The 56,560-nt window shown below is 70.2% G+C and carries 55 protein-coding genes (1 of these 55 cut by a window edge); 18 read left to right on the top strand and 37 right to left on the bottom strand.

The features are described from left to right. The 10 genes from nuoF to mqnC all read right to left on the bottom strand — a co-directional run. Positions 1-1,173: the 5' portion of an NADH-quinone oxidoreductase subunit NuoF gene (gene nuoF, locus CRP55_RS43425; protein ID WP_097327865.1), read on the bottom strand. The gene continues 144 nt to the left of window position 1, outside the view; 1,173 of the gene's 1,317 nt are visible here — the first part of the coding sequence; the start codon lies at positions 1,171-1,173; its stop codon lies beyond the left edge, outside the window. Next, positions 1,170-2,186: an NADH-quinone oxidoreductase subunit NuoE gene (gene nuoE / locus CRP55_RS43420; RefSeq protein ID WP_097327864.1), complete on the bottom strand. Its 1,017-nt coding sequence runs from the start codon at positions 2,184-2,186 to the stop codon at positions 1,170-1,172. The genes nuoF and nuoE overlap by 4 nt, the downstream gene beginning before the upstream one ends. Beyond that, entirely contained in the window at positions 2,186-3,511 is a 1,326-nt protein-coding gene (locus CRP55_RS43415; protein ID WP_097327863.1) for an NADH-quinone oxidoreductase subunit D, read from the bottom strand. The genes nuoE and CRP55_RS43415 overlap by 1 nt, the downstream gene beginning before the upstream one ends. Next, positions 3,508-4,212: an NADH-quinone oxidoreductase subunit C gene (locus tag CRP55_RS43410; protein ID WP_097327862.1), complete on the bottom strand. Its 705-nt coding sequence runs from the start codon at positions 4,210-4,212 to the stop codon at positions 3,508-3,510. The genes CRP55_RS43415 and CRP55_RS43410 overlap by 4 nt, the downstream gene beginning before the upstream one ends. Next, the gene (locus tag CRP55_RS43405) at positions 4,209-4,877 is read right to left on the bottom strand and encodes a NuoB/complex I 20 kDa subunit family protein (RefSeq protein WP_097327861.1); all 669 of its coding nucleotides are present in this window, start codon (positions 4,875-4,877) and stop codon (positions 4,209-4,211) included. Before CRP55_RS43405 ends, CRP55_RS43410 begins: the two co-directional genes overlap by 4 nt. A 34-nt stretch (positions 4,878-4,911) precedes the next feature. Further along, positions 4,912-5,277: an NADH-quinone oxidoreductase subunit A gene (locus tag CRP55_RS43400; RefSeq protein ID WP_097327860.1), complete on the bottom strand. Its 366-nt coding sequence runs from the start codon at positions 5,275-5,277 to the stop codon at positions 4,912-4,914. A gap of 76 nt (positions 5,278-5,353) precedes the next feature. Next, positions 5,354-6,649 (bottom strand): geranylgeranyl reductase family protein, encoded by a 1,296-nt coding sequence (locus CRP55_RS43395; RefSeq protein ID WP_179855598.1) that lies wholly within the window; start codon positions 6,647-6,649, stop codon positions 5,354-5,356. Positions 6,650-6,747: 98 nt separating this feature from the next. Continuing rightward, positions 6,748-6,996, bottom strand: a complete 249-nt coding sequence (locus CRP55_RS43390) for a hypothetical protein (protein WP_097327859.1) — start codon at positions 6,994-6,996, stop codon at positions 6,748-6,750. 57 nt (positions 6,997-7,053) lie between these two features. Beyond that, positions 7,054-7,797, bottom strand: coding sequence for a demethylmenaquinone methyltransferase (locus CRP55_RS43385; RefSeq protein ID WP_097327858.1), 744 nt, complete (start codon positions 7,795-7,797; stop codon positions 7,054-7,056). Between the two features lie 287 nt (positions 7,798-8,084). After that, the gene (gene mqnC / locus CRP55_RS43380) at positions 8,085-9,326 is read right to left on the bottom strand and encodes a cyclic dehypoxanthinyl futalosine synthase (RefSeq protein WP_097327857.1); all 1,242 of its coding nucleotides are present in this window, start codon (positions 9,324-9,326) and stop codon (positions 8,085-8,087) included. A 95-nt stretch (positions 9,327-9,421) separates the two neighbouring features. On the opposite strand from mqnC, the gene CRP55_RS43375 reads away from it, so the two are divergent. Together CRP55_RS43375 and CRP55_RS43370 are read left to right on the top strand one after the other, a co-directional pair. After that, a complete protein-coding gene (locus CRP55_RS43375) occupies positions 9,422-12,529 on the top strand; it encodes a DEAD/DEAH box helicase (protein WP_097327856.1) in 3,108 nt (1,035 codons plus the stop codon). 1 nt (position 12,530) lies between these two features. Continuing rightward, positions 12,531-13,376 carry an SWIM zinc finger family protein gene (locus CRP55_RS43370; RefSeq protein WP_097327855.1) on the top strand — a complete coding sequence of 282 codons (846 nt, stop codon included), beginning with the start codon at positions 12,531-12,533 and terminating at the stop codon, positions 13,374-13,376. Here the strand turns inward: CRP55_RS43370 and CRP55_RS43365 are convergent. Continuing rightward, positions 13,366-14,322, bottom strand: a complete 957-nt coding sequence (locus CRP55_RS43365; protein ID WP_179855597.1) for an aldo/keto reductase — start codon at positions 14,320-14,322, stop codon at positions 13,366-13,368. The genes CRP55_RS43370 and CRP55_RS43365 overlap by 11 nt on opposite strands. Positions 14,323-14,471: 149 nt before the next feature. On the opposite strand from CRP55_RS43365, the gene CRP55_RS43360 reads away from it, so the two are divergent. Continuing rightward, positions 14,472-16,058, top strand: a complete 1,587-nt coding sequence (locus CRP55_RS43360) for a beta-1,3-glucanase family protein (protein ID WP_097327854.1) — start codon at positions 14,472-14,474, stop codon at positions 16,056-16,058. On the opposite strand, the gene CRP55_RS43355 is transcribed toward CRP55_RS43360, so the two are convergent. The 5 genes from CRP55_RS43355 to CRP55_RS43335 form a co-directional block, all read right to left on the bottom strand. Continuing rightward, on the bottom strand, positions 16,055-16,849 hold the full coding sequence (locus CRP55_RS43355) for a thioesterase family protein (RefSeq protein ID WP_097327853.1): 795 nt from the start codon (positions 16,847-16,849) through the stop codon (positions 16,055-16,057). The genes CRP55_RS43360 and CRP55_RS43355 overlap by 4 nt on opposite strands. A 99-nt stretch (positions 16,850-16,948) precedes the next feature. Beyond that, positions 16,949-18,433, bottom strand: coding sequence for an LPXTG cell wall anchor domain-containing protein (locus tag CRP55_RS43350; RefSeq protein ID WP_097327852.1), 1,485 nt, complete (start codon positions 18,431-18,433; stop codon positions 16,949-16,951). Positions 18,434-18,496: 63 nt separating this feature from the next. Next, positions 18,497-19,348: a menaquinone biosynthetic enzyme MqnA/MqnD family protein gene (locus tag CRP55_RS43345; protein ID WP_097327851.1), complete on the bottom strand. Its 852-nt coding sequence runs from the start codon at positions 19,346-19,348 to the stop codon at positions 18,497-18,499. Next, positions 19,345-20,568, bottom strand: coding sequence for an MFS transporter (locus tag CRP55_RS43340; RefSeq protein WP_097327850.1), 1,224 nt, complete (start codon positions 20,566-20,568; stop codon positions 19,345-19,347). Before CRP55_RS43340 ends, CRP55_RS43345 begins: the two co-directional genes overlap by 4 nt. A 33-nt stretch (positions 20,569-20,601) precedes the next feature. Next, the gene (locus CRP55_RS43335) at positions 20,602-21,174 is read right to left on the bottom strand and encodes an ArsR/SmtB family transcription factor (protein ID WP_097327891.1); all 573 of its coding nucleotides are present in this window, start codon (positions 21,172-21,174) and stop codon (positions 20,602-20,604) included. A 169-nt stretch (positions 21,175-21,343) separates the two neighbouring features. On the opposite strand from CRP55_RS43335, the gene CRP55_RS43330 reads away from it, so the two are divergent. Genes CRP55_RS43330 through CRP55_RS43305 form a run of 6 tightly spaced genes read left to right on the top strand, consistent with a single transcriptional unit; the run spans position 21,344 to position 26,769 of the window. Then, positions 21,344-23,344, top strand: coding sequence for a HelD family protein (locus tag CRP55_RS43330; RefSeq protein ID WP_097327849.1), 2,001 nt, complete (start codon positions 21,344-21,346; stop codon positions 23,342-23,344). A gap of 51 nt (positions 23,345-23,395) precedes the next feature. Next, positions 23,396-24,019 carry a transporter gene (locus tag CRP55_RS43325; protein WP_097327848.1) on the top strand — a complete coding sequence of 208 codons (624 nt, stop codon included), beginning with the start codon at positions 23,396-23,398 and terminating at the stop codon, positions 24,017-24,019. Beyond that, entirely contained in the window at positions 24,016-24,339 is a 324-nt protein-coding gene (locus CRP55_RS43320; RefSeq protein ID WP_097327847.1) for a winged helix-turn-helix domain-containing protein, read from the top strand. The genes CRP55_RS43325 and CRP55_RS43320 overlap by 4 nt, the downstream gene beginning before the upstream one ends. Next, positions 24,336-25,214: an ABC transporter ATP-binding protein gene (locus tag CRP55_RS43315; protein ID WP_097327846.1), complete on the top strand. Its 879-nt coding sequence runs from the start codon at positions 24,336-24,338 to the stop codon at positions 25,212-25,214. The genes CRP55_RS43320 and CRP55_RS43315 overlap by 4 nt, the downstream gene beginning before the upstream one ends. Before the next feature lie 14 nt (positions 25,215-25,228). Continuing rightward, the gene (locus tag CRP55_RS43310) at positions 25,229-25,969 is read left to right on the top strand and encodes an ABC transporter permease (RefSeq protein ID WP_097327845.1); all 741 of its coding nucleotides are present in this window, start codon (positions 25,229-25,231) and stop codon (positions 25,967-25,969) included. Between the two features lie 50 nt (positions 25,970-26,019). Then, positions 26,020-26,769 (top strand): VOC family protein, encoded by a 750-nt coding sequence (locus tag CRP55_RS43305; protein WP_097327844.1) that lies wholly within the window; start codon positions 26,020-26,022, stop codon positions 26,767-26,769. A 4-nt stretch (positions 26,770-26,773) separates the two neighbouring features. On the opposite strand, the gene CRP55_RS43300 is transcribed toward CRP55_RS43305, so the two are convergent. From CRP55_RS43300 to mqnE, 6 genes are read right to left on the bottom strand one after another with little or no spacing between them, the layout of a single operon-like run. Continuing rightward, positions 26,774-27,544, bottom strand: a complete 771-nt coding sequence (locus tag CRP55_RS43300; protein ID WP_097327843.1) for an ABC transporter ATP-binding protein — start codon at positions 27,542-27,544, stop codon at positions 26,774-26,776. Positions 27,545-27,587: 43 nt separating this feature from the next. Continuing rightward, positions 27,588-28,655, bottom strand: coding sequence for a FecCD family ABC transporter permease (locus CRP55_RS43295; RefSeq protein ID WP_245923735.1), 1,068 nt, complete (start codon positions 28,653-28,655; stop codon positions 27,588-27,590). After that, positions 28,652-29,581: an ABC transporter substrate-binding protein gene (locus CRP55_RS43290; RefSeq protein ID WP_097327842.1), complete on the bottom strand. Its 930-nt coding sequence runs from the start codon at positions 29,579-29,581 to the stop codon at positions 28,652-28,654. The genes CRP55_RS43295 and CRP55_RS43290 overlap by 4 nt, the downstream gene beginning before the upstream one ends. A gap of 56 nt (positions 29,582-29,637) precedes the next feature. Then, positions 29,638-30,048, bottom strand: a complete 411-nt coding sequence (locus CRP55_RS43285) for a DUF4229 domain-containing protein (protein ID WP_097327841.1) — start codon at positions 30,046-30,048, stop codon at positions 29,638-29,640. A 9-nt stretch (positions 30,049-30,057) separates the two neighbouring features. Then, a complete protein-coding gene (locus CRP55_RS43280; RefSeq protein ID WP_097327840.1) occupies positions 30,058-30,492 on the bottom strand; it encodes a hypothetical protein in 435 nt (144 codons plus the stop codon). Positions 30,493-30,516: 24 nt separating this feature from the next. After that, a complete protein-coding gene (mqnE, locus tag CRP55_RS43275; RefSeq protein WP_097327839.1) occupies positions 30,517-31,686 on the bottom strand; it encodes an aminofutalosine synthase MqnE in 1,170 nt (389 codons plus the stop codon). A gap of 258 nt (positions 31,687-31,944) precedes the next feature. Between mqnE and CRP55_RS55890 the strand changes: the two genes are divergently transcribed. After that, complete coding sequence (locus tag CRP55_RS55890) at positions 31,945-33,738, top strand: C40 family peptidase (protein ID WP_281260853.1); 1,794 nt, start codon at positions 31,945-31,947, stop codon at positions 33,736-33,738. Between the two features lie 150 nt (positions 33,739-33,888). Here the strand turns inward: CRP55_RS55890 and CRP55_RS52515 are convergent, their stop codons facing one another. Next, the gene (locus CRP55_RS52515) at positions 33,889-34,767 is read right to left on the bottom strand and encodes a hypothetical protein (RefSeq protein WP_143235339.1); all 879 of its coding nucleotides are present in this window, start codon (positions 34,765-34,767) and stop codon (positions 33,889-33,891) included. Positions 34,768-35,827: 1,060 nt separating this feature from the next. Between CRP55_RS52515 and CRP55_RS43260 the strand changes: the two genes are divergently transcribed. From CRP55_RS43260 to CRP55_RS43250, 3 genes are all read left to right on the top strand, one after another. Then, positions 35,828-36,271 (top strand): hypothetical protein, encoded by a 444-nt coding sequence (locus CRP55_RS43260; protein WP_143235337.1) that lies wholly within the window; start codon positions 35,828-35,830, stop codon positions 36,269-36,271. Positions 36,272-36,535: 264 nt separating this feature from the next. Then, positions 36,536-38,392, top strand: coding sequence for a DEAD/DEAH box helicase (locus CRP55_RS43255; RefSeq protein WP_245923734.1), 1,857 nt, complete (start codon positions 36,536-36,538; stop codon positions 38,390-38,392). A 96-nt stretch (positions 38,393-38,488) separates the two neighbouring features. Continuing rightward, positions 38,489-39,133, top strand: a complete 645-nt coding sequence (locus CRP55_RS43250) for a putative glycolipid-binding domain-containing protein (RefSeq protein WP_179855596.1) — start codon at positions 38,489-38,491, stop codon at positions 39,131-39,133. Between the two features lie 40 nt (positions 39,134-39,173). On the opposite strand, the gene CRP55_RS43245 is transcribed toward CRP55_RS43250, so the two are convergent. Then, positions 39,174-39,623 (bottom strand): Lrp/AsnC family transcriptional regulator, encoded by a 450-nt coding sequence (locus tag CRP55_RS43245; protein ID WP_097327836.1) that lies wholly within the window; start codon positions 39,621-39,623, stop codon positions 39,174-39,176. Positions 39,624-39,835: 212 nt separating this feature from the next. Between CRP55_RS43245 and CRP55_RS43240 the strand changes: the two genes are divergently transcribed. Next, a complete protein-coding gene (locus tag CRP55_RS43240) occupies positions 39,836-40,111 on the top strand; it encodes a BldC family transcriptional regulator (protein WP_026206443.1) in 276 nt (91 codons plus the stop codon). Here CRP55_RS43240 and CRP55_RS43235 read toward each other — a convergent pair. The 5 genes from CRP55_RS43235 to CRP55_RS43215 are packed head-to-tail and all read right to left on the bottom strand — an operon-like array spanning position 40,084 to position 44,714. Continuing rightward, positions 40,084-40,722: a UbiX family flavin prenyltransferase gene (locus CRP55_RS43235; protein WP_097327835.1), complete on the bottom strand. Its 639-nt coding sequence runs from the start codon at positions 40,720-40,722 to the stop codon at positions 40,084-40,086. The two genes, CRP55_RS43240 and CRP55_RS43235, sit on opposite strands and share 28 nt — an antisense overlap. A 16-nt stretch (positions 40,723-40,738) precedes the next feature. Beyond that, on the bottom strand, positions 40,739-41,815 hold the full coding sequence (locus tag CRP55_RS43230; protein ID WP_143235335.1) for a hypothetical protein: 1,077 nt from the start codon (positions 41,813-41,815) through the stop codon (positions 40,739-40,741). Next, positions 41,799-42,329, bottom strand: a complete 531-nt coding sequence (locus CRP55_RS43225; protein WP_097327833.1) for a SigE family RNA polymerase sigma factor — start codon at positions 42,327-42,329, stop codon at positions 41,799-41,801. Before CRP55_RS43225 ends, CRP55_RS43230 begins: the two co-directional genes overlap by 17 nt. Before the next feature lie 31 nt (positions 42,330-42,360). After that, positions 42,361-43,257, bottom strand: coding sequence for a menaquinone biosynthesis prenyltransferase MqnP (mqnP, locus tag CRP55_RS43220; RefSeq protein ID WP_097327832.1), 897 nt, complete (start codon positions 43,255-43,257; stop codon positions 42,361-42,363). Then, positions 43,254-44,714, bottom strand: coding sequence for a menaquinone biosynthesis decarboxylase (locus CRP55_RS43215; RefSeq protein WP_097327831.1), 1,461 nt, complete (start codon positions 44,712-44,714; stop codon positions 43,254-43,256). Before CRP55_RS43215 ends, mqnP begins: the two co-directional genes overlap by 4 nt. Before the next feature lie 718 nt (positions 44,715-45,432). Between CRP55_RS43215 and CRP55_RS43210 the strand changes: the two genes are divergently transcribed. After that, complete coding sequence (locus CRP55_RS43210) at positions 45,433-46,113, top strand: hypothetical protein (RefSeq protein WP_245923733.1); 681 nt, start codon at positions 45,433-45,435, stop codon at positions 46,111-46,113. 261 nt (positions 46,114-46,374) lie between these two features. Here the strand turns inward: CRP55_RS43210 and ccsB are convergent, their stop codons facing one another. The 6 genes from ccsB to hemL are packed head-to-tail and all read right to left on the bottom strand — an operon-like array spanning position 46,375 to position 52,321. Then, positions 46,375-47,373 (bottom strand): c-type cytochrome biogenesis protein CcsB, encoded by a 999-nt coding sequence (gene ccsB / locus CRP55_RS43205; RefSeq protein WP_097327830.1) that lies wholly within the window; start codon positions 47,371-47,373, stop codon positions 46,375-46,377. Next, positions 47,373-48,980, bottom strand: a complete 1,608-nt coding sequence (resB, locus tag CRP55_RS43200) for a cytochrome c biogenesis protein ResB (RefSeq protein ID WP_097327829.1) — start codon at positions 48,978-48,980, stop codon at positions 47,373-47,375. Before resB ends, ccsB begins: the two co-directional genes overlap by 1 nt. Beyond that, complete coding sequence (locus tag CRP55_RS43195; RefSeq protein ID WP_097327828.1) at positions 48,977-49,777, bottom strand: cytochrome c biogenesis CcdA family protein; 801 nt, start codon at positions 49,775-49,777, stop codon at positions 48,977-48,979. Before CRP55_RS43195 ends, resB begins: the two co-directional genes overlap by 4 nt. After that, positions 49,777-50,337, bottom strand: a complete 561-nt coding sequence (locus tag CRP55_RS43190) for a TlpA family protein disulfide reductase (RefSeq protein ID WP_097327827.1) — start codon at positions 50,335-50,337, stop codon at positions 49,777-49,779. The genes CRP55_RS43195 and CRP55_RS43190 overlap by 1 nt, the downstream gene beginning before the upstream one ends. After that, entirely contained in the window at positions 50,334-50,990 is a 657-nt protein-coding gene (locus tag CRP55_RS43185) for a histidine phosphatase family protein (protein ID WP_097327826.1), read from the bottom strand. The genes CRP55_RS43190 and CRP55_RS43185 overlap by 4 nt, the downstream gene beginning before the upstream one ends. Continuing rightward, positions 50,987-52,321, bottom strand: a complete 1,335-nt coding sequence (gene hemL, locus CRP55_RS43180) for a glutamate-1-semialdehyde 2,1-aminomutase (RefSeq protein WP_097327825.1) — start codon at positions 52,319-52,321, stop codon at positions 50,987-50,989. The genes CRP55_RS43185 and hemL overlap by 4 nt, the downstream gene beginning before the upstream one ends. Positions 52,322-52,467: 146 nt before the next feature. On the opposite strand from hemL, the gene CRP55_RS43175 reads away from it, so the two are divergent. The 3 genes from CRP55_RS43175 (at position 52,468) to CRP55_RS43165 (ending at position 53,586) form a co-directional block, all read left to right on the top strand. After that, on the top strand, positions 52,468-52,794 hold the full coding sequence (locus CRP55_RS43175; protein WP_097327824.1) for an STAS domain-containing protein: 327 nt from the start codon (positions 52,468-52,470) through the stop codon (positions 52,792-52,794). Between the two features lie 88 nt (positions 52,795-52,882). After that, positions 52,883-53,266, top strand: a complete 384-nt coding sequence (locus CRP55_RS43170) for a MerR family transcriptional regulator (RefSeq protein WP_097327823.1) — start codon at positions 52,883-52,885, stop codon at positions 53,264-53,266. Then, complete coding sequence (locus CRP55_RS43165; protein WP_097327822.1) at positions 53,239-53,586, top strand: thioredoxin family protein; 348 nt, start codon at positions 53,239-53,241, stop codon at positions 53,584-53,586. The genes CRP55_RS43170 and CRP55_RS43165 overlap by 28 nt, the downstream gene beginning before the upstream one ends. Here the strand turns inward: CRP55_RS43165 and CRP55_RS43160 are convergent, their stop codons facing one another. After that, positions 53,587-54,135, bottom strand: coding sequence for a response regulator (locus tag CRP55_RS43160; protein ID WP_097327821.1), 549 nt, complete (start codon positions 54,133-54,135; stop codon positions 53,587-53,589). After that, positions 54,128-56,560, bottom strand: a 2,433-nt coding sequence (locus tag CRP55_RS43155) for an ATP-binding protein (protein WP_143235345.1), incomplete at its 5' end; no start/stop codon positions are given. The genes CRP55_RS43160 and CRP55_RS43155, both read right to left, overlap by 8 nt.

The following is a 56,560-nucleotide window of genomic DNA, read 5'->3' as shown; positions in this document are numbered from 1 at the left end:
GAAGATGTTGTCGGCGGTGTCCTGCAGGGTGTCGAGGTCCTTGTACGTGCCCTCGCCGGACAGGATCCGGCGATAGGTGCGGACCATCCAGTAGTTGCCCTCGCGGCACGGGGTGCACTTGCCGCACGACTCGTGGTGGTAGAACTCCAGCCACCGCCAGGTCGAGTAGACCGGGCAGTCCTGGTCGCTGAAGATCTGCATCGCCGTGGTGCCCAGGATGGAGCCGGCCGCGGCGACGCCCTCGAAGTCCATCGCCGTGTCGATGTGCTCGGCGGTGAGCAGCGGCGTCGACGACCCGCCGGGCGTCCAGAACTTCAGGTTGTGCCCGGGCTTCATCCCTCCGGCCAGCTCGATCAGCTCGCGCAGGGTGATGCCGAGGCCGCACTCGTACTGCCCCGGGTTGGCGATCCGGCCGGAGAGCGAGTAGATCATCGGGCCGGCCGATTTCTCGGTGCCCATGCTCTTCCACCAGTCGGCGCCGCCGAGCACGATGTACGGCACGCTGGCGATGGTGCCGACGTTGTTGACCACCGTCGGGCTCGCGTAGAGGCCGGCGATCGCCGGGAACGGCGGCCGCAGCCGCGGCTGGCCGCGGAAGCCCTCGAGCGAGTCCAGCAGGGCGGTCTCCTCGCCACAGATGTACGCGCCGGCGCCGCTGTGCACGACCAACTCGAGGTCGAACCCGGATCCGAGGATGTTCTCGCCCAGGTATCCGGCGGCGCGCGCCTCCTCGACCGCGTTGCGCAGCCGGCGAGCGGCGTGCACCGCCTCGCCACGGATGTAGATGAAGGCCCGGTTGGCCCGGATCGCGTACGCCGCGATGATCGCGCCCTCGACCAGCGAGTGCGGGTCGTAGGTCATCAGCGGCAGGTCCTTGCAGGTGCCCGGCTCGCCCTCGTCCGCGTTGATCACGAGGTAGTGCGGCTTGCCATCGCCCTGCGGGATGAAGCCCCACTTGAGACCGGTCGGGAAGCCGGCGCCGCCGCGGCCGCGCAGGCCCGAGTCCTTGATGAGCTGGATCAGGTCGTCCGGGTGGACGTCGAGCGCCTTGCGGACCGCCCGGTATCCGTCCAGCTGCTCGTAGACGCCGATCTGCCACGCGTTCGGCGAGAGCCAGCGCTTGGTGAGGACCGGGGTCAGCTTTTCCAGAAGCTCACGCCGTGGCTGGGTCACTTCGCCTCCTCGCTGCCGCGGGCGGTGTCGCCGGCGGGCTTGCCGTCACCGGCGGGCTGGTTGGCCGAGGCACCGGCCGCCTCGGCCGGATTGCTCGGCGCCGGCGGCGTGGCCTTGGCGTCGCCCGTCTCGTCGGGGGTGCTCGCGTCGGGGTTGCGCTGCTGGGCCGTACGGACCTCAGGGTCCTTGGCGTCGCCGGCCTTGACCGGCTTGCCCGCGTGCGAGGTCACCGCCGACTTGACCTTGTCGACGACGGTGGCCACCGTGCCCTTGCTCTCCTCACGCGGGGAGGGCTTGGTCTTGGTGATGGGAGTGTCCGGGTTGAAGTTCGGCACCGCCACGCCGTGCTCCTGGGCGAGGGTCACGCCGCGCAGCGTCGGCGCTCCGGCCCGGCCGTCGCCGACCGCGCCCTCGCGGGGGTCGGCGAAGCCGGCCAGCTGGACCTGCATCTCCTTGAGGGAGCAGATCCGCGCACCCCGGGCCGGTGTGTACGACTCGCCGGCGCGCAGCTTCTCGACCAGGCCGACCGCGGCTTCCGGGGTGGCCTCGTCGAGGGCGAAGTCGTAGTTGACCGTCACCACCGGCGCGTAGTCGCAGGCGGCCAGGCACTCGGCGTGCTCCAGCGTGATGCGGCCGTCGCCGGTGGTCTCGTCGTGCCCGACGCCGAGGTGCTCGGACAGCTGGTCGTAGACCTCCTGGCCGCCGAGCGTGTTGCACAGCGTGTTGGTGCAGACGCTCACGAGGTACTCGCCGGTCGGCCGGCGCTTGTACATCGTGTAGAACGTCGCGACCGCGCCGACCTGGGCCTTGTTGATGCCCAGGATCTCGGCACAGAACGCCACGCCGTTGGGGCTGACGTGGCCCTCGACCGTCTGCACCAGGTGCAGCAGCGGCAGCAGGGCCGACCGTTCGCGACCGGCGGGGTAGCGAGCGAGGATCTCAGTTGCCTGGCCGAGCAGCTTCTCGGCCAGAGGGGCGGCGGCGGGGGAGAAATCCACCGTTGTATCAGTCATTACCGGTCACACCCACCCATCACGGGGTCCAATGACGCGCCACCGGCGATGACGTCGGCCAGAAGCGCACCCTCGGCCATCGCGGGGATGGCCTGGAGGTTCACGAAGCTCGGGTCGCGCATGTGCACCCGGTAGGGATGGGTGCCACCGTCGGAGACGGCGTGCACGCCGAGCTCTCCGCGCGGGTGTTCGATCGCGACGTAGACCTGGCCCGCCGGTACCCGGAAGCCCTCGGTCACGAGCTTGAAATGGTGGATAAGGGACTCCATCGACTGGCCCATGATCTTGGCCACATGCTCGAGCGAGTTGCCCATGCCGTCCAGCCCGACGGCCAATTGCGCAGGCCAGGCTATCTTTTTGTCGGCGATGAAGATCGGACCCGGCCGGAGACGGTCGAGGGCCTGCTCTATGATCTTGAGAGACTCTCGGATCTCGGCGAGACGAACCTGGTACCGCCCCCAGACGTCGGCGGTCGTCGCGGTCGGGACGTCGAACTCATAATTCTCATAGCCGCAGTAGGGCATCGTCTTCCGCAGGTCCCAAGCCAGTCCGGCGGAACGCAGCACGGGCCCGGTGATGCCGAGCGCGAGGCAACCGGTCACGTCGAGCACGGCGACGCCCTGGGTGCGCTCCTGCCAGATCACCTGGCCGGAGAGCATCGCCTCGTACTCCTTGAGCTTCTTGGGCAGGTAGACCAGAAAGTCGCGGATCTTCTTGATCGCCGACTCGGGTACGTCCTGCGCCACTCCGCCCGGGCGGAAGTAGGCGTGGTTCATCCGCAGGCCGGAGGTCTCCTCGAAGATGTCGAGAATGTACTCACGCTCGCGGAAGCCGTAGAGCATCATCGAGATGGCGCCCAGCTCCATGCCGGTGGTGGCCAGCCAGACCAGGTGCGACGAGATCCGGTTCAGCTCCATGAAGAGCACCCGGATGGTGTTCGCCCGCTCGGTGATCTGGTCGGTGATGCCGAGCAGCTTCTCGACGGCGAGGCAGTAACCGGCCTCGTTGAACAGCGGCGCGAGGTAGTCGGCCCGGGTGACGAAGGTGGTGCCCTGCGTCCAGTTGCGGTATTCGAGGTTCTTCTCGATGCCCGTGTGCAGGTAACCGACGACCGGCCGTACCTCTTGAACGGTCTCGCCCTCGAGTTCGAGCACGAGCCGCAGGACGCCGTGCGTCGACGGGTGCTGCGGGCCCATGTTGACGACGATCTTCTCGTTGCTCAACGGGTCGACACTGCCGGTGACGGTGTCCCAGTCGCCGCCGGTGACGGTGAAGACGCGGCCCTCGGTGGTCTCGCGCTCGGTTGCGTATCCGGACTGTGTCATTGGTAGACCCTCCGCTGGTCAGGAGGCGGAATCTCGGCACCCTTGTACTCGACGGGCACGCCGCCGAGCGGGTAGTCCTTGCGCTGGGGGTGGCCCTCCCAGTCGTCCGGCATCAGCACCCGGGTCAGGTTGGGGTGACCCGCGAAAACCACGCCGAACATGTCGTACGTCTCCCGCTCCTGCCAGTCGGCGGTCGGGTAGACGCTGGTCACGCTGGGGACGCTGACGCCGTCGGGCACGGCGACCTCGAGCCGCACGCGGCGCCGGTAGGTCATCGACGCCAGGTGGTAGACGACGTGCAGCCGGCGGGCGTCGCTGTTGAGGTAGTCCACGCCGGACACCGACGAGCAGAGCTCGAAGCGCAGCGACTCGTCGTCCCGCATGATCTGCGCGACCTCGGCGATCCGCTCGGCCTTGATGTGCAGGGTCAGCTCGCCCCGGTCGACCACGACCCGCTCGATCGCGTCGGCGAACCCGGGGTACGCCTCCTCGAGCGCGTCGGTGACCTCGTCGAAGTACCCGCCGTACGGCTTCGGGCTGCCGACCACCTCGGGACGCCGGCGGACCAGGCCGCCGAAGCCGGAGACGTCGCCGGTGCCGGTGATGCCGAACATGCCCTTCTGCGGGCTGGCCGGCGCCTGCGCCGGGGCGTCGATGTCGGCGCCGACCGGCTGGGGGCCGTCCTGTGGTGCGATGCTCATTTGCCCTCCCGCAGGTGCGGCTGCAGCTTCATCCAGTTCTCGATGCGCAGCTGTTCCTCGCGGCCTTCCTTGACCGCCTGCGTCCACTCGGCCCGGCGGACCTTGTCGACGCGGTACGACGACGGCATCGCGCCCGGCGCGACGACCGGCACCTTGCCCTCGGCCTTGCGCTGCTCGAGCATCTTGCGGCCGTTGGGGCCGAGCGGCTGGGCCATCACCTTCTCGCGCATCTTGAGGATGGCGTCGATCAGCATCTCCGGCCGCGGCGGGCAGCCGGGCAGGTAGACGTCGACCGGCACGATGTGGTCCACGCCCTGCACGATCGCGTAGTTGTTGAACATGCCGCCGGACGAGGCGCACACGCCCATCGAGATCACCGAGCGCGGCTCGGGCATCTGGTCGTAGATCTGGCGGACGACGGGCGCCATCTTCTGGCTCACCCGGCCCGCCACGATCATCAGGTCGGCCTGCCGGGGCGAGGCCCGGAAGACCTCCATGCCCCAGCGACCGAGGTCGTAGTGCGGACCGCCGGCCGCCATCATCTCGATGGCGCAGCAGGCCAGTCCGAAGGTGGCACCCCAGAACGAGGACTTGCGGGCCCAGTTCGACAACTTCTCGACGGAGGTCAGCAGGATGCCGGCCGGTAGTTTCTCTTCGATTCCCATGGCTGTGTCTCCTGTTAAGACCAGTTGCCGCGGATCAGTCCCAGTTGAGGCCGCCACGCCGCCACACGTAGGTGTAGGCGATGAAGACCGTGACGATGAACAGGACCATCTCGACGAAGCCGAACAGGCCGAGCGCGTTGAAGGAGACGGCCCACGGATAGAGGAAGATGGTCTCGATGTCGAAGATGATGAAGAGCATCGCGGTCAGGTAGAACTTCACCGGGAACCGGCCGCCGCCGACGGGTTGCGGGGCGGGCTCGATGCCACATTCGTACGCGTCGAGCTTGGCGCGGTTGTAGCGATGTGGACCGACGATCGGCGCGATCGACACGGAGAACAACGCGAAGAGCGCGCCGAGGATGAGTAACCCGACGATCGGGACGTATGGGTTGACCGACATCTCAGGACTCCTGCTTCGACTATTAGCCGTATTACACTATTCGTCCGATTTGTTCTTGGTCTAGCGGGGGTACGGGTCAGACGGCCGGAGCCACCTTCGTCAGGCCGTTGATGACCCGGTCCATCGCGTCACCGCCGCGCGGGTCGGTGAGGTTGGCCAGCAGTTTCAGAACGAACCGCATCAACGTCGGATGCGGCATGCCGTGCTTCGTCGCGATCCGCATGATCTGCGGGTTGCCGATGAGCTTCACGAACACTCCGCCGAGTCGGTAGTAGCCGCCGAACCGCAGACTAAGCTCCGACGGGTACGCCCGCAGCGCACGCTCGCGATCGGCGCCCTCGGGCCGGGCCAGCGCCTGCACCGCGACCTCGGCCGCGAGCTCACCCGACTCCATGGCGTAGGCGATGCCCTCGCCGTTCATCGGGTTGACCATGCCGCCGGAGTCGCCGACCAGCATGAGACCGCGCGTGTAATGCGGCACCCGGTTGAAGCCCATCGGCAGCGCGGCGCCCAGGATCGGCCCGTCCGCGTTGGCCTCGTCGCGGAAACCCCAGTCGGCCGGGGTGCCGGCCAGCCAGTCGGTGAGCATCGACCGGTAGTTGGTCTTGCCGAAGGCGCTGGACGAGTTGAGGATGCCGAGGCCGACGTTCACCCGGCCGTCGCCCATGCCGAAGATCCAGCCGTAGCCGGGCAGCAGGCGCGAGGAGTCCTCGGAGCTGCGCAGCTCCAGCCAGGACTCGAGGTAGTCGTCGTCGGCCCGCACGGGCGAGGTGTAGTAGCGCCGGACCGCCACGCCGAGCGGCCGGTCGTCGCGCTTGGTCAGGCCCATGGCGAGCGGCAGCTTGCCGGAGACGCCGTCGGCGGCGACGACCAGGGGCGCCCGGAACTGCACGGGCTCCTTGCCGGGGCCGACCTTGGCCTCGACACCGATCGCGTGGCCGTCGTCGTCGAGCACCGGGCCGGTCACGTTCACCGACGTACGCAGAATGGCGCCGGCCTCGACCGCGCGCTTGGCCAGCATGTCGTCGAAGTCGAGCCGGGTGCGCACGAGGCCGTAGTTGGGGAAGCTGGCCAGGTCGGGCCAGTCGAGCTCGAGCCGGACGCCGCCGCCGATCACCCGCAGGCCGCGGTTGTGCAGCCAGCCGGCTTTCTCGGAGGTGTCGACGCCCATCCGGACCAGCTGCCGGACGGCGCGCGGGGTCAGACCGTCACCGCACACTTTCTCGCGCGGGAACTCGGTCTTCTCCAGAAGCAGAACGCGCAAGCCGTGGCGCGCCATGTGATAAGCGGCCGCGGACCCGCCCGGCCCTGCCCCGACGACGATCACATCCGCTTCGTCGGCGATCGGACCGGATAGTACCTCGTTGCGCACACCACACCTCCGTCTCGCAGCGGCTCGTGAAACAGTTCACAAGCGCGCCCAAGTCGGAGTCTAAGACGGCCATCGAAGCTCGTTCGGGTAAGGGAACCCTAACTGTTTCGGTCCGGTGAATTGACGGACGGTTCCCCCTCGGAGTCCAGGAACTGACGGAAGGTACCGCCGGTCGCCTTCTCCAACGCGGAGATCAACTGCTCGACGAGATCTTGTGCCAGCTCAGGATCTTGAGCGGCCACCATTCGGATACGGGCGGCCAGCTCCATGCCACGGCGCTCGCCGGCGTCACGGTCGTCGATCGCGATGTCGATGTCGGTGTCCTCGAGATGCCCGAAAGTGGTCATTCTCCGAGGAAAACAGGAACTCGCCGTAGATGGGCGGAAACGTGCGACTTGTCCCCTTTAGAGACGAGTGGCCCGGTGGAGCGCGACGACGCCGCCGGTCAGGTTCCGCCAGCCGACGCGGCCCCACGATCCCGACGCCGCGATGCGCCCGGCCAAGGCCTCCTGATCCGGCCAGGCACGAATCGATTCGGCGAGATAGACGTACGCGTCGGGGTTGCTCGACACGGTCCGCGCCACCGCCGGCAGCGAGCGCATGAGGTACTGCAAGTAGACGGTGCGGAACGGCCCATTCGTCGGGTGGCTGAACTCGCACACCACCAGGCGCCCGCCGGGACGGGTCACCCGGCCGAGCTCACGCAGCGCAGCGCCGGTGTCGACCACGTTGCGTAGCGCAAAGGAGATGGTGACCGCGTCGAACGTGCCGTCCGGGAACGGCAGTTTCAGCGCGTCGCCGGCCACCAGCGGCACCACCGGCCGGGCCTGACGCCCCACCCGCAGCATGCCGACGGACAGATCCGCACCGACCGCGAAAGCGCCCGACCGGCCCAGCTCCTCGGTGGAGACCCCGGTGCCGGCGCCTACGTCGAGCACCCGCTCCCCCGGCCGCAGACCGAGCGCCGCGCGGGTGGCCCGCCGCCAGCCACGGTCCTGCCCGAAGGAGAGCACCGTGTTGGTCAGGTCGTACCGCTTGGCCACGCCGTCGAACATCTCGGCGACCTCATGCGGCTGCTTGTCCAGATCTGCGCGCGTCACGCGCTCAAAACTACCTGCACAGACAGATCGGGCGGGATGGTCACCCATCCCGCCCGGTTCCTTGTGCGTTATATATACGACCGCCATCGGTCGGGTCCGCAAATCCGTACCGAGGCAGTGCTGGCCCGGTAGAGATTCAAGAAGTTCTCAGGTCTTACGAGGGCAACGTAACCAGCGCGGAAAGCTCGGAACAGAGGTTCACGTCGCTCGTTACGAAGTGGCAATCCGCCCTCCCCGGTTCGCCGAGGGGCACCTGACCGAACGGTCAACGGCGACCCCCCGAACAGGGCGTTCTCGATATCGGCCTGTGACTTTCTTTACCTTTACGAGACCCTTTACGAGACGCCGACCACCGGCAGCTGTTTGCGGCCGGCGCCGCCGCCCGGCATCGCGATCGAGGAGAAGTGCGACACGACACGCTCGTCGGTCGGGTCGTCCTCGGGCGTGTAGTGCACGGCCAGATGCTTGTAGAGCGTGTCGCGCTGGGCCGGGATGCGGTCGGCCGTACGGATCATCCAGATCAGCTCGTGCAGGTTCGACCGGTGACGGGCGCCGGCCGAGGAGATCACGTTCTCCTCCAGCATGATCGAGCCCAGGTCGTCGACGCCGAGGTGCAACGAGAGCTGGCCCACGTCCTTGCCCGTGGTCAGCCACGAGGCCTGAAGGTGGGACACGTTGTCGAAGAACAGCCGCGACATGGCCAGGAAGCGCAGGTATTCCATCGTCGTGGCCTGCGTGCGGCCCTTCAGGTGGTTGTTCTCCGGCTGGTAGGTCCACGGGATGAAGGCCCGGAAGCCTCCGATCTCCTGACCGGTCTCGACGGCGTCATCGCGGTAGCCACGCTCCACGGCGAGGTCCTGCACGTCTCGGATCATGCGGATGTGCTCGATGCGCTCCTCGTGCGTCTCGCCGGTGCCCATCATCATGGTCGCGGTCGACGAGAGGCCGTTGCGGTGCGCGACAGCCATCACCTCGAGCCAGCGGGCGCCGCTCTCCTTCAGCGGGGCGATCGCCTTGCGGGGACGGTCGGGCAGCATCTCGGCGCCCGCGCCGGCGATCGAGTCGAGGCCGGCCGCCTTGATCCGCAGGACGGCGTCCTCGATCGAGACGCCGGAGACCTTGGCCATGTGCAGGATCTCGCTGGGGCCGATCGAGTGGATCGCGAGCTGCGGGTACGCCTGCTTGACCGAGGAGAAGAGGTTCTCGTAGTACTCCACGCCGTAGTCGGGGTGGTGGCCGCCCTGGAGCATCACCTGGGTGGCGCCGAGATCGACCGCCTCGCCGCAGCGGTTGAGGATCTCCTCCATCGGGTGCGACCAGCCCTCCTTGTGCTTGGGGGCACGGAAGAAGGCGCAGAACTTGCACGCGGTGACGCACACGTTCGTGTAGTTGATGTTGCGATCGATCAGATAGGTGACGATGCCGTCCGGGTGACGGCGGCGGCGCACCGTGTCGGCGGCCTCGCCCAGCGCGTGGAACGGAGCCTCGGTGTAGAGCAGCAGCGCCTCCTCGGGCGTGATCCGCCCGCCGTCGGCCGCGCGCTGCAGGATGCTGTCGATCTCCCGGTTCGCCGTCACGTACCGAAGAGTACGTCCGCCGGGGGTGAACCGTCAGCGGCCTACCTCTCAGATGGGTCGTTACTCTCGATGGCGGTCTGTCGGTGGGGGTGGCTGTGCTGGTCGTACATGGTGGTTGGGCAAGCGGCCAACTGATGCTCTGGGCCGAAGACCCAACCCGCCCGCTGACCACTTCCTCCCGGGCAGCCGACCGCCCACATCCATTCGCGGCGCCAGCCGAGGACTTGCCCCATTTGTCCGCGGAAAGCGCGGAGGGCGGCGCAGGGAGCGAAGGCAGCGCGGGGCGCGACGGTGAGGCCCGCGCCGGGCGCGAAGGCGCGGGGACGGCCGTGCTTCTGCTGCCCAGCACTGCGCGCGGGCCGGTGCCGTCGCCCGAGACCGGTATCGAGGCCGCCGGGCGCGGGATCAAGCTTTCTCCCTGGCGAGTGCCGGTGCTTGTCGTTCCCGGGTCCGAGGCGATGGCCGTGCTCGGCGAGCTGGCCGAGCCGTCCGACGACTGGCTGGCCAGCTCCGACCTGCGCTATCTCTGCGTTCTGGCCGGATACGCCTGCGACCTGGCCCGCCGCGGCCGGATGCTGCCGCAGCTCGTCACCGAGGACGGCGTGGCCACCGCTCGGTGGCGGCCCGTTCTCACCGGGGCCGACGCGGCCACCTATCGCGACTTCGGGGCCGGCATGCCGCCCTCGGTGCGGGCCGCCGGCGACGGCGTGGCGGTGACGCTGCGCAACGGGCTCGATCACCTCGTCGACTCGGGGGCACGCTCAGTGATGCCCGAGCGGATCCTGCACGGGCATCGGGCCGGCCCCAGGGCGCCGCTGCCCGACCGCTGGATCGCCGCGCTGACCGCCGACGACCCCACCCTGCCCGGCGCCCGGCCGGCCGAGGTGCGTGAGCTGCGCCAAGCGCTCGACGACTGGCTGCGCGCCGCCCACGAGGCCAACGGCCCGGTGAGGGTGAGCTTCCGGCTGTTCGAGCCCGAGCCCGACACCGACGAGTGGGGCCTCGAGTTCGCCCTCCAGTCGGCCGAGGACCCGAGCCTCTACCTGCCGGCCGAGGAGGTCTGGGCCGGTGGCCGCTTCCCCGGGCTGCCCGCCCGCCCGGACGAGACGCTGCTGGCCGGGCTGGGCCGGGCCATCCGGCTCTTCCCGCAGCTCCACGTGGCCCTGCGCGACCAGGAGCCGGGCCGGATGGCGATCGACACCGCCGAGGCGCACGAGTTCCTGCGGAGCGCGGCGCCGCTGCTCCAGGCGGCCGGCTTCGGCGTTCAGTTGCCGGCCTGGGCCGGGCGCAAGGCGGTCGGCCTCAAGCTCACCACCCGCTCCCGCAAGCCGAAGGGCACCTCGACCCGGGCCGCCGCCGACTCCGGCTTCGGGCTCCAGGAGCTGGTCGACTTCCGCCTCGACCTGGTGATCGGCGACGGCGTGGTCAGCGCCGAGGAGCTGGCCGAACTGGCCCGGCTCAAGGTGCCGCTGGTCCGGGTCCGCGGCCAGTGGGTGGAGCTGGACGACCGCCAGCTGCGGGCCGCCCTCAAGGCCGTCACCAAGCGGCGCGAGGGCGAACTGACCGCCGGCGAGGTGCTCCGGCAGGTGGTGGACGGCGGCGAGGAGGATCTGCCCCTGGTCGAGGTCGACGCCGACGCCGACGGCATGCTCGGCGACCTCCTGTCGGGCCAGGCGGCCGACCGCATGGAGCCGGTTCCGACCCCGGCCTCCTTCCAGGGCGCGCTGCGCCCCTACCAGGAACGCGGCCTCTCCTGGCTGCACTTCCTCACCCGCCTGGGCCTGGGCGGCATCCTCGCCGACGACATGGGCCTGGGCAAAACGGCACAGACCTTGTCCCTCCTCCTGGCCGAGCGAGCCACCACACACGGCACCGACCCCTCGGCCACCGCCCCCGCTCCCGCCGCCATCCCATCCCACCGCCGGATAAATCCGACTCTTCTCATCTGTCCAATGTCGCTGGTCAGCAACTGGCAGAAGGAAGCCGCCCGATTCGCCCCGTCGCTTCGCGTGTACGTGCATCACGGCGGCACCCGTGTCCGCGGTGACGACTTTTTCGACACTGTGGACAATTCGGACGTCGTCATCACCACCTACGGCACCGCGACCCGTGACCTGGAAACGCTGAAGAAGGTCGACTGGGGCCGCGTGGTCTGCGACGAGGCCCAGGCGATCAAGAACAGCGGCACCCGTCAGTCCCAGGCCGTCCGCGCCGTGCCGGCCCGCACACGCCTCGCCCTGACCGGCACTCCGGTTGAGAACCACCTGGCCGAGCTCTGGTCCATCATGGACTTCTGCAACCCCGGCATCCTCGGCCCGGCCAAACGGTTCCGCCGCCGCTTCCAGGAGCCGATCGAGATCCACCAGGACGAGGACGCGGCCGCCGCCCTCAAGCGCGCCACCGGCCCGTTCGTGCTGCGCCGCCTCAAGACCGACAAGACGATCATCTCGGACCTGCCCGAGAAGAACGAGATGAAGGTCTGGTGCACGCTCACCGCCGAGCAGGCCACGCTCTATCAGGCCGTGGTCGAGGACATGCTGTCCGAGATCGAGGGCAGCGAGGGCATCCAGCGCCGCGGCAACGTGCTGGCCGCGATGACCAAGCTCAAGCAGGTCTGCAACCACCCGGCCCACCTGCTCAAGGACGGCTCGCGGCTGCCGGCGCGCTCGGGCAAGCTGGCCCGGCTCGAGGAACTCGCCGAGGAGATCATCGAGGACGGCGACAAAGCCTTGATCTTCACTCAGTACGCCGAGTGGGGCGCACTGTTGCAGCCCTATCTGGCCGCCCATCTCGACCGCCCGGTGTTGTGGCTCCACGGTGGACTGTCGAAGGCCAAGCGTGATGATCTGGTCGAGCGTTTCCAGAACGACGACGAGCCGATGCTTTTCCTGCTTTCCCTCAAGGCGGCCGGTACGGGCCTGAATCTGACCGCCGCCAACCATGTCGTCCACTTTGACCGGTGGTGGAATCCGGCCGTGGAGAACCAGGCGACCGACCGGGCGTTCCGGATTGGACAGTCGCGCAACGTGCAGGTGCGCAAGTTCATCTGCACCGGCACGCTGGAGGAGAAGATCGACGCGATGATCGAGCGGAAGAAGGCGCTGGCCTCCTCGGTCGTCGGCACCGGCGAGGACTGGATCACCGATCTCAGCACCGATCAGCTGCGCGAGCTGTTCGCGCTCGACCCCGCGGCGGTGAGGTGACATGCCGACCGATCCGAAGGGGCGGTTCTTCGAGGGCGGCGGCCGTCCGATCGAAGTGGACGGTGGCATCGCCGTGCGGGCCAAGCGCGGCAAGATCGGCGAGCAGTGGTGGTCGCGCCGCTTCGTCGACGTGCTGGAACAGGTCTGCGACGGTGGCCGCCTCGCCCGTGGCCGCGCCTATGCGCGCAAGGGCCAGGTCATGAACTTCACCTTGGCCGCCGGGCGGGTCACCGCCCGGGTGCAGGGTTCGCGGCCGCAGCCGTACGAGGTCAATGTCGAGATCTCGGCCTTTGACAAAGCACAGTGGACCGTTTTGACGGAGGCGCTCGGCGCGCAGGCGCTCTATCGCGCGGCGCTGCTGGCGGGCGAGATGCCGCACGAGATCGTGGAGCTTTTCGCGGCCCACGACGCGCCGCTGTTCCCCGACCGGCTCGACATCCGGTGCAACTGTCCTGATTGGGGAGTGCCGTGCAAGCACGGCTCGGCCGTGCTCTACGTGCTGGCCGAGGCGTTCGACGACGACCCGTTCCTGGTGCTGGCGTGGCGCGGGCGTGACCGCGAGGCGCTGCTGGACGCGTTGCGCGGCACGCCCGAGCCGGCGCCGGCGGTCGACCCGCTCGCGGTCGAGGAGTCCCCATTGGACGAACGGCTCGGCGACTTCTACGCGCCCGCGATCAGCCTGGGACGGCTGCGCGAGCGGCCGTCCCGGGTGACCGTGCCACCTGAGCTGCTGTTACGGGCGCTGGACGCGCCGCCGGTCAAGGTGCGCCACATCCCGCTTGTCGATCTGCTGCGACCGGCCTACCGGGACCTCCACGATGGATCGACCGGAGAAGCTACGCCGTAAGAATGTCGTCCAGAGCCGCGACCTCGTCCCCGGAGAGTTCCCACGCACCGGCCGCGGCGTTGGCCTGAACCTGCTCGGCGCTGGTCGCACCGGCGATCACGCTGCTCACGGCCGGACGGGCGGCCAGGCCGGCGATCGCGACGTCGAGCAGGCTGTGGCCGCGCTCGGCGCCGAACGACGACAGCGCCTCGATCTTGTCCCAGTCGGCGGCGTCGAGGAAGCGCTGGTAGCGGTCCTGGGAAAGGCGGGTGCCGGCCGCCGGCTTCTCGCCGCGCCGGTATTTGCCGGAGAGCAGGCCGGAGTCGAGCGGGAAGAACGGCAGCAGGCCGAGGCCGTAGTGCTCGCACGCGGGGACGACCTCGGTCTCGACGTCGCGCTGGAGCAGGCTGTAGCGGTTCTGCGCGCTGATGAACGGGGTGAGGCCGGCCGCGCGGGCGGTCCAGTCGGCGTCGGCGATCTGATATCCGGCGAAGTTGGAGTTGCCCAGATAGCGCACCTTGCCCGAGCGGACCAGGTCGTCGAGGGCGGAGAGGGTCTCCTCGATCGGGGTCTGCGGGTCGGGCTCGTGGATCTGGTAGAGGTCGATGTAGTCGGTCTCGAGCCGGCGCAGTGAGGCCTCGACGGCGCGCACGATGTAGCGGCGGGAGCCGCGGGCGCCGAAGTCGTTGCCGTTGAGGCCCTCCATGTTCATGCCGAACTTGGTGGCCAGCACCACCTCGTCGCGGCGGCCCTTGAGCGCGGCGCCCAGGCACTCCTCGGAGGCGCCGTGCGGTGTGCCGTAGATGTCGGCCGTGTCGAACAGCGTGATGCCGGCGTCGAAGGCGGCGTCGACGACCTCACGGGTGCCGTCGGCGTCCAGCTTGCGGCCGAAGTTGTTGCAGCCGATGCCGACGACGGAGACGACCAGGCCCGAGGTGCCCAGCCGGCGGTAGCTCATCTCACTCATGAGCATGACCCTATGCCCGTTCGTACCCTCGTTTGCCCGGGACGGGGTTACATCGTCGTCGATCTATTGACACGGGTTGTTAACAAATCCGACGCTCACCTGAGAGCGCTCTCCCCGCCCTGCCGTCGTCCCCGAACGGAAGGTGTCCCGTGCGAAAAGTCCTGGGTCTGCTGGCCGCCGCGGTCCTGGCCGCGCCCCTCGTCTCCCCACCGGCGGCCTCGGCCGTCGGTCCCTCGCTGCTGCCCGTCACCGTCACCAACAACACCGGGCGCGGCGACGCGGTCTACCTGTACGTGATCGGCGTGCAGCTGTCGTCCGGCCGGCTCGGATATGTGAACCAGTCCGGCGCCTTCACGCCGTGGACCGGCGGGGCGCTTCCGCCCGTGGCCGCTCCGGACGTGTCGATTCCCGGCGCCGGAAACGGCGGCACCTCGACCATTCAGTTCCCGCGCGGATTCTCCGGCCGCGTCTACTTCTCGCTCGGCGCCAAGCTGAAGTTCTTCCTCACGCCGGACGGGCTCGTGCAGCCGGCGCCATGGGCGGGCGGCGACGCCAACCGCGACATCCTGTTCGACTGGAGCGAATTCACCTACAACGACGCCGGGCTGTGGCTCAACAGCTCACAGGTGGACATGTTCGCCGTGCCGCACGCCGTCACGGTCACCGGCGCCTCCGGTGCCACCAAGCGCACGGGCGATCTCGTGGCCAACGGCCGCGACGCCGTCATCAACACCATCCGCGGCACCTCGGGGTGGGCGAACACGGTCTACACCCGCTCCGACGGAACCGTGCTGCGAGTGCTCGCGCCCGGCAAGGCGGCCGGAGCCGGCCTGCTCAGCGCCAACTACCTCGACTCGTACATCGCCTCGGCCTGGAACGCCTACGCCTCCAAGACGCTGACCGTGGTGCCGTTCGGCGACCAGCCCAACACGCGCTACTTCGGGCGCACCTCGGGCAACACGATGGTCTTCACGAACTCGTCGGGCGCGCAGGTGGCGTCGTTCAACCGGCCCTCGTCGTCCAGCGTGTGGGGCTGCGACGGCGACCTGCCGGCGCCGAACGACCAGGTCGTGGGCCCGATCTCGCGGACTCTCTGCGCGGCCCTGAACCGGGGCACGCTCGGCACCATCGACACCCAGCCGAGCACCAATGCGGCCGACTTCTACCGCAACAACCCGACCAATGTGTACGCCAAGGTGATCCACGCGAACATGGCCGACGGCAAGGCCTACGCGTTCGCCTTCGACGACGTCGGCGCCTTCGAGTCGCTCGTGCACGACGGTGACCCGCGGTCGGCCGGCCTCGTCCTGACGCCGTTCAGCGGCGGCGGCACGACACCCCCGCCGTCGGGCAGCGGCGTTCCGCTCATCAGCGCGCTGAACAACAAGTGCATCGACGTGCCCAGCTCGAACTTCGTCGACAGCGCGCCGCTGCAGATGTGGGGCTGCAACAACACGAGCGCCCAGAAATGGACGTTCACCGGCGGCACCCTGAGGAGCCAGAACAACAAGTGCATGGACGTGGCGGCGGCGGGCACGGCCAACGGCACACCCATTCAGCTGTACGCCTGCAACGGCACCGCCGCGCAGCAGTTCGTCCTCTCGGGCGCCGGCGATCTGGTCAACCCGCAGGCCAACCGGTGCGTCGACATCAAGGAGGTCAACCCCGCCGACGGCGCCCGGCTGCACCTGTGGGATTGCGTCGGCGCCGCCAATCAGAAGTGGCGGACGTCCTAAGGCCTCCAGAGGCCGAGCTGACGGGACAGGGCCACCAGCTCTCCGGTGCTGTCCCAGAGGTAGGCGTCCTCCTCGACGAGGCCCGGCGCGATGTGCCGGGCCTCGATCCGGGCCTGAACCCAGCCCGGCGCGGGCTGCTTGCGGACGTGCACGGTGAGCTCGAGGGTCGGCACGGTCACCGGACCGACGAGCTCACCCAGCGCCGGCGGGAAGGCGTCGACGAAGAACGGCAGCGCGGCCAGGTCGGGCTCACGGCCGTCGGCGAAGCGGATCCAGCCGTCGATGCGGGCCTCGCCGGGACCTTCGCCGCCCACCCAGCGCGACACCGGCAGCACCCGGTAGTCGAACCGCTCGGCGATCGTCGCGCCGATCGCGAGGGCCAGCTCGGAGTGGGTCGACCGGCACTCGTCCGGCGACGCGATCGCCGGGGCCGGGATCGGGTGCTCGACCGGAGCGTCCTGCAAGGCCGGGTCGCCGTAGGTGGCGACGACGCGCACCCGCTCCTTGCCGTCCTGGTTCAGCGCGACCGCGACCGTGCTGGTCAGCCGGCCCCGCTTGACCGGCTCCACGGCCAGGTCGGCCGGGCCGTCCTGGCCGGGACGCACGTAGTGCGCGGTCGCCGTGATGAGCCGCTGCTCGGGCACGACCTGCCCGGCCGCGGCCAGCGCCACGGCGAACAGGTAGCCCCCGTTGGGCACGCCGCTCGCGATCGACCAGTCGTCGGTGAGCGTCGCCGACCATCGCCCGTCGTCGCCGCTCACCGCGGTGTCAGCGTCGAACTGGTAGCCCATGCGATCTCCCCCTGAAATGACCTTGATCGGGGACTTTAGCCAACGAACACGAAGACCGCCCTGGCATGTGACCAGGACGGTCTTGATCGCGTACGGAGGTCAGATCGTGGTGATGATCCGGCGGCGCCGGAAGAGGTACGCCGCCGCGCCGCCCACCAGGAGCAGGAGGGCGCCGCCGAGCGCGACCCATCCCGTCGGGGCGCCGGTGACCGGCAGACCGGGCTCGTCGTCGCCACCGCCCTGACCGCCGCCGGTCAGCTTCAGCGTGAGAGCCGCCTTGTTGTTCTTGGTGTTGCCGTCCTGCGGGCCGCCGTCGACCGTGACCGAGCCGGCCGTGACCTTCTCCTCGGTGATGGTGCCGGTGAAGGAGAAGCGCGCTTCCTCACCCTTGACCAGGCCGTCACCGGGCAGGCAGGTGTAGACCCGGCCGTTGATGTTGCTGTCCTTGTCGATGTCGTCGAAGTCGGTGGGCACCCCGCGACCGGGGAAGCACGCCTCGTCGACCTCGGTGAGCTTCAGGCCGGTGGGCACGGTGACCTGCACGGTCTGGTACCAGTCGATCGTGGCCGGCACGAGGCTGGTCGGGCCGAGGTTGCGGACGCCGACCTCGACGGTCGTCTCGTCGCCGATCGCGCCGGCGAAGGCGCCGCCGATCGCCGCGCTGTCCGCGGCCGACTTGCCGGCCTCGACGCCGAAGAAGGCGACGTTGTCGTCCTCGTTGAGGTCGTCCGGGAGCTGGCTCTCGTCGGGGATGTCGGCGGCGGCCTTGCGCTGCGCCTCGAGCTTGAGCACCGGCCCGGTCTTGGCCGCGAGCGCGGCGGCGGCCGACTCCTTCACGCCGACGACCGAGACCGCGGCGCTGTACGTGTACGGACCGCCGGCGTCCGCCCGCAGCTTGATCTTCACCGGGGTGGCCGCCGGCACGGTGAACGTCGTGTCCGGGGCGAACTCCTGCTGGAAGAAGCAGATGACGCCGGGGATCTTCTCGCCTTCGACCTCGGTGAGGCAGTTGCGATATTTGCTGAGCGCCTCGAGGCCGTCCTCGGCGACCAGGGCCACGCCGATCGCGTCGACGGTCTCGCTGCCGGTGTTGCGCACGACGATCGGCACGTCGGCGGACTGCCCGCGGTTGAGCTTCATGTCGTCGATCGGGTCGGTCTCGAGGTCGACGCCGCCGGTGGAGCGCACGACGGTGACGTCGCTGCTGTAGCCGTCGACCGTGGCCGTGAAGTGCGAGACGAGCTTGTCGCCGGTCGGCTTCAGCGTGATGGCCAGGTTGCCCCGCTTGCCGGCCTTGAGGTCGATCTTGCAGCTGGTCGCGTCGCAGCCGGCCGGAAGCGTCAGGCCGAGGCTCGGGTCGACGTTGCTGAACGACATGACGACGCCCTTCGCGTCGCCCGGTCCGGCGTTGAAGAGCTCCGCCTTGAACGTCTTGGTCTTGCCCTGGATCACCGACACCTGCTCGGGCAGGTAGAAGTCGACGAACGGCGCGTCGTCGGACGGCGCGGCCTGAGCCGGTGCGGCGAGTCCGCCGAGGGCCGCGGCGGCGAGAGCGGCCGGGAAGGCCAGAGAGCGGAGACGCATTGAGCACCGGTTCCTAGGAATCAGCTGAGAGTCCCGGGAGCGTAGAGTCTCCGCTCAGGAAGATCAAACTTCGGCGAATACCGGGCCATCGGCCGGAAGCGGTGGCACTTCACCCCGAGCGGCGGCACGATGGGCGAATTCCCGCATACCGGCGATCTGGCGCTCGCCGAGCGAGAAGTCGAGCACCCGGAAATACGTCGCGAGCGTCTCCGCGTCGAACGGCTCCCACCGGGCGGCCGCGGCGGCCACCTCGTCGAGCTCGCCGAGCGAGAGGTCGCGGGAGCGCTGGAACGCCTCGTGCACGTCTTTGACCACGCCCGGGTTGGCCGCCGCGAAGTCTTTGCGGACCGCCCAGACCGCGAACACCATGGGCAGGCCGGTCCATTTCTTCCACGCCTCGCCGAGGTCGGTCACCTCGAGCCCGAGCCGTGGCCCCTCGTACATCGCGCGCAGCGCCGGGTCGCCGATCAGCACGCCGGCGTCGGCCTCGATGAGCATCTGGGTGAGCTCGGGCGGGCAGCGGAAATATTCGGGCTCGGCGCCGTACTGCTCGGCGAGCAGCATCTGCGCGAGCAGCACCCCGGTGCGCGAGGTGGAGCCGAGCGCCACCGGCCGCCCGTCGAGCTCGGCCAGCGGCCGGGTGGAGATCAGGTTGACCGAGAGCACCGGCCCGTCGCTGCCGACCGCGAGGTTGGGCAGCAGCACCAGCTCGTCGGCGTGGCGCAGGTATTCGACAAGGGTGATCGGGCCGATGTCGAGGTCGCCGGCGACCAGGCTGGCGCTGAGCCGCTCAGGCGTGTCCTTGTGCAGATCGACGTCGAGCAGGGCGCCCGAACGCATCAGGCCCCAATAGATGGGCAGGCAGTTGAGGAACTGGATGTGCCCGACCCGGGGCCGAATGGCGCTGTCGCTCATGCCCCGACGCTATCTCTCACCAAGTGGGAACCGCCCGCGCCCGGTGCCGATGGTGGTTCACGTCGCACGACCAGCAGGGCGGCCAGCGCGGTGAGCAGCCCGGCGGCGCCGGCCGAGGCGATCAGCACCCGCAGATCGACCAGGCCGACGAGCGGGCCGGCCACGAGCAGGCCGACCATGCCGGCGCCCTGGATCGGCGCGTTCATCCCGGCGAACGCCCGCCCCCGGGCGGCCGGCGGGGTGCGGCTCGTGACGAACACCATCACGAAGACGTTGATCGCCCCGTTGAAGAGGCCACCGACGATCCAGAACGGGATGAGCCACAGCGCGTCGCCGACGAAGGCCGCCCCGATGAAGGGCACGCACGTCGCGGCCGTCACGGCCAGCATCGCGAACGGTGTGATCCGGTGGGACGGGAAGCGGCTGAAGGTGACCGAGCCGAGAAGCATGCCGACCGTCCAGGAGGCGGCGACGAAGCCGTAGACGGTGGCCGAGGCGCCGAGCGTCTCGCGGACGAAGAAGACGTCGAAGACGTTGATCGCGGCGATCGCGAGCACGACCGCGGCGAGCAGGCCGACGACCACGGCCAGCGTCCGGTCGTCGCGCAGGCGCCACGGCTCGAGCGGCACCGCGGACCGCACGCCGCCGCCCCGCCGCCGGGTGCGGATGGCCAGGGCGGCCACGACGAGAGCGAGATAGGTGGCCGCGTCGATCAGCAGCGGCACGCGGGAGCCGGTCTGCCCGACCAGGACGCCGGCCAGGGCCGGGCCGATCAGCACACCGATCTGACCGGCGGTCTGGCTGATGCCGCTCGCCTTGGCCAGGTCTTCGCGACGGACCATCTCGGGCAACAGGGCCGACAGCACCGGCCCGGTGAAGGCGAGACCGCAGGCGAGCAGCGCCACCAAAGCGATGATCAGCACCGGGTGGCTCACGAAGGCCAGGGCCACGCAGACGGCGGCCTGCGCGGCCGCGGTGACCGCGAGGATCACGCGACTGTCGGCGAGGTCGGCCAGACGGCCGCTGAGCGGGGCGAGCAGCACCGGAGGCACGCCCGCGGCCAGCATCAGCGCCGAGATCGCCACGCCGCCGTGTCCGGCGCCCTGAAGCACGAGAGCAAGCGTGGTGGCGGCGAGGAAGTCTCCACAGCCCGACAGCGCCCGGGAGCCGACGACCAGATAGACGTCGGACCAGCGCGAGGACTGAGACGTGAAAGACATACTTCGAAAATAGTCCTTCACACTTCTTGATCGCTAGCCTTCCTGCTCGACGGGGAAGGCGAAGTAGTTGAAGTGCACGCGCCGAGCCTCGGGGGGAGCCTTCCGATCGCGGGCTCGCAAAGGCTCCACGAGAGCATTGATCTTGGCGGTCAGCGACTTCAGCTCCTCGGCCGTGACCAGCATCTCGAGGCTGGTCATGCCGCCCGCGTCGCGCCACGGCTCCGGCTCGTCGGGCTGGCGCTCCACCCACTCGCGGGCCCGGCGCACGTCACGTTCGAGGAAGACGTCGACCAGGGCCAGCGCGGCCGAGATGGCGGCCGGGTCGGCGCCCTCGGTCTCGATGCGCAGCCCGGTGCTGGTGCTGCGCCACACCCGCTCGCGCCCGTCCCCGCGGCTCGGCGCCTCCTCGATCAACTTGTATTTCGCCAGCTCGCGCAGGTGATAGCTGGTGGCGCTGGGCGAGAGGCCGACCAGCTCGGCGCACTCGGTCGCGGTGATCGCGGCGCCGGTGTTGTTCAGATATTCCATGATCTCGATGCGGGCCGGATGGGCCAGCGCCCGCATGACCTGGGGTTCGGAGATCCGCCTGCTCTGCCCGTCCGTCATGGCCACCATTATTCGGTGGAGTGCCCGAAAGGTTGCGCGTAGTGTGGGTGCCCGCTCGACGGCCGTGGTGAGCATGCACCGCAGCGGACGTCCCCTCCGCGCCGGCGACTTTCTCTTCGCGAGAGCCGGATACGCGAGCAGCCAGGAAACACCTGCCTGAGGATGAAGCGTGCCCGCATTCGACCTGGACACCGAACTAGCAGCCGAGAGACACCACCTGAGCGAGTCGCGCGCCGCGCTCGGCCGGATGCGGGGGCGCGCCGAGGCGCTCTTCTCGACCGGCGACAAGGTGGCCGGCGACGCCTACACGGCCGAGCAGCTCGGCCGGCACATGGCCCGCCGGGTCAAGGAGCTCGCCGACGACCCGACGACGCCGTTGTTCTTCGGCCGGCTCGACATCGAGGAGTCGGCCTATCACGTGGGCCGGCGGCACGTCACCGACGACGCCGGCGAGCCGATGGTGCTCGACTGGCGCGCCCCGCTGTCCCGCTCGTTCTACCGGGCCAGCGTCCGCGACCCGCAGGGCGTCAGCGTCCGCCGCCGGTTCGGATTCGTGAGAGGAGAGCTGACCAGCTTCGAGGACGAGCATCTCGACCGCGGCGAGGAGCTGGGAACGAAAAGCCGCATCCTGACCGCCGAGATCGAGCGCCCCCGCGTCGGGCCGATGCGCGACATCGTGGCCACCATCCAGCCCGAGCAGGACGAGCTGGTCCGGGCCGAGCTGACCGACTCGATCTGCGTGCAGGGCGCCCCCGGCACCGGGAAGACCGCCGTCGGCCTGCACCGGGCCGCGTTCCTGCTCTATCTGCATCGTGAGCGGCTGCGGCGCTCGGGCGTGCTGATCGTCGGGCCGAACACGGCCTTCCTGTCGTACATCTCGGCCGTCCTGCCCGCCCTGGGCGAGGTGGAGGTCCACCAGTCCACGGTGGACGAGCTGATCGGGCGCGTGCCGGTCCGTGCGGTCGACAGTCCGGCGGCGGCGCTGGTCAAGAACGACGCCCGGATGGCCGAGGTGCTGCGCAGGACGCTGTGGAGCCGGCTGACCAAGCCGACCGATCCGATCATGGTGTCGGACGGCTCGTACCGCTGGCGGATCGACGCCGAGCCGCTGCGCCGGATCGTCGACGAGGCCCGGCGCGAGGGCCTTCCGTACGCGGTGGGCCGGGAAAGGGTCAAAGCCCGGGTCGTCGGTCTCCTGCAGCGGCAGTCGGAGTACCGCACCGGCAACTCGCCGACCGACGGCTGGCTGCGGCGGATGAGCAAGGTCGCCCCGGTCACCGAGTTCCTCGAGAAGGCGTGGCCCGCGGTGACCCCCGAGTCGCTGGTGGCCGAGGTGCTCACCGACCCGTTCGTGGCCGGCGACCTGCTGACCGCCGAGGAGCAGGAGGCGATCCGCTGGGGCAAGCCGCCGCGTACGGTCAAGGCCTCGAAGTTCACGGCGGCCGACCTGGTGCTGATCGACGAGGCGGCCGGGCTGCTGGAGCGCGAGGCGAGCTTCGGCCACGTGGTCATCGACGAGGCGCAGGACCTCTCGCCCATGCAGGCGCGGGCGATCGCCCGGCGCAGCGAGCACGGCTCGATCACGGTGCTCGGCGACCTGGCCCAGGGCACGGCGCCGTGGGCGGCGCCTGAGTGGCCGGAAATCCTCAACCACCTCGGCAAGCCGCAAACAAGAGTCGTCCCGCTCACCGTCGGCTTCCGGGTGCCGGCCGCGGTGGTCGAGCTGGCCAACCGTCTGTTGCCGGCGCTGGGCGTGAACGTGCCCGAGGCGGTCTCCCTGCGCCGCGACGGCGACCTGGTGATCGTGCCGGTCGCCCCGCCGTCCGATCTGGACACGGAGACGCTGGCCGAGATCACGGCGGCGCTCACCCACGAGGGCTCGGTCGCGGTGATCGCGGCGGACGCCGCTGTGGAACGGCTGCGCGGTCATCTCACGGCCGCGGGCATCGAGCACGCGACGCCCGACGACGTCGACTCCGAGGCGCGCGTCACGGTGGTGCCGGCCACGGTGGTCAAGGGATTGGAGTACGACCATGTGGTCGTCCACGAGCCGGCCGACATCGTCGCGGCCGAGCCGAAGGGCCTCAACCGCCTCTACGTGGTGCTGACCCGGGCCGTGTCCCGCCTGTCGGTCGTCCACGCGAAGCCGCTGCCGGCCCCGCTGGCCTGAGTCAACTTTACGGCACAAACTTCTTTGACTTTGTGCCGTAAAGTGGTCTGCATGGATGACGACGTCCCTCTCGGCAACCCGGCGGAATCGCTCGCGCTGATCGAGCGCGAGCGCGCCAACCTCGAGCGCGACATCACCCCCGACCCACGGTGGATGCTCTGGCCCTGGGGCATCGCCTGGCTGGTCGGCTTCGCCCTGTTCTTCCTGCGCTACGGTCCCGACGGCCGGGTCTTCGTCGACCTGCCCGACTGGCTGCCCTTGCTGGTGCTGATGACGCTGATCCTCGCGGCCGGCGTCACCACCGGCGTCATGGGCGCCCGCGCCGGCCGCCAGGTCTCCGGCCCCACCTCCCGTCAGGGCCTCCTCTACGGCGTGACCTGGTCGGCCGCGATCACCGCCTTCGCCGTGCTCTTCGCCCGCATCAGCGACGTGCTTCCGGAGCCCGAGTCCGGCCTGCTCTGGGCCGGCGGCATGGTCGCGGTGACCGGCGTCCTGCACATGGCCGGTGGTGCGCTGTGGAACGACCGCGACCTCTACTTCCTCGGCGCCTGGACGCTGCTGGCCGACGTCGTCGGCATCCTCATCGGGCCCGGCTGGCACTCGCTGATCGTCTGCGTGGCCGGCGGTGGCGGGATGATCGTCGCCGGCCTGATCGGCTGGCTGCGACTGCGATGACCGAGATCGATCCCCGTGTCACCGAGCTCGACCCGGTCATCCACGCGCAGGCCCGGCTGCGGGTCGTCTCGGCCCTCTCGGTGCTGCGCGACGACGACAGCGTCACCTTCCCCCGGCTCCAGGAGAGCCTGCGCATGACCGCCGGCAACCTCTCCGTCCACCTGCGCAAACTCGAGGACGCCGGCTACGTCGAGGTCACCAAGACCCACCACGGCCGTACGCCGGCCACGCTGGTCCGGCTCACCCGCCGGGGCCGGCTCGCCTTCGAGGACTACACCGCCGCGCTCCGCGCCCTGCTCGACCCGCTGGAGGAGCAATGATCCTGGCCCGCGCCGCCGAGGTGAGCCGGCGTTACGGCGACACCCTGGCGCTCGACCGTGTCAGTCTCGACGTCGCCGCCGGCGAGCTGGTCGGCCTGCTCGGCCCGAACGGCGCCGGCAAGAGCACCCTGGTCAACCTGCTCACCGGCCTGCGCCGGCCGAGCTCGGGGCGGGTCGAGCTCTGCGGTGGCGATCCGCGCCGGCCGGCGAGCCGCCGGACCCTGGGCGTCACTCCACAGGAGACGGGGCTTCCCGCCTCGCTTCGCGTCGGCGAGGTCGTTGATTTCGTACGGGCCCACTACGCCGACCCGATCTCCCGCGACGAGCTGCTGGACCGCTTCGGGCTGACCGACCTCGTACGCCGGCAGACCGGTGGCCTGTCCGGCGGTCAGAAGCGCCGCGTCGCCGTGGCCCTGGCCTTCGCCGGCCGGCCCGAGATCGTCTTCCTGGACGAGCCCACCACCGGGCTCGACGTGGAGGCCCGGCACGCGCTCTGGGAGGCCGTCCGCGCGTTCCACGCCGACGGCGGCACGGTCGTGCTGACCAGCCACTACCTGGAGGAAATCGAGGCCCTGGCCCGGCGGGTGGTGGTGATCGGGGGCGGCCGGGTGCTGGCCGACGACACCGTCGAGGCCGTACGGGGCCTGGTCGCCGTCCGCCGGGTCAGTCTCACCACCACGGCGCCGCTGCCGGAGCTGGCCGGCCTGGTCGGCGTCGAGCACGACGGCGGGCGCACCCACCTGCTGACCGGTGACGCCGACGGCCTGGTGCGCGAGCTGGTCACGCGCGAAGTCCCGTTCACCGATCTCGAGGTGCGGCCGACCTCGCTCGAGGAGGCGTTCCTGAGCCTCACGCGTACGCCGATCGCAGCGTGACCGGAGGTCCGAAGATGTCGTCCCTCGCTCTGACCCATGCCCGTTTCCAGCTCGTCGAGACCGTCCGCATCCCGATCGCGATCTTCGGCAGCGCCTTCTTCCCGGCCGCCGCGATGCTGGCCTTCGTCGTGCCGTTCGCCGGCGGCGACCCCGTCGCCGCGACCTACGCGACCGTCTCGATGATCACCTTCTCGGTGATGACGACCAACCTTTTCCAGTACGGCGTGGGTGTCTCCGAGGACCGCGCCCAGCCCTGGGATCCCTACGTCCGCACGCTGCCCACCGGGCCGCTGGCCCGGTTCTCCGGCCGGGTCCTCGCCGGCCTGGTGCTGATGGTGCTCTCGCTGATCCCGGTGATCGTCATCGCGGCGCTGTTCACCGAGGCCACGCTGAGCGGGGAGCAGTTCCTGCTCACTGCCTCGGTCACCGTGCTCATCTCGATCCCGTTCACCCTCATGGGCCTCGCGATCGGATATTCGCTGCCGCAGAAGGCGGCCATCGTGGTCGCGCAGGTGCTGTTCTTCCCGCTCGCCTTCCTGGGCGGACTGATGACCGCGCCCGGCGCCGCCCCCGGCATCGTCGAGGACCTGGCGCCCTACCTGCCGACCGGCGGCGCCGCGCGGCTGATGTGGGCCGCGGCCGGCGACTACCCGCTCGAGCCGCTGTCCATCCTGGCCCTCATCGGCTGGACGGCCACCCTTGCGGGGTTCGCCACCTGGGCCTATCGGCGCGACGAGGGTCGCCGTTTCAGCTAGAACATTGACACTTAAGGCTGTGTTTAGATACGCGGTGTGATGATGCGGCGATGACCGCATCGACGCCCGGGACGCCCAGCTGGGTCGATCTCGGAACCGCCGATCTCGCCGACGCCGAGAGGTTCTACACCGAGCTGTTCGGGTGGACGTCGGAGGTCTCCGGCGAATACATCACCTTCTGCCGCAACGGGCGGCCGGTGGCCGGCGCCGGCCCGCTCTACGGCGTGGGGCAGCCGACGGCCTGGAGCACCTACATCGGCACCGACGACGCCGACGCGGTGTCGGCCCGAGTGGCGGCGGCCGGCGGCAAGGTGCTGGTGCCCCCGTTCGACGTGGCCGATCAGGGGCGGATGGCCGCCTTCCTCGATCCGGGCGGGGCGCCGTTCAGCGTCTGGCAGCCGTGGGCGATGCGCGGCGCCGAGCTGTTCGACGTGCCCGGCGCGCTCACCTGGAACGAGCTGAACACCCGCGACCTGGACGGCTCGATGGCGTTCTACCAGGCCGTGTTCGGCTGGCAGTTCCGCAACAGCCGGATGGACGGCGTGCCGTACGTCGTGGCCAAGGTGCGCGAGACGCCGGTCTGCGGCATCCAGCCCATGGTCCCCGAGCTGTGGCCCGACGACATGGGCCCGCATTGGATGGTCTACTTCGCGGTCCACGACTGCGACACCGCCGCCGAACACACGCTGGCGCTCGGCGGCCACGTCCTGCACAGCCCGAGAAGCCTTTCCATCGGCCGGTACGCGGTACTGAGCGACCCGCAGGGCGGGATGTTCGCGGTCCTCGCCGGCAACCGTTAGCCGGCTACCCACGCACCGGGACGACCAGTGGGCCGTGCTCGCCCTCGATCACGCGGACCCGGACCCGGTAGTGCTTGGCCAGGTTCTCCTCGGTCAGCACGTCGCGGGCCGTTCCGGCCGCCACCACCCGGCCTCCGGCCAGCAGCACCATCCGGTCGGCGTATTCGCCGGCGGTGGTGAGGTCGTGCATCGTGGCCAGCACGGTGAGGGCGCGCTCGGCCCGCAGCCGGTCGACCAGTTCGAGCACCTCCTGCTGGTGGCCGATGTCGAGGGCGCTGGTGGGCTCGTCCAGCAGCAGGATCCCGGCGCCCTGGGCCAGCGCGCGGGCCAGGAAGGCCCGCTGCCGCTCGCCGCCGGACAGGGTGTCGAGCCGCCGGCCGGCGAACCGGGTGAGGTCGAGCTCCTCCAGCACCTGCTCGACGACGGCCAGGTCGTTAGCCGACTCACGACCCAGGGGCGGGACATAGGGCGTACGCCCGAGCAGCACGTAGTCGAAGACGCGCATGCCGGGCGGGACCACGGGCGACTGCGCGACCGTGGCGATCGTCTTCGCGCGCTCGCGCCGGTGCAGCCGGTCGATCGGGCTGCCGTCCAGCTCGACCGTCCCGTCGAACGGGAGCAGCCCGCCGATCGCGCGCAGCGCCGTCGACTTGCCGGCGCCGTTGGGCCCGATCACCGTGACCCATTCGCCCCGCTCGACGTCGAGGTCCACGCCGAGCACGATCGGCGTGCCGTCGAGGCTCACACGCAGGCCTTCGACGCGGATCGCGCTCACGCGGCAGCCGCCTGCCGGCTCGTGCGCAGCACGCGGATCGCGCTCACGTCGCAGCCGCCTGCCGGCTCGTGCGCAGCACGACGATGAAGAACGGTGCGCCGAAGAAGGCCGTCACCACCCCGATCGGGATCTCGGCCTGGCCGCCGGCCGTGCGGGCCAGCAGGTCGGCCAGGGCGAGGAAGGCGCCGCCGAACAGCACCGACAGCGGCAGGATGGAGCGGTAGCTCGGGCCGGCCAGCAGCCGCATCGTGTGCGGGACGATGATGCCGACGAAGCCGATCAGGCCGGAGACCGAGACCGCCGCCGCGGTGCCGAGCGAGGCGGCCACGATCAGCAGATAGCGGGAACGCTGCGGATGCAGGCCGAGCGCGCTCGCCTCCTCGTCACCGACGGTCAGCACGTCGAGCTCACGCCGCTGCGACAGGACGATCACGCCGGTCACCACCGCGTAGGGAAGCATCACCAGCACGTCGTGCCAGCCGGCGGTGGCGAGCCGGCCGAGCAGCCACGAGTAGACCTCGCGCAACGTCTCGACGTGCTGCTGCATGAGATAGGTCTGCCCGGCGGCGAGGAACGACGACACCGCCACCCCGGAGAGGATCAACGTGGACGGTGTGCGGTCGCGCCCGCCGGCCGCGCCGAGCAGCCAGGTCAGGGCCACGGCCAGCAGCGCGCCGGCGAAGGCGGCCACCGGAACGCCGAACGGCAGGTTGGCCGTGGCGTCGCCGCCCGTGGTCCCGGCCCGCAGTGAGATCACGGCGGTGACGCCGAGACCGGCGCCGGCCGCCACGCCGAGCAGGTGCGGATCGGCCAGCGGGTTGCGGAACACGCCCTGATAGGCGGCGCCGGCCAGGGCGAGCATCGCGCCCACCAGCAGGCCGAGCACGACCCGGGGCAGTCGGAGCTCGGTGAGGATGGCGACCTCCCGCTCGGTGAGGCCGCTGTGAACCCGTACACCCGGAATGAGATTGAGAAGCTCCAGGGCCACGCCGGACAGCGGGAGCGAGACCGATCCGAAGGCCAGCCCCGCGATCAGCGCGACCAGCACGGCGACCACGCCGGCGACGAGCCAGGCCGGCCGTAAGCCGGCCGGCCGGACCCGAACGGTCACGCGGGGACCTTGGCCACCGCGTCGGCGACGGAGCGCACGAGGTCGACGGTGCGGGGGCCCCAGCGCGAGGCGATGTCGTCGTCGAGCGCGTAGATCTGACCGGTCTTCACCGCGGTGATCGTGCTCCAGCCGGTACGCTTCGTGACCGTCGCCGCCGACTGCTGGCAGCACTTGCTGTCGGCCAGGAAGATCGTGTCCGGGTTGGACTTGACGATCGCCTCCTGCGAGAGCTGCGGATATCCGCCCTTGGACCCGTCGGCGTCGGCCGGGTCGGCGACGTTCGTCATGCCGAACAGCGAGAAGACCTCGCCGATGAAGGTCTTGGACGTGACGGTGAAGAAGGTCGGGTCGAGCTCGTAGTAGTAGCTCAGCGGCGTCGTCCGCTTCGGGACGCCGGCGACGATCTTGTCGATGTCGTTCGCCATCTGAGTCGTCAGCGCGCCGGCCTCGGAGCTGTGGCCGGTCAGCGTGCCGAGCTGCTCGATCTGCTGGTAGGTCTGGTCGAGGCTCTTCGCGGCCGGCGTCACGAAGACCGGGATCTTCAGCTTGTCCAACTGCGACACGATCTTGTCGATGTCGTCGGAGAGAACGACCAGGTCGGGGTCCTTGGCGGCGATCGCCTCGGCGTTCGGCTTGAAGCCGGAAAGGTCCGTCTTCGGAGCTTCGGCCGGGTACGTCGACTGGTCGTCGACCGCCGTGACCTGCGACCCGGCGCCGATGGCGAACAGCATCTCGGTGGCGGTCGGCGTCAGCGAGACGATCTTCTCGGGGCGGGCGTCCAGCGTCAGATCACCGACGGTCACCGGATAGGAGACCGCGGCGCTGGACGTGGTGGTCGTCGTCGCCGACGTGTCGCCGTCGTCGCCGCACCCACCGGCGAGCAGCAGGGCGGTGGCCGCCAGGGCGGCGGTGAGCATACGTTTCATGGATCCTCCAGTCGGCCGGGTTTGTCGAGCCCTCCCCCGGTCCTACCGGCCGGCTCCTACTTGTCGGCGTCGGCCGCGGCCTTGCGGTCAGCGGCCTCGGCGTCGTCCTCCACCGTGGCGTCAGCCGTCGCCGGCACCTTGGCGTCAGCCGCCGCCGGCACCTTGGCGTCAGCCGCCGGCACCTCGTCCTTCGACGCGGCGCGGTCGCCGGCCGCGGCCGCGTCCTCGTCGCCGGCCAGGGCGGCGCGCAGCCGCTGCTTCTCGGCCGTGCGCCGGGAGGCCGCGCCGACCAGCTGCTCGTTCATCTGGTTGCGCCAGGAGGCGAGCAGGAAGTACGACGCGACGGCCGAGACCACCAGCGCGACCATGGCCCGGACCAGGAAGTTGAGCGGGACCGGCAGAAGCGCCGCGAAGACGACCACGAACAGTCCGAGGCGGCCCAGCGAGTACTTGACGGCGGGGTTCATCATTTCTCCCTAGCCCGTGCGGTGGTCGAGCCACCGCAGGCCGTAGAACCAGATCAGGCAGTAGACGACGGTGGCGCCCAGCGCGCCGAGCAGCCCGCTCACCAGGGTGGGGAAGGCGAACTGGGACGACGCGAAGCCGGCCAGGGTCATCCCGGCGGCCACGCCGAAGCCGGTGGCCAGCAGCGCGACCACGACCCGAGGCGCGCCGAAGCCCTCGGCCCGGAACTCCTCGACGAACAGCCACACCGGAAGGATCACCGCGAGCCAGCCGCTCGTGTTGCCGAACTCGGAGACGTGCGTCAGCGACAGCACGGCCTCGAGCAGCAACAGGACGACGGCGCCGGTCACCAGCCCGGCCATCGCGGTGCCGAGAAGGTCACCGATCGTGGCCAGGCGTCCGCTGGCGTCGCGGCGCGGGCGGCGCGCACTCTGGGTATCCGACATGACAACAAGCAGGGTACGCGCCCGCTATGCCCACACCTTCTGCGGCTCGGCGCGGCGGCTCGCGAGCGAGGGCGCCTTGTCGTACTCGTGGACGACCTCGTAGCGCGTGTTGCGCTCGACCGGCTGGAAACCCGCGTCCCAGATCAGGTTGAGCAGGTCGTCACGGTGCATGGTGTGCGGCGTGCCGTACGAGTCGGCGTCGTGGGTGATCTTGTACTCGACCACCGAACCGTCCAGATCGTCCGCTCCGAAGTTCAGCGACAGCTGGGCCACCGACAGGCCGTGCATGACCCAGAAGCACTTCACGTGGGGCACGTTGTCGAACATCAGCCGGGAGACCGCGAACGTCTTGAGCGACTCGGCCGGCGCGGCCATCGTGGTCCGCTCCTGGATGCGGTTGCGGACCTTGCCGTCCTGCGAGTCGACGAAATCATGCTGGTAGCGCAGCGGGATGAAGACGGCGAAGCCACCGGTCTCGTCCTGCAGCTCGCGCAGGCGCATCACGTGGTCCACACGATGCCGCGGCTCCTCGATATGCCCGTACAGCATGGTGGCCGGGGTCTTCATGCCCTTGGAATGGGCGAGCCGGTGAATGCGGGACCAGTCCTCCCAGTGGGTGTCGTGGTCGACGATGTGCTGCCGGACCTCCCAGTCGAAGATCTCGGCGCCGCCGCCGGTCAGCGACTCGAGCCCGGCGTCCATCAGCTCGTCGAGGATCTCGCTCGCGGGCAGGCCGCTGATCTTTTCGAACCACTGCACCTCGGTGGCGGTGAAGCACTTGAGCTTCACGTCGGGCAGCGCGGCCTTCAGCTCCCGCAGCACCTTGGGGTAGTAACGCCAGGGCAGGCTCGGGTGCAGGCCGTTGACGATGTGCAGCTCGGTCAGCTGCTCGTCCTCCATCTCCTTGGCCTTGGCCACGGCCTCGTCGATGCGCATCGTGTACGCGTCCTTCTCGCCCGGCTTGCGCTGGAAGGAGCAGTACGCGCAGCTGGCCGAGCAGACGTTGGTCAGGTTCAGATGGCGGTTGACGTTGAACATCACACGGTCGCCGTTGAGCTCGGTGCGCTTGTGGTGGGCGAGCCGGCCGAGCCAGGCGAGATCGTCGCTCTCGTAAAGGGCCACGCCGTCGGACCGCGTGAGCCTCTCACCTGCGTAGACCTTGGCCTCGAGCTCTCGCTTCAAGCCGGCATCCATGTGCGCCCCTCTCAACTTGCCTCGGCGTCGAGAGTACGGCGCACCTCCGACAGGAAGCGCCGGGCGGGTGTTGATCATGTCGCCGTAACCCAGATTCCCAGTCTTCTTTCATCTCGGATCAATCGACAGGAATGTGAGACGTGAGGTATTCAATTAGGGGGGAACGACGAGCGGCGCTCCGGCGTCGCGGTGGACGGGGAGCACATGGCGACTGCACGACTCGGTTCTCGGCGATCGCGCCCGTGGTGGCGCCCCGTCGTGTATTCCGCCGTGGCCGCCGTCGTCGCGACCTTCCTGACCCCGCTGCTCTCGCCGGCGCCCGCCTTCGCCGATCCGGTGGCGGCCCCGCCCGGCGCCCCGGCCGCCCCGCCGAACAACCTGGCCGTGGCCGTGCCCGACATCGGCTCCCGCCCGATGGCGCTCGGCACCCTGGCCCTCCCGGGGCAGAAGGTCACCGCGCTCCCGATCGCGACGCCCACGCCGACCAGCCCCGCGCTCCAGGCCATCGAAAAGGGCCGCAACGAGATCTCCAGCCTCGGCGACCAGCTCATCCAGGTCGGGCAGGACCGCGACGCGGCCCGTGACCAGCAGTCCGCCGCCCAGGTCAGGTACACCCAGGCCGAGGAATCGCTCCGCCAGGCGCAGACCGCCGCCTCCGACGCCGCCGCCCAGGCCGTGCGCGAGGCCGCCGCCATGCCGCCCGGCATGCTCGACTCCGGCCTCAGCGGGCTCGGCGACCTGGCCCGGCTCCAGCGCGGCCAGGTCGACACCCAGACGGCCATCACCCGCCAGATCGAGCAGGCGCAGATCAACGCCCAGATCGCGCTCGACGAGCAGACGCTGAGCGCCGCGCGCTACGCCGAGCTGGCCGCCAAATACGACGCCCTCAACAAGCAGCTCACCACCAAGCAGACGGCACAGCAGGCCCTCGAGCTCACCCACCAGGACGAGCTGAACGCCTTCGAGGCGACCGAGACCGCGCAGGACAGCCAGCTCGGCCAGTCCTACCTGGCCGGCGAGGAAGCGGGCCGCGGCGCCGACGCCCGGGCCATCCAGGCGCTCGAGTTCGCGCTGGCCCAGCGCGGCGACCCGTACGTCTGGTCCGAGGAGGGCCCGGACCAGTACGACTGCTCCGGCCTGATGTATGCGGCGTACCGCTCGGTCGGCTTCCAGCTGACCCGCGTCTCCCGCGACCAGTACTGGCAGACCCGCAACAAGGTGGTCGACCGCTACTCCCTGCTCCCCGGCGACCTGCTGTTCTTCAGTTCGTCGAGCAGCTGGCGCGGCATTCACCACGTGGCGATGTATGCGGGCAACGGCATGATGGTCGAGGCACCGCGCACCGGGCTCAACGTGCGCTTGACGCCCGTGCGCTGGACGCGGCTGTTCCAGGCGACCCGGGTCTTCGGCTCGGTCGAGGGCATCGTCCAGGGCCCCAACCTGGGTGCGCCCGACCCCGACCCGACCGACGGCGGCACGACGCCGACCAACCCCGGCACCGGCACCCCGGGCACTCCCGGCACGCCGTCCAACCCCGGCACGGGCACGCCGACCAACCCGGGCACCGGCACTCCGGGTACCCCGGGCACCCCCGGCACGCCGAGCAACCCCGGCACGGGCACGCCGACCAAGCCGACGACGCCCACGGCACCGACCAAGCCGGGCACGCCGAGCACGCCCACCAAGCCGCCGATCACGACCCCGAGCGACCCGCCGCCGGCGACCACCAACCCGCCGCCGGAGACCGAGGAGCCCTCGACCGACCCGACGACGAACCCGCCGACGACGACCAACCCGCCGCCGGCCACGACGAACCCGGCGACCGAGCAGCCGTCGGGCGGCGGTTCCAGCTCGAGCGGTGACACCGAGACGAGCCCGTCCGGTGGCGACTCCAGCTCGTCGTCCGGTTCTTCGTCCAGTTCGTCGTCCAGCTCGTCGTCGTCCAGCTCGTCGGCCGCGACCTCGTCTTCGTCTTCGTCTTCTTCGTCGAGCTCGTCCTCGTCGTCGGCGGCTTCGTCCGAGTCGGCGAAACCGTCCGCTTCCGGGTCGTAAACGCTCGTCGTCCTCTTCGGTATCGGGGTCTGATCAAGAGTTGCCCCGCAGGGCGATGAAAACCGTCTTTCCGGTGGTCAGGGCCCGTCCGGGGGCGTGGTCCGGTTGATGCCGGGTGCGATGACGCGCGCGGATATGGCACGGTTATGGTCAGCGCCCGACGTTCCCCAACCGTCGGCACGCGGCGTCGGGAGGTTCCATGGACGAGCGGCAGGCGACACCGGACAGCAGCGGCACCAAGCCGCCCGCTGACCCGACGCCGTCGAGCAGCGACGACTGGTTCTCACCCCCACCACCGCCCGCCGACGGCGCCCTGTGGGCCACCCCCGCCTCGCCGGGCGCCACCCCGGCAAGCAGCGAAGCACCCAGCAGCGCCCCGGCAACCAGCGGAGCACCCAGCAGCGCCCCGGTGAGCGGCGCCGCGAGCGGCCGCGCCTCGGTCTCCGGTTCGCTTCCGGTCCCGCCCAAGGGCTCCGCTTCGGCCCCGGTCTCGTCGGCCCCCACCTCGGCAGCGCCGGCTTCGGTCTCGGCTTCCGCACCCGTGTCAGCGGCTCCGGCCTCCTTCTCAGCCTCCGCCTCAGTGTCAGCGGCGCCGGCCCAGGTCTCGGCCTCCGCGCCTGTATCCGCGGCTCCCGCACCCGTGTCGGCAGCACCAGCTTCCGGTTCCACGCCCGTTCCATCAGCTCCCGTTTCGGGTTCCGCGCCCGTTTCGGCATCCTCTGCCTCCGGATCCGTGTCAGCAGCGCCCGCCTCGGCCTCCGCGCCGGTCTCAGCAGCTCCGGTTTCGGGTTCCGCACCCGTCTCGACGCCCCCCGCCTCCGGATCTGCGCCCGTGTCAGCAGCGCCCATCTCGGCCTCCGCGCCCGTGTCGGCAGCGCCCGCCTCGGCCTCCGCGCCCGTGTCGGCAGCGCCCGTGTCGGCAGCGCCCGTGTCGACGGCACCGTCGTCGGCCTCTGCATCTAGTTCGGCGGCACCGGTATCGACCTCCGCGCCTGTATCGGCAGCACCGGCCTCCGGGTCGGCGCCCATGTCAGCGGCTCCCGCATCGGCCTCCGCACCCGTCTCGGGATCGGCGTACTCCGGATCCGCGCCTGTATCGGCTGCGCCCTCTAAGCCCGCTGTCGCTGATTCGGACAAATCGGCCGATGAGGTGTCTGACGGAGCGGCGAAGCAGGGCGGCTCGAGCCTTGTGCCCGAGCGGGTCGACGGGTCGAGTCGTCAGCTCTCCCCCACTCTCGGGTCGGGCGCCGCCCGGGCCACCGTGCCCGGAGCGGTCGCGCCCGATGCCGGCGAGGTGGCCCGTGCGCTGACCCGGCCGACCGGTGAGTCGAAGCTCTACGGGGCAAAGGCCAAGCTGGTCACCCCTCCCGGCACACCCGAGACCCCGATCGAGACGGCCCCGGCCGCTCCTGTGGTGGGCTCGGCGACCCCCAAGGCCCCGTCCGCCGTCTCGGTGGGCGAGCCCCAGCCGGCCGACCCGAAGCCCGCCGACCCGCCGCAGCCGAGCGACCCCGCGCCGGGTGAGCCGGAGCCCGCCGAGCCCGAGCCCGGCGAACCCACGCCCGACCCGGACAAGCCTGAGCCGGGCCCGGCTCCGACGCCACCCGTTCCGGCCCCGCCGGTTCCCACCCCGCCACAGAAGCCGGAGCCCGCGCGCCCCGAGCCGGGTCGCCCCGAGCCGATCGAGCCGCCGGACCCGTTCCCGGCCCCGCCCGCGCCCGGCCCCTTCCCGGGACCGCCGCCCGGCCCGTTCCCGACACCTGCACCTTCACCCAGCCCGACCCCGAGCCCGGCGCCGCCCAGCCCGAGTCCGGTGCCGCCCAGCCCGAGTCCGGTGCCGCCCGGGCCGGTGCCGCCGGGTCCCGGCCCCTCGCCGGTTCCGCCCGGCCCTGGTCCGTCGCCGGTTCCCCCCGGCCCGGGCCCCTTCCCCGTGCCTCCGGGTCCGGGGCCCAGCCCGGTACCTCCGCCGCCCGGTCCCAGCCCCGTGCCAGGGCCGCCGGCGCCGATCGTGCCGCCGCCACCTATGATCCCGTCCAACGGCGCCGGTCTCCCGGCGTACTCAATGCCCCCGGAAGCGAGCGCACGCAGCGTGACCACCCCCTTCGGGGTCGGCGAGCCGGCCCCGTCCGCCCGGCCGTTCGGGCCGACTTCTTCTCAGCCGACCGGAGTTCCCGCCGGCACCGTCTTCGGATCGCCGGCCACCACCGCCTTCGAGGCGCACGGTGACGACATCGACGCGACCATGGCCGTCCCGCAGCAGCGGCTGAACGGCACGCTCTACGGCACCGGCGGATACGAGACGATCGACACAACCATGCCCGTCTCCATGAGCGCGGTGGAGAATTCCGGCTCCCTGACCGGCCACATCCTGGCCCAGGGCTGGCACGACGAGGTCGTCGACCGCCGTCGCGGCAACCTCAAGGTGGCCGTGGCCATGCTGATCGTGCTAGGCCTGTTGGTGGCGGTCAGCGTCGTTTTCCTGCTCACCGCGGGCAGCTCGTTCAGCGACATGATCGGCAAGATGTTCGAGTAACGCACACTGACCGTTATCCGACTTTTTTGGTGATGGACCTCGCCTGACCCTAAGCTGGCGAGGTTGCGCCGTGGGTGAGCCTGCCCACTACAGGCGTGGAATGCGGTCGGCGCGCAAAACGTTGAGCCGTACACTTATGACAGTTATTGACGCGGCGTGCCCTTGCGGAGCACGCCACGGGCGTTCTTGCGGGCATTTCAGCGGTCGGCTCAAGGCAGCCGCGGCGGGCCATTCGCGAGCATGCGCCCCCGTAGAGAGGTTCTCTTGACCACTTTCGCTGATCCCAGCACGTTCCCGTCCGTCTTCGAAAACCCCACCGAGACCGCCGATGAGACCGCGGTCACCGAGACGCCCGTCACCGACGCCCCCGTCGCTGAGCCCGAGGCGACCGAGACCGCAGCCGTCGAGACCACCGAGGCTGCCGTCGAGACCCCCGAGGCTGTTGTCGAGACCTCCGAGGAAACTCCGGCGCCGGTGAAGACCTTCGCCGAGCTCGGCCTCCCCGCCGAGCTGGTCCGCGTCCTCAACCGTGAGGGCATCACGCAGCCGTTCGAGATCCAGGCCGCGACCATGCCCGACGCGCTCGCCGGCCGTGACGTCCTCGGCCGTGGCCAGACCGGCTCCGGCAAGACGCTGGCCTTCGGCCTGCCGCTGCTGGCCCGCGTCGCGCAGGGCGGCCGCGCCCGCCCGCACCACCCCAAGGCGCTGATCCTGGTGCCCACGCGCGAGCTGGCGATGCAGGTCGCCGACGCGCTGATGCCGCTCGGCCGTTCGGTCGGCGTCTTCCTCAAGACCGCTGTCGGCGGCGTTCCGTACGACCGTCAGATGGACGCGCTGCGCCGCGGCGTCGAGGTCATGGTCGCCACCCCGGGCCGCCTCGGCGACCTGATCGAGCGGGGCGCCTGCAAGCTCGACGACATCGAGATCACGGTGCTCGACGAGGCCGACCAGATGGCCGACATGGGCTTCCTGCCCGAGGTCACCGAGCTGCTGGCCAAGACGCCGGAGAACGCGCAGCGGCTGCTCTTCTCGGCCACTCTCGACGGTGACGTCGACGCGCTGGTCAAGCGGTTCATGCACGACCCGGTCACGCACTCCACGGCTCCGGCCGAGGCCAGCGTGTCCACCATGGACCACCACATGCTGCTGATTCCGCCGCACGACAAGTTCCCGATCGCCGCCTCGATCGCCAACCGGGAGGGCAAGACCATCGTCTTCGCCCGCACCCAGATGGGCGTCGACCGGCTGGTCGAGCAGCTGCGGCAGGTCGGCGTGCGCGCCGGCGGGCTGCACGGCGGCAAGACCCAGCGGGTCCGCACCCGCACGCTCGCCGAGTTCAAGGAGGGCCGCACCAGCGTCCTCGTGGCGACGGACGTGGCCGCCCGCGGCATCCACGTCGACGGCATCTCGCTGGTCATGCACGTCGACCCGCCGAAGGACCCGAAGGACTACCTGCACCGTGCCGGCCGTACGGCCCGGGCCGGTGAGTCGGGCGCCGTGGTGACGCTGGTGCTGCCCAAGCAGCGCCGCAGCACCCAGGCGATGATGTCGAAGGCCGGCGTCAACCCGGGCGAGGTCCGCGTCCGCCTCGGCGACGAGAAGCTGGCCGAGGTGACCGGCGCCCGCGAGCCGAGCGGCGTCCCCGTGGTCGACGAGCCGGAGCCCCGCCGCGAGCGTGGCGGTTCGCGTGGCCGCTTCGGCGGCGGCGACCGTGGCGACCGTCGCGGCTTCGGTGACCGCCCCCGCGGTGACCGTCCGCAGCGCTCGTACGGTGACCGTCCGCAGCGTTCCTACGACGACCGCACGGGCAGTGACCGCCCGCAGCGTTCGTACGGCGACCGCCCCTCATACGGCGACCGCCCGCAGCGCTCCTACGGCGACCGCCCCGCCGGCGACCGCGGCGGATACGGCGACCGTCCCGTGGGCGACCGCGGCGGCTACAGCGACCGTCCCACCGGCGACCGCGGCGGCTACAGCGACCGTCCCGCCGGCGACCGCGGTGGTTACGGCCGCAACGCGGAGCGCACCGGCGGCTTCCGCGGCAGCAACCAGCGCAACGACCGCCGTGAGGGCGGCTCGGCGGGCCGCTACGGCAGCCCGCGCCCGGCGCGCACCTACTGATCCACGGTTCCACCCGGAAGCCCGGCACGAGCGATCGTGCCGGGCTTCCGGCGTTCCCGGCTGTTGCGAGTGGGCCGGCGCGGGTACACAGGAGGCATGTCGCCGCTGCCGCAGTCTCTGTTCTGGGAACGCAAAGACACCTCGGGGGCCGAGCACGCCCTCGTCGACTCGTCGGCCGGGCTCTACGCGCGGGGCACCGCCCTCGCCGTCGACCCGATTCCGTACACGTGCCGTTATGAGCTGCGCACCGATGACGACTGGATCACCGGATATCTCGACGTCATCGCCGAAGGGGCGAGCTGGTCGCGCGGCGTACGGCTCGAGCTGGCCGCCGGCCGGTGGCGGGCCACCACGAGGGAGCAGGGCGATCTGGACGCCGTGCTGTCGTCGGCCGGGCACGCCGGCGCCGGGCTTCCCGGCATCGAGGACCCTGATCGGCTCTTCGGGGCGTTCGACGTCGATCTCGGCGGATCGCCGCTGACGAACACTTTGCCCGTACGCCGTCTCGGTCTTCACCAGGCGCAAGGGGCGGAGATCGGCGTGGCCCATCGCCTCAGCGTGGCCTGGGTCCTTCTGCCCAGCCTCGAGGTGGTGCAGGCCGATCAGATCTACACGGCGCTGCCGGACGGCCGCATCCGCTACGCCAGCGAGACGTTCAGCGCCGACCTGAGCATCGACGACGACGGCTTCGTCATCGACTATCCGGGCCTGGCCGCCCGCTCCGACGGCAAATCCGGCTGAACCCAGCCTGCCAGAGAACCGCGCCGGGCGAGGCGGAACGCTACGCCAGACCGGGCTGGGGGCGGTTCTCCCACTTCGTGGACAGGGCGATCGCCGTGCGGGTCGAGGCGACGCCCGGTGTGCGGTTGATGCGGACGATCAGCTGCTCCAGCTCGGCGATCGTGCCGACCCGCACGGTCAGCTGGTACGACTCCACGCCGGCCATGAAGTAGCAGCTCTCCACTTCGGGCATGGCCCGCACCGCGGCCAGCACGTCGTCGGTGTCGGCCCCGGAGTCCTCGATGATGCCGATCAGCGCCGTGACGCCCAGGCCCAGCGCCTCGTGGTCGACCTCGGCCCGGTAGCCGCGGATGGTGCCGGCCGCCTCGAGCTTGCCGACGCGCTCGTGCACGGCGGGCGCCGAAAGCCCGACCTTGCGGGCGAGCTCCGCGTACGACGAGCGGGCGTTCTCCCGTAGCAGCTCGATCAGCCGCAGGTCGATGGAGTCCATGCTGATGACCCTAATCGGGTGGCAGATCGCCACTCACGCCCGGTAGCGATGAATCGTCGGCAGGATAACGATCACTGTCGCAATTAGGGCTTTTTCCGCATTCCAGGGACTCGGTTCCGGGGCAATGCTCTAATGGCTTTACGTCCCGATCGAGCACGCCGACACTCACCGTGATCACGGCCGCTCCAGAACACCGACGCGAGGAGGGGGTTGTGGACACTGGAGATCGTCTGCTGACACCGGGCGAGGTGGCCGCGTTGTTCCGCGTCGACCCTAAGACGGTCACGCGATGGGCAGCCGCCGGGCGCATCGGCAGCATCCGCACTCCGGGTGGCCACCGCCGGTTTCGCGAATCCGAGGTCAGGGCCCTTCTGGAGGGCGATGGCGTCGTCGAGGAGATGCGCGAGGACGACGCCGCCAACCGGCCCCGTAATGCCGGACCGAGCAACCCGGGCATGGGTTACGGCCCGCCCAACGGGTTGCGCTGAGCATTCAGCTCACCCTTCCAACGGGTCAGAAGCGTGTGGGGTACGCCGAGAGCGTCCAGCGCTTTGCCTGCCACGAAGTCGATGAGCTGCTGCGCGGTCGCCTGAGCCCCGGATCCGTAGAAGCCGGGGCTCGCCGGCAGGACCACCGCACCGGCGTTGAGCAGAGCAATCAGGTGCTCGAGGTGACTGCGCGTGACGGGAGTTTCCCGCGGCACGATCACCGTGCGTCGCCGTTCTTTGAGGTTGACCTCGGCCGCCCGCTGGAGCAGGTCTTTGGACAGCCCGATGGCGATGCCGGCGCAGGCCGCGGTGCTGGCCGGCACCACGATCATGCCTTTGGCCGGGTACGAGCCGCTGCTCGGCCCGGCCGCCAGGTCACCGGCCGGCCAATATGTCAGGTCACCCAGATCGCGCTCGAGCCAGGCGCCGACGTCGTCCTTCCAGTGCGCGTCCCGCACGGTCGCGCCGGTCTCGTCGAGCAGGGTCAGCCGCGCCGCCCGCGAGATCACCAGGTCGACCGCTTCGCCGGCGTCCAGGAGCGAGGTCAAGACCGCTTTGGCGTACGGCGTACCGGACGCCCCTGAGACACCGACGATCCACGGTTCACGCATGCCTCAAGTGTGCACGTCAGTCCCGGTAGGGCTGCGCCGATGCCGGGAATGCCTTGTCCAGCGGATACCAGGTCGACGGATCGGCCGGGTCGGCCACCGTGACGCCGCCGAGCATCGCGATCGCGTCCGCCCGCTTCGACGTGGCCGGGCCGTGCGCCTCGACGACGTAGCGGCCGTCTGCGGCCAGCTTGGCGCAGGGCTGCCCGTTGGTGGCGTTCTCGTACGTCTCGCAGACGACCTTGGACCCGGTCGGCTTGAGGAAGCCGGTGGTCCGCGGGTGAAGTTCGAAGACGAGCCCGGAGAACGCGTTGCCGAACTTCGCTGACGGATATCGCCGGTCGGGGTCGAGCAGCATCAGGCGGACAGCCGCCGCGGGAGCGACCAGCACCGTCGCCTCGCCGCCGCCGACGGTGACCGACATGATCTGGTAGCCCGGCGGCACCGTGCCCGCCCGCAACGGGATGGTGACGTCGTAGGCCGGCGAGGACCGGAACGCCTCGGCCACCTGCCGCGCGTCGCGTTCGGCGTTCGGCTCCAGCATCGCGACCGTGGCCCAGGCGCCCCTCCCGTACTCCCAAGCCAGCATCGCGTCAGCCGCCTCGCCGTCCTTGGGCACGATCAGGACGGCCGGGTGGCCGCCGACCGGGTCGGTCGTGGTGACCGTGCCGTCACGGTAGACGCGGCGAGGATCGACCCCGCCGTTGTAGACGGTCAGCGTGCCGACGGTCGTTGCGCCTCGGCGGATCTCGGCGTTCTGGTCGGCGAGCCGCCATCCGGTCGGATCGGCGACCCGGAGCCTCCCGGCGGCGTACCCCTTGAAGCTGTAGGCCGCCTTCGGCGCCGCGGCAGCGGAAGGCGCCGAGGTGGTCGTGGCGGGCGCGACCAACAGCGGCACCGGCTCGGGGGCGCGTGGGATGAGGAGCTGTGGCACCCCGATCGCGGCGGCCACTGCCACCGCGGCCACAGACGCCCACCCGAAATTGCGCCGCGTCGTCCGGCGTTTGCCCGCGATCACCACGTCGTCGACGGTGTGGCGCAGCGGCGGCGCGTCCTGCCGGGCGGCCTCTTCCAACAGATCAGACAGTTGCTTCATGACGGCCTCCGGTCTGCTCGTCGATGCCGAGACGCACGCCGAGGACGCGGCGCAGCGCGTCGAGCCCACGGGCCGTGTACACCTTGACCGTGCCTTCCGGGCACCGCAGGGCGGCCGCCGTCTGCTGGACGCTCTGGCCCTCCAGGAAGCGCAGCACCAGGACGGCCCGCTGCTTCACCGGCAGACGCGACAGCGCTTGGCGCAGCTGCACCCGGTCGTCGGCGTGCGGGATCGGGTCGGGCGCCACCTCTTCGGGCAGGGCGGCGTGGCTGTGGGACTGCTCGCGGCGCCACCACGGGCGCCGCGTCTCGTCGATCGCGGCTCGCACCACCGCCGTACGGGCGTACGCGTCGGGTTTGTCGACCCGGTTCCATTTCACGTACAGCCGGGCCAGGGCGGCGAGGACCGCGTCCTCGGCCACCTGCCAGTCGCCGCACGTGAGGTAGGCCAGCCCGCGCAGCGATTCCATCTGCGCGCCGACGAACTCCCGGAACTCGGCCTCTTTGTCGCTCACGCGGATTAGACGGAGGCCGATGCCCGGGCGGTTACAGCAGGATCAGATCGAGCAAGGCGAACAGGAACAGCGCGATGCCGACGAAGCCGTTCGAGGTGAAGAAGGCCCGGTTGACCTTGGAGAGGTCGGTGGGCGTCACGATGACGTGCTGGTAGATGAAGGCGGCCGCGGCCAGCGCGAGGCCGATCCACCACAGCCAGCCGAGGCCCACGACCTGGCCGAACCAGACGAACAGCGCGAACGTCACCACGTGGGTGGCGGTCGAGATGTGCAGCGCGGTGGGCACGCCGAAGCGGGCCGGCGTCGAGTGCACGCCGATCTTGCGGTCGATCTCCACGTCCTGGCAGGCGTAGATGATGTCGAAGCCGCCGATCCACAGGCCGACCGCGACGCCGAGCAGCCAGGCCGGCCCGGATCCGGAGAACGTGCCGGTGATGCCCAGCCAGGCGCCGACCGGGGCGACCGCCTGGGCCAGGGCGAGGACGTAATGCGGGAAGTTCGTGAACCTCTTGGCGTACGGATAGACGACCAACGGGATCACGGCGAGCGGGAAGAGCACCAGGCAGAGCCAGTTGAGCAGCCCGGCCGCCACCGCCATCACGACCAGCGAGACGATGGCGCCGGTCCACGCCGTACGCGGGGAGACAGCCCCGGTGACGAGCTCCCGGTTGCGGGTCCGCGGGTTCTGGGCGTCGATCTTGCGGTCGAGGATGCGGTTGGCCGCCATCGCGAACGTACGGCCGGAGACCATCGCGATCGTGATGAGCAGCAGGTCGATCCAGTGGATGCCGGTGCCCTCGCGGTCGAGCGCGACCGCGGCCGACAGATAGGCGAAGGGCAGCGCGAAGACCGAGTGCTCGATGGTGACCAGTCGCAGGAACGACTTCACCTTGCCCGGTCGTTCCCCGGCCGCGGCGACCGCTGTCATATGCCGTATTCCTTCCAGCGCTTGTCCACCAGGCCCACGACTTCAGGCGACATCGTCATCTCTTCCGGCCAGCCGCGGGTGTAGCCCTCGCTCGGCAGCTTACGGGTGGCGTCGATGCCGGCCTTGCCGCCCCAGAACTGCTGGTAGGAGGCGTGGTCGAGGTGGTCGACGGGCCCCTGGGCCAGCATCAGGTCGCGGTCGTAGTCGACGTTGCCGAACGCCCGGAACGCGACCTCGTTGTAGTCGTGGACGTCGCAGTCCTCGTCGACGACCACGATGAGCTTGGTGAGCGACATCAGATGGGCGCCCCAGATCGCGTTCATGATCTTCTGCGCGTGCTTCGGGTACCGCTTGCGGATCGAGACGATCGCGCAGTTGTGGAAGACGCCGGCCGCCGGCAGGTCGTAGTCGACGATGTCGGGGATCAGCATCCGCAGCAGGGGCAGGAAGATGCGCTCCGTCGCCTTGCCCAGGCCGTGGTCCTCCTGCGGCGGCTTCGACGTGATGATCGAGTGGTAGATCGGCTTCTTGCGCATCGTCATCGTTTCGACGTGCAGCACCGGGAAGGGTTCAACCGGGGTGTAGAAGCCGGTGTGGTCGCCGAACGGCCCCTCGGGCATCCGCTCGCCGGGCTCGATGTAGCCCTCGAGGATGATCTGGGCGTTCGCCGGCACCTGAAGCGGGACCGTCAGGCAATCGACCATCTCGACCCGCTCGCCGCGCAGGAAGCCCGCGAAAAGGTATTCGTCGATGTCGGACGGGAGAGGAGCGCTTGCCGAGTACGACACCACGGGGTCGCAGCCGATGGCGATGGCCACCGGCAGGCGCTGCCCCAGTCGCTCGGCCACCGCGTGGTGGGCGGTCGAATCCTTGTGGATCTGCCAGTGCATGCCCAGCGTGTTTCGCGAGTGCTGCTGCAGCCGGTAGAGCCCGAGGTTGCGCTTGCCGGTCTCGGGGTGCTTGGTGTGGGTGAGACCGAAGTTGTGGAAGATGCCGCCGTCGCCGGGCCAGACCTGAAGACCGGGCAAAAGGTTCAGGTCAACTTCATCGCCCTTGAGTACGACCTCCTGGCAGGGAGCGGTCTTCACCTTGCGGGGCGGCAGCGACTTGAGCTGGAGCACCTTGCCGATGCCCTCGCGGATGCCGGACCAGCCGACCGGCAGCTCGGGCTTGAGCATGGCGCCGATGCGGTCGCCGACCTCGTCGAGCGACTCGACGCCGAGGGCCATGGCCATGCGTTTCTCGGTGCCGAACAGGTTGATCGCCACCGGCATGTCGCCCCGGGTGGGCCGCTCGAACAGCAGCGCCGGGCCACCGGCCCGGACCGTGCGCGTCACCACCTCGCTGATCTCCAGCGTCGGGTCGACCGGAACGGTCACCCGGCGCAGCTCACCGGCCGCCTCGAGGGCGGCAACGAAGCTCTGCAGATCTTCATAGGGAAACCCACGCGGCGCCATGCACCCCAGTCTTCACCACGGGTCCGGCAGTTCCGAGCCGGGGCGATCACCGTCACTCGCGATGTCCGATTCGAGTTGGAGTGGGCGATTGTTCCCTTGAAGCGGAGGTGATCCGGTGAAGGTCCGGAACGTGGCGCGCTGGTATGCCGCGGCGGCACTGGCCACCGCGCTGATCAGCGCAACCCCGGCCCTTTCCGCCGGACCAACCGCCGCGGGCGGGGGCGCCGCGCAGGAGAAAGGTCCCGCAGGCCAGGCTGCCACAGAAGAGGTCGCGGGCGGCCCCACCGCGGCCCGGGACGCCGCACCCCAGACCCACGCGGGCCAGGCCGGCGCAGGAAAGGGCGCCGCGGGTGGGGGCGCCGCGCAAGAGGAAGGTGCCGCGGGCCGAAGCGCCGCGGGCCAGGGCGCCGCGCGAGCGGGTGCCGCGCAAGCGGGTGCCGGCCGAGAAGGTGCCGCGCGAGAAGGTGCTGCGGGGGCGGCCGTTGCGGCGCTGGGCGGGCGGGGTGGTCTGCCCGTGTGTTCGCCGGCTGGGCGTTCGACGCGGGCGCCCACTGTGCCGGCGGGGGCCGGGGCGCCTGGGGCGTGCCGGGCGGCTACGAGTCCCATTGTCGAGTCGGGGGTCAGGCTTCCGCGGCGGGGGGAGGCTGGGTTCACGCCGAGCGGTTATCACCATCTGGGTGCGAACACCGCCGGCGAGTGGGGTGGGGTCTCCGGGCGCATGTCGATCGTCGACGGGTCTATTCGGCCGCGGTCGTACGACTTCGTGGCCGGGCGCTTCATGGTCAAGCGCAACCTGGGCCGTGGCGTCATCAACTGGCTCGAGGCCGGGTGGGCCGAGACCGGCTGGGCCGGTACCGGGCGGCAGCACATCTACACCTTCAACACCAACACCAAGACCTGGCAGTTCTACGACCAATACGCGCTGCGGCCCGGCGACAAGGTCTGGCTCGACCTGCACAGCGACCCCGACGGGGTGTGGAGCGCCTGGCTGTGGTGGGGCAACCGGTGGAACCTGCTGACCGCCCAGCGCCTGCCGCTCGGCTCGACCGCCGTCATCGAGCAGTACGTGGAGGTTCACGTCGACGCCGGCCGACCGGGTCTGATCGACGTTCCACCGGTGACCGTCGACAACGTGCGCCTGCGCCCGGCCGACGGCGGCGAGCCGCGTCTGTGGCGTGAGGACGTGCCCACCCTGACCGGCACCGACCCCACCCAGCGGCAGCAGCGCGGCGGTTTCTGCCTGGACTGGCGCACCCGCTACGACACCTGGACGGCCGGCGACTGCTCCCGCGGCCTGCTCAGCCCGGCGGCTCCCCTGCCACCACCGCGGGGCGACGCCGACGTGATCGGCGAGCCCTACGCCTACGAAAGCCCGGCGCCGAAAATCGACGAGCCTTAGGCACACGAAACCCGGCGGAAGGCTCAGCGCACGAAGGCCAGCTAGCCACGAACGCACAAAGGCCCGGCGGAAGGCTCAGCGCACGAAGGCCGGCCAGCCGGGAACGCACAAAGGCCCAGCGGAAAGCTCAGCGCACGAAGGCCGGCCAGCCACTAAGGCACCAAGGCCCGGCGGAAAGCTCAGCGCCGAGGCCGGCGAGCCCGGACACACGAAAGCGCGGCGCCGGAGACCGGCGCCGCGCCCACGAGCGGATGAGAGGGCTCAGCCCGCGTTCGCGTACGAGTGCAGGCCCTCGAAGAACAGGTTGACCCCGAAGAGGTTCATCAGCATGGTCACGAAGCCGATCAGCGCGATCCACGTCGCCACCGTCCGCTTCACGCTGGGCGTGGCCCTCGCGTGCAGATATCCGGCGTAGACGATCCAGGAGATGAACGCCCACACCTCCTTGGGGTCCCAGCCCCAGTAACGCCCCCACGACGCCTCGGCCCAGATCGGGCCGGCGATCAGGGCGCCGAAGGTAAACAGCGGGAAGGCGAAGGCGTGCAGGCGGAACGTCAGCCGCTCCAGCAGCGCGGCCTCGGGCACCCGCTTGCCCAGCGTGTACGGGAAGCTGCGCTTGCCCTCGTCGTACCCGTTGCGGATGAGGAACATCGCGGCCGGCACGGCGCCGATCAGGAAGATGCCGGAGCCGATGATGACCGTCGAGACGTGGATGATGAACCAGTACGAGTTCAGCGCCGGCACCAGCGGGCCCACCGGGGTGTACGCGATGAGGCTGGCCGCGCCGAGCATGACGACCAGCGCCAGCGTCGCGAACAGGCCCAGATGGCGCACCTTGGGACGGGTCAGGACGACGCCGGCCCACACCGCCGAGGCGACGAAGGTCGTCGACAGGATGTACTCGTACATGTTGCCCCACGGCATCCGGTCGGCCGCGACCCCGCGGGTGACCAGGGCGCCCAGGTGGAGCAGGAGCGCGAGCACGTTGAGGCCGACCGCGATCCGGCCGATGAGCTCGGCCCGGTCGCGCCGGGCCGGAGGCGGCACGATGTCGTCCGGCACGACGTCATCGGCCACGGAGGAAGGCGCCACGGAGGAAGGGGCCGGAGCGCCCGCGCCCACGAGCTGGCGGGCCGGCCGGGCGGCCGCCTTGCCGATGTGGCTGCGCTTGCCGAACGCGTACTCCCCCGCGTAGCAGATCATCGCGAACAGGTACGCCAGGACAGCGGCGGCCAGTAACTGATTCGACAACTCCGCCATCAGGACGTCCCTTCCTCGGCGGTTTTGACCAAAGATGCGAATTCATCGGGAAAACCGGGATAGTCGGTGCGCGGCAGCCCACCGGCCACCAACAACGTACCGCCGGACGATGCCGGCGTACCTGGCAGGGCGCGGAACCAGACCCGGCGCCGTTGCCCCCACAGCGAGAGCATGAGGCCGCTGAGGCCGAGGACCGCGCCGACGAGGGCCAGCGACTGCGTCGGGTCGTACCGGATGGAGAGCGTGGCGAACGGCCGTGTGCCGAGGAACTCCAGCTTGCTGCCGTCGTCCAGGGTCCACGTCTCGCCGACCCGCAGCGGGTGCGGCCGGGCGCCGGTGATGTTCTTCAGCTCGCCGGTGGCGATCTGGCCCTGGTCGAGCGAGTACACCGAGCGCGGCGTGCCCACGTCGAGCCCGAGATCGCCCTGATAGGCGGTGAGGTAGAGGGCGGGGTCGTTCTCGGCCGGGAAGGCCGAGGTGGCGCTGCCGTCCTTGGCCACGGTCGGCAGGTAGCGGCCCTCGAAGGCCATCTGGAGCTTGGTGTCCCGCCGGCCGGTCTTGGGGTCGATGTTGACGTCCGGGAACTGGGCGACGCCCTCGCTGGTCTGCATGGCGTCGACCGGCAGGAACGGCACGACCTTGGTCTGCGCGACGCCGTAGCGGTCGGTGTAGCGCAGGATCGGCGCGTAGCCGTGGCCGAGCAGGTGCACGCTGGCCCCGTCGAGCCGCAGCGGGTCGTTGACCGTGAACTTGCGGGTCTCGGCCGCTCCGCCGTTCTGGGTGACCGAGACGGTCGCCGCGAATGTCTTGGGCTGGCCGGTGCTCTGGAAGGTGGCGTCGAAGTCGGTGAGCTTGAGGCAGAAGTTCGGCAGGTCGGCCGCGGTGACGCGTGGGCCGAGCGACGAGTCGTCGTACTGCGTCAGCGAGTTGCAGAAGCCCTGGTCGGCGCCGCCGACGAGGATGCGGTTGCCGTGCCAGCCGTACCAGTGACCGAAGCCGACCCCGATCAGCACGGCCAGCATGCTGATGTGGAACAGGAGGTTGCCGGTCTCCTTGAGGTAGCCCTTCTCGGCCGAGACGGTGAAGCTGCCGTCGGCCTGTTCGCGCACTTTGGCCCGGAATCGGCGCTTGCGCAATTGCTGGGCGATCACGGCGGCGGCCGCGGCCGGCTCCTGCCCGCTGGTCCACTCGTCGCTGTGCTGCGGCAGGCGCTCGAAGCGCTTCGGCGCGTCCGGGACGGCGATCCGCAGCGCCCGCACGTGGTCGATCAGCCGCGGCACGACGCAGCCGATCAGCGAGACGAACAGGAGCAGGTAGATCGAGGCGAACCACGGCGAGGCGTACACCTCGAACCCGCCGATTTTCTCCAGCCAGGGCGCCAGCTTCGGATGAGCCGTGTAGTACTGCGTGACCTTCTCGGCGTTCACCGCGCGCTGCGGGAAGACCGAGCCGGGAATCGCGGCGACGGCGAGCAGGAAGAGCAGCACCAGCGCCGTACGCATGCTGGTGAGCTGACGCCAGGAGTTGCGCAGCAGCGCCCAGATCCGGTTACCCCGGCGGGGTGGCGGGGCGGCCGGTGGCGCCTCCCGCTCCTCGACGATCGTCACAGGATGCCCTCCGCTCCCAGGTCGAAGGTGGTCTTCAGCCAGATCAGGAAGTCGCCCCAGCCGCCGGTGACCAGCGCCAGGCCGACCAGGATCAGCAGCACACCGCCGACCCGCGTGACCCACCGGCTGTTGCGCCGGATCGTCCGGAAGACCCCGATCAACTTGCTGAAGAAAAGCCCGAAGAGCACAAACGGAAGACCCAGGCCCAGGCTGTACGCCACGGCGAGCAGCACGGCTCGGTCGGTCTCACCGGACGTCACGCCCAGCGCCATGACCGCGCCCAGCGTCGGGCCCACGCAGGGCGCCCAGGAGATGGCGAAGATCGCCCCGAAGATCGGCGCGCCGAGCAGGCCGGCGGCCGGAAGCTTGGTGATGCGGGCCTCGCGCTGGAGCCATGGGATCCAGCCGAGGTAGCCGAGGCCGAGCACGATGATCAGGACACCGAGGGCGACGTTCAGCGCGTCCTGGTGACGGATCAGGAAGCCGGCGTTGACCACGACCACGTTGAGCAGGATGAAGACGACCGCGAAGCCGAGCACGAACAGACTCGTGCCGGCCAGCACGCGGCCCTTCGACCGGATCCTGGTCATGGTCGCGACGCCGCCCGCCGCGCTCTCTTGCGAAGCCTGCCGCGAGTCGAGGTCGGAGCCGGCCAGCCCGGTCACATAGGAGAGGTAGCCCGGCAGCAGGGGCAGGACACACGGCGACAGGATGCTCACCAGGCCGGCGATCGCGGCCACGGCGAGGGCCAGGATCAGCGGGCCGCCGCTGGCGATCGAGGCGAACTGCTCGCCCATCAGCCGTTCCCCTCCGCGGCCACCTTTTCCACCAGGGGCTGCAACTGGGTCACCGTGGTGGCCTGGCGGATCGCGACGGCGATCCGGCCCTGCCGGTCGATGATCAGCGTGGCCGGCGTGCTGGTCTGCGTCACGTCGAACTGGAGTGCGACCTTGCCGTCGACGTCGTAGATGCTCGGGTACGTCACCCGGTTGCGCTCGAACTGGATGGCCGCGTCCCGGTCGTCACGGGTGTTGACGCCGATGAAGGTCACGTTCTGCGCCTTGGTCGACTGGAACGTCTTCTCCAGGTCGTCGGCCTCGGCCCGGCACGGCGCGCACCACGAGCCCCAGAAGTTGACCACGACCACCTTGCCCAGGTCGGACTTCAGGTCGTACTGCTTGCCGTCGAGCAGTTCACCCTTGACCTCCTTGACCGCGGTGCGCTGGCCGGGAGCGCAGTCGACCACGCCGGAGGCCGTGGAGCACTTGTCGGCCCAGCTGTCCCCGCCGCACCCGGCTAACGCACCGGCCGAGAGGACGGCGGTGGCCAGGACGATGGCGAGGCGACGCACGGTCAAGCTCCCTTGGCGGTCTTGGCTGTCGCGGACATGGCCACCAGATGGGCGGCCGGCTCGGAGTAGTCGATCCCGACGACCTTGGAGTCTTCGAAGTGGAACGAGGTGAGGCTGGCCAGCCCGCACTGCCGCTTACGCGGATCGTGCCAGAGCCGCTTCTTCTCCACGTAGCGCCGAAGCGTCCAGATGGGCAGTTGGTGCGAGATGCAGACGGCCTCGTGGCCCTCGGCGGCGACCCGGGCCGCCTGGACCGCGGCGAACATGCGCTGCGCGATCACGATGTACGCCTCGCCCCAGGACGGGGTGATCGGGTCGCGCAGCACCCACCAGTGCCGCGGGTTGCTGAACGCGCCGTCGCCGACCGACACCTTCTTGCCCTCGAAGAAGTTCGAGCTCTCGATCAGCCGCACGTCGGTGGCGATCTCGAGGTCGAACTCGGCGGCGATCGGCGCCGCCGTCTCCTGCGCCCGCTCGAGCGGGCTGGAGACCACGTACGTCACGTCGCGGTCCTTGAGGGCCTCGGCCGCCGCCTTGGCCATCTGCTGTCCCAGCTCGGAGAGGTGGAAGTCGGGCAGGCGACCGTACAGGATCTTGCCGGGGTTGTGGACCTCGCCGTGGCGCAGCACGTGCACCGTGGTCTTCGTGGACTCGCTCATCGTGCGGCCGCCCTCGCTGCGTACGGAAGCGCCGTCGCGATCTGCTCCAGCGCCGCGTCGTCGATCGCGGTCGAGACGAACCACGACTCGAAGGCGCTCGGCGGCAGGTAGACACCGCGCGACAGCATCTCGTGGAAGAACGCCTTGAACGCGTCGGCGTCCTGGGTCTTCGCCGAGTCGTAGTCGACCACGTCGACCTCGGTGAAGAAGATGGAGAACATGTTGCCGGCGAAGGACAGCCGGTGGGGCACGCCGGCCTTCGTCAGCTCGTCGGACGCGAGCGCGCCGATCGTGGCCGACAGCTCGTCGAGCCGCTTGTAGACCGCGTCGTCGGCCAGCCGCAGCGAGGCGAGCCCGGCCGCGCAGGCCAGCGGGTTACCGGACAGAGTGCCGGCCTGGTAGACCGGGCCGGCCGGGGCCAGCCGCGACATCACGTCGCGGCGCCCGCCGAACGCGGCCGCGGGCAGGCCGCCGCCCATCACCTTGCCGAAGGTGAACAGGTCGGCCTCGACCGGGTCGAGCCCGGCCCAGCCGCCGGCCGAGACGCGGAAGCCGGTCATCACCTCGTCGACGATCAGCAGCGCGCCGTGCGCGTGGGCGATCTCGGCCAGCCGCTGGTTGAAGCCCTCGCGCGGGGCGACGACGCCCATGTTGCCGGCCGCGGCCTCGGTGATGATCGCGGCGATCTCGCCGCCGTTCTCCCGGAAGACGGCCTCGACCGCGGAGACGTCGTTGTACGGCAGCACGAGCGTCTCGCTCGCGGCGGCGCCGGTGACGCCGGGCGAGTCGGGCAGGCCGAGGGTGGCCACGCCGGAGCCGGCCGCGGCCAGCAGCGCGTCGACGTGCCCGTGGTAGCAGCCGGCGAACTTCACGATCTTGGAGCGGCCGGTGAAGCCGCGGGCCAGCCGGATGGCCGACATGGTGGCCTCGGTGCCGGAGTTGACCAGGCGGACCTCGTCGACAGCGGTGCGCCGGACGATCTCCTCGGCCAGGTCGACCTCGCCCGCGGTGGGCGTGCCGAAGCTGGTGCCGCGGGCGGCGGCGGCCTGGATCGCGGCGATGACCTCGGGATGTGCGTGGCCGTGGATGAGCGGGCCCCACGAGCAGACCAGGTCGACGTAGCGCCGGCCGTCGGCGTCGGTGAGCCATGCGCCCGAGCCGTGCGCCATGAATCGGGGCGTGCCACCGACCGCTCGGAACGCACGCACGGGTGAATTGACCCCGCCCGGCACGATGGCCTGGGCGCGGTCGAACAGGGCCTGGGAAGCCGGGGCGTCCTCCGGGTAGGGGAGGCCCTCGGCGCGGTATGAGGTGGTCACAGCGGCTCCCATTGTGTCAGCGCACTCCGGCAAGAAGAGCAAGAGGGTTCCTCACATCACCCGAGGATGCCGTAAAGGGGCACACGGGGATGTCCGGAACGCCCGGTTACGCTCGCGCCCGACGGGCCGAACCGGTGCATAGGCGATAGGCTGACCCGGTGGAGCGACCCGAACTGTCGATCACGGTTCAGCGAGCCCCCGACGAGGTCGTCTTCCACCTCGCCGGGGAGATCGACGTGCTCACGGTCAATAATCTGTCGACGCTCGTCAACGAAGTGCTCGCCGAGCCGCCCGCCCGCATCGTCCTCGACATGGCGGGTGTCACGTTCTGCGACTCACAGGGCCTGGGCACGCTGGTCGTGCTCAGCCGCAAGGCCCAGCACGCCCGCGCGGTGCTGGCCCTGGCCAACGTCGGCGACTTCCTGATGCGAGTGCTGGATATCACCGGCCTCAGAAGCGCCTTGATGATCAGCAGCACGGCCTGACCCACCCTGGCCGATCTTGGCGCGGTCAAAAACCTTGCCTTGACGCCGGTGTCAATGCCTAACGTCAGCTGACGGATGGAGGGCGCCGATGTTGATCGGAGAGCTGGCCGAGAAGGCCGGCACCAGCACGAGGACGCTGCGCTACTACGAGCAGCACGGACTGGTCCACGCCGGCCGCGACGCGAACGGATATCGCCAGTACGACGACGCCGAGCTGCGTGTCGTGCACGAGATCCGCTCGCTGCTGGCGGCCGGTTTCGGTCTCGAGGACATCAAGCCCTTCGTCGCGTGCCTGCGCGCCGGTAACGAGCTAGGGCACGTCTGCCCCGACTCGGTCGAGGTGCTGCGCCGCAAGCTGGCCGAAGTGGACGGCTACATCGGGCAGCTCACCGACATCCGGCAGCGTCTGCGCGCCCAGCTGAACGAGGCCGTCGAGGAGTCCCTGTGCCTGACCATCACCTGCCAGCCCTGACCGATGCCACCTTCGCCGAGACGATCCGCACCGCCACCACCCCGGTCGTCGTCGACGTCTGGGCCGAGTGGTGCCCGCCCTGCGGCCCGATGGCCCGCACCCTGGCCGAGCTCGCGCCCGAGTTCGACGGCAGGCTGCGGATCTACACGCTCAACGCCGACGAGAACCCGGAGACTGCCCGCGCCCACCGGATCATGTCGTTGCCGACGCTGCTCGTCTACGACAACGGCACGCTGATCAGCGCGACGGTCGGCGCCCGCCCGAAGTCAGTCCTGCGGCTGCTCCTGGCGAACACCCTCACCCCGTACGCCAATGTGTGATTAATTGCCCCAGCGGGCCTTCTCCAGAAGGGCCAGCGCTTCGGCGGCGGCATCGTCGCCGCCGGAGCGCAGCACCCGGGCCGCCTCGTCGACCGTCTCGGTCAGCCGCTGCCACTGCGCCTCACGCTCACGGCTCGCGTCGCCCTGGGCCTTGAGCTGCTGCGATTTCGTCCACAGCTCGACGAAGATGGACACCTTGGCCCGCAGCACCCACGGGTCGAACGGCTTGGTCAGGTAATCCACCGCGCCCACCGCGTAGCCCCGGAGCGCGAGCTGCGCGTCCCGGTCGGCCGCGGTCAGGAACAGGATCGGCACGTGCCGGGTGCGTTCCCGCCGCTTGATGTGGCTGGCCGTCTCGAAGCCGTCCATGTTGGGCATCTGCGCGTCGAGCAGGATGACCGCGAAGTCGTCGGTGAGCAGCTGTTTCAGCGCCGCCTCGCCGCTCTGCACGGCCACCGGGGTCACCGGCAGGCCCTGGAGGATCGCTTCCAGCGCGAGCAGATTGTCCTTCCGGTCGTCGACGAGCAGGGCCTTGGCACGCTCAGCCACGCGTGATCCTTTCCTCGGGGTCCGCGTTCACCCAACGAGCCATCAGCTCGATCAGCTCATCGAGGTCGACGGGCTTGGTGATGTAGTCGCTCGCGCCCGCCGCGAGGGCCGACTCCCGGTCGCCGGGCATCGCCTTCGCCGTCAGGAACACTACCGGGAGGTCCTGGAAGCGCTGATTTCGCCGGATTCCCCGGGTCGTCTCGTAGCCGTCCTGGTCGGGCATCATCGCGTCCATCAGCACGATGTCGATCTCGGGGTGCTCGGCCAGCACCCGGACCCCGTCGACGCCGTTGTCCGAGTACAGGACGTTGAGCCCGTGCATCTCGAGGGCGCTGGTCAGGGCGAAGACGTTGCGGACGTCGTCGTCGACGATCAGCACGGTGGCCCCGTCGAGCTGGCGGCTGGCCGGGGTGACGACGTGGCTCTCGATGTCGGCCCGCTGGCTGAGCACGGGCATCTCCATCAGCGGCATGTCGAGCGACGCCGCGGCCGGCTGCACCACCACGGTCGCCGTGGGCAGGGTCGGCAGGGCGATGGCCGGGATGCCCTCGGCGCTCAGCGCGTCCGGCATGTAGAGGGTGAAGGTCGAGCCCTCACCCGGCCGCGACGACACCACGATCGTGCCGCCGAGCAGTGCGGCCAGATCCCGGCTGATCGACAGACCCAGGCCGGTGCCGCCGTACTTGCGCGTGGTCGTGCCGTCGGCCTGCTGGAACGGCTCGAAGATGATCGCCAGCTTCTCGTCGTTGATCCCGATCCCGGTGTCGCTGACCGAGAACGCGATCACCTGCTGGGCCGAGGCCAGCGCCGGCACCTCGAAATCGGTGTTGGCCGGGGCCGCGAAGATGTTCAACGTCACCGAGCCCTTGTCGGTGAACTTGACCGCGTTCGACAACAGGTTGCGCAGGATCTGCTGCAAACGCTGCGGGTCGGTGACGATCGAGGCCGGCAGCCCGCTCTCGACCTGCACCCGGAACTGCAGGCCTTTCTCCTCGGCCTGCGGCGCGAACGCCTGCTCGACATAACTGCGCACACCGTCGAAGTCGACCTGGTCGGGCTCGACGTCCATCCGGCCCGCCTCGATCTTGGCCAGGTCGAGGATGTCGTCGATCAGCGACAGCAGGTCGGAACCGGCACTGTGGATGGTGCGGGCGAACTCGATCTGCTTCTCGGTCAGGTTGGTGTCGGCGTTGTCGGCCAGCAGCCGGGCCAGCAGCAGCAGCGAGTTGAGCGGGGTGCGCAGCTCGTGGCTCATGTTGGCCAGGAACTCCGACTTGTACGCGCTCGCCCGGGACAGCTGCTGCGCCTTCTCCTCCAGGCCGCGCCGGGCCTGCTCGATCTCCCGGTTCTTGGTCTCGATGTTGGCCTTCTGCTCGCTGAGCAGTTGCGCCTTGTCCTCGAGCTCGGCGTTGGTGCGCTGGAGCTCGGCCGACTGGTCCTGCATCTCGCGGGCCAGACGCTGCGATTGGGAGAGCAGTTCCTCCGTACGCCGGTTGGCCTGAATGGTGTTCAGAGCGACGCCGATCGTGGAGACCAGCCGCTCCAGGAAGGTCAGGTGCAGGCCGGAGAAGGCGGCCACCGAGGCGAACTCGATGACGCCGAGCATCTCGCCCTCGAACAGCACCGGCAGCACCACCAGGTCGTTCGGCGGCATCGACATGAGGCCGGAGCGCATGGTGAGGATGCCGTCGTGGGTGGCGCGGACCCGGATCGTGCGGCGGGAAACCGCGGCCTGACCGACCAGGCCTTCGCCCGGCCCGAAGGTGACCTCGTGGTTGCGGGCGACATAGCCGTACGAGGCGGCGAGCCTCAGCCGCATAACGGCCTGCTCGTTGTCGACCAAAAAGAAGGCGCCGAGCTGGGCGTCGACCAGCGGCGTCACCTCGGTCATGATCATGCGGCAGACCTCGCCGAGGTCGCGCTGGCCCTGCAGCAGGCCGCCGATGCGGGCCAGGTTGGAGTCGAGCCAGCCCTGCTCGGCGTTGGCCTTTGTCGTCTCCCGGAGGGTGACGATCATCTGGTTGATGTTGTCCTTGAGCTCGGCGACCTCGCCCTGCGCCTCGACCGCGATGCTCTGGGTCAGGTCGCCCCGGGTCACGGCGGTGGACACCTCGGCGATCGCGCGCAGCTGGATGGTCAGCGTGGAGGCGAGCTGGTTGACGTTGTCGGTGAGGTCCTGCCACGTACCGGAGACGCCCTTGACCTGGGCCTGACCGCCGAGCTTGCCCTCGACGCCGACCTCGCGGCCGACCCGGGTGACCTCGGTGGCGAACGATGAGAGCTGGTCGACCATCGTGTTGACGGTGTCCTTGAGCTCGAGGATCTCGCCCCGGGCGTCGACCGTGATCTTCTGCGACAGGTCGCCCTTGGCCACCGCCGTGGTCACCGAGGCGATGTTGCGGACCTGGCTGGTCAGGTTGGTCGC

This window comes from Paractinoplanes atraurantiacus (assembly GCF_900215205.1).
Classification (GTDB): domain Bacteria; phylum Actinomycetota; class Actinomycetes; order Mycobacteriales; family Micromonosporaceae; genus Actinoplanes; species Actinoplanes atraurantiacus.
This window is presented reverse-complemented; position numbering and strand designations above follow the sequence as displayed.

Coding starts and splice junctions, on each gene's coding strand:
- nuoE (WP_097327864.1), bottom strand. CDS start 2,186: ATGACTGATACAACGGTGGATTTCTCCCCCGCCGCCGCCCCTCTGGCC.
- CRP55_RS43415 (WP_097327863.1), bottom strand. CDS start 3,511: ATGACACAGTCCGGATACGCAACCGAGCGCGAGACCACCGAGGGCCGC.
- CRP55_RS43410 (WP_097327862.1), bottom strand. CDS start 4,212: ATGAGCATCGCACCACAGGACGGCCCCCAGCCGGTCGGCGCCGACATC.
- CRP55_RS43405 (WP_097327861.1), bottom strand. CDS start 4,877: ATGGGAATCGAAGAGAAACTACCGGCCGGCATCCTGCTGACCTCCGTC.
- CRP55_RS43400 (WP_097327860.1), bottom strand. CDS start 5,277: ATGTCGGTCAACCCATACGTCCCGATCGTCGGGTTACTCATCCTCGGC.
- CRP55_RS43390 (WP_097327859.1), bottom strand. CDS start 6,996: ATGACCACTTTCGGGCATCTCGAGGACACCGACATCGACATCGCGATC.
- CRP55_RS43385 (WP_097327858.1), bottom strand. CDS start 7,797: ATGGGTGACCATCCCGCCCGATCTGTCTGTGCAGGTAGTTTTGAGCGC.
- CRP55_RS43370 (WP_097327855.1), top strand. CDS start 12,531: ATGCCGACCGATCCGAAGGGGCGGTTCTTCGAGGGCGGCGGCCGTCCG.
- CRP55_RS43365 (WP_179855597.1), bottom strand. CDS start 14,322: ATGAGTGAGATGAGCTACCGCCGGCTGGGCACCTCGGGCCTGGTCGTC.
- CRP55_RS43355 (WP_097327853.1), bottom strand. CDS start 16,849: ATGGGCTACCAGTTCGACGCTGACACCGCGGTGAGCGGCGACGACGGG.
- CRP55_RS43350 (WP_097327852.1), bottom strand. CDS start 18,433: ATGCGTCTCCGCTCTCTGGCCTTCCCGGCCGCTCTCGCCGCCGCGGCC.
- CRP55_RS43345 (WP_097327851.1), bottom strand. CDS start 19,348: ATGAGCGACAGCGCCATTCGGCCCCGGGTCGGGCACATCCAGTTCCTC.
- CRP55_RS43340 (WP_097327850.1), bottom strand. CDS start 20,568: ATGTCTTTCACGTCTCAGTCCTCGCGCTGGTCCGACGTCTATCTGGTC.
- CRP55_RS43335 (WP_097327891.1), bottom strand. CDS start 21,174: ATGACGGACGGGCAGAGCAGGCGGATCTCCGAACCCCAGGTCATGCGG.
- CRP55_RS43325 (WP_097327848.1), top strand. CDS start 23,396: ATGGATGACGACGTCCCTCTCGGCAACCCGGCGGAATCGCTCGCGCTG.
- CRP55_RS43320 (WP_097327847.1), top strand. CDS start 24,016: ATGACCGAGATCGATCCCCGTGTCACCGAGCTCGACCCGGTCATCCAC.
- CRP55_RS43315 (WP_097327846.1), top strand. CDS start 24,336: ATGATCCTGGCCCGCGCCGCCGAGGTGAGCCGGCGTTACGGCGACACC.
- CRP55_RS43310 (WP_097327845.1), top strand. CDS start 25,229: ATGTCGTCCCTCGCTCTGACCCATGCCCGTTTCCAGCTCGTCGAGACC.
- CRP55_RS43305 (WP_097327844.1), top strand. CDS start 26,020: ATGACCGCATCGACGCCCGGGACGCCCAGCTGGGTCGATCTCGGAACC.
- CRP55_RS43290 (WP_097327842.1), bottom strand. CDS start 29,581: ATGAAACGTATGCTCACCGCCGCCCTGGCGGCCACCGCCCTGCTGCTC.
- CRP55_RS43285 (WP_097327841.1), bottom strand. CDS start 30,048: ATGAACCCCGCCGTCAAGTACTCGCTGGGCCGCCTCGGACTGTTCGTG.
- CRP55_RS43280 (WP_097327840.1), bottom strand. CDS start 30,492: ATGTCGGATACCCAGAGTGCGCGCCGCCCGCGCCGCGACGCCAGCGGA.
- mqnE (WP_097327839.1), bottom strand. CDS start 31,686: ATGGATGCCGGCTTGAAGCGAGAGCTCGAGGCCAAGGTCTACGCAGGT.
- CRP55_RS52515 (WP_143235339.1), bottom strand. CDS start 34,767: ATGGGCGCCGACCCGGAGGCCGGTGCTGCCGATACAGGCGCGGAGGTC.
- CRP55_RS43250 (WP_179855596.1), top strand. CDS start 38,489: ATGTCGCCGCTGCCGCAGTCTCTGTTCTGGGAACGCAAAGACACCTCG.
- CRP55_RS43245 (WP_097327836.1), bottom strand. CDS start 39,623: ATGGACTCCATCGACCTGCGGCTGATCGAGCTGCTACGGGAGAACGCC.
- CRP55_RS43235 (WP_097327835.1), bottom strand. CDS start 40,722: ATGCGTGAACCGTGGATCGTCGGTGTCTCAGGGGCGTCCGGTACGCCG.
- CRP55_RS43230 (WP_143235335.1), bottom strand. CDS start 41,815: ATGAAGCAACTGTCTGATCTGTTGGAAGAGGCCGCCCGGCAGGACGCG.
- mqnP (WP_097327832.1), bottom strand. CDS start 43,257: ATGACAGCGGTCGCCGCGGCCGGGGAACGACCGGGCAAGGTGAAGTCG.
- CRP55_RS43215 (WP_097327831.1), bottom strand. CDS start 44,714: ATGGCGCCGCGTGGGTTTCCCTATGAAGATCTGCAGAGCTTCGTTGCC.
- CRP55_RS43210 (WP_245923733.1), top strand. CDS start 45,433: ATGTCGATCGTCGACGGGTCTATTCGGCCGCGGTCGTACGACTTCGTG.
- ccsB (WP_097327830.1), bottom strand. CDS start 47,373: ATGGCGGAGTTGTCGAATCAGTTACTGGCCGCCGCTGTCCTGGCGTAC.
- CRP55_RS43195 (WP_097327828.1), bottom strand. CDS start 49,777: ATGGGCGAGCAGTTCGCCTCGATCGCCAGCGGCGGCCCGCTGATCCTG.
- CRP55_RS43185 (WP_097327826.1), bottom strand. CDS start 50,990: ATGAGCGAGTCCACGAAGACCACGGTGCACGTGCTGCGCCACGGCGAG.
- hemL (WP_097327825.1), bottom strand. CDS start 52,321: ATGGGAGCCGCTGTGACCACCTCATACCGCGCCGAGGGCCTCCCCTAC.
- CRP55_RS43170 (WP_097327823.1), top strand. CDS start 52,883: ATGTTGATCGGAGAGCTGGCCGAGAAGGCCGGCACCAGCACGAGGACG.